The following is a 57139-nucleotide window of genomic DNA, read 5'->3' as shown; positions in this document are numbered from 1 at the left end:
TGCAGCCGGGGCAGCCACCCGATCACCGCCTCGATGTAGGCGTCGGCGCGGCCGGCGAACTCCGGCGGCAGCGCATGGGCGGCGAGGTAGGTGGTGCGCACCGCGATGCCCAGCTCCGCGCCGAGCCGGCGCGCGACCCGCAGCATCCGGCGTTCGCCGTCGAAGTCCAGCCCGTAGCCCGACTTGATCTCCAGCGTGGTGGCGCCATCGGCCAGCAGCGCGCGCGCGCGCGGCAGCGATTGCGCCAGCAGCGTGTCCTCGTCGGCGGCGCGCACCGCCCGCACCGTCGCGGCGATGCCGCCGCCGGCGCGGGCGATCTCCTCGTAGCCGGCACCCTGCAGCCGCTGCTCGAACTCGCCGGCGCGGTCTCCGGCGAACACCAGATGGGTATGGCAGTCGACCAGCCCCGGGGTGATCCAGCCGCCGCCGGCATCGATCACCACCCCGGACAGCGCGTTCGGGTCGGCCGGCAGTGCGGCGCGCGGCCCGGCGTGGACGATGCAGCCGTCGCGCCAGCCCAGCGCCCCGTCCTGGACCTCGCCGTAGCCGCGGTCGCCGTCGAGCGTGGCCAGCGACGCGCCGACGACCAGCCCGTCCCAGGGAGCCTGCTGCGGATCGTTCATGCCGCGATTGTACGGGACCCCGGCTGCCCGGCCCGCCACGGACCGCAGCATGCGCCGCGGTCCGGCGCGAGGGGATCGTTTCCGCCGCGCGCGCGCGGCACAATGGCGCCATGAACGCACCCGTCGCGCGCGAACCGGCCGGGTGGTGCCTGCCCGGCATCGCCAACCTGCATTCCCATGCGTTCCAGCGCGCGATGGCCGGGCTGGCGGAGCGCCGCGGCAGCGCGCCTGGCGGCAGCCACGACAGCTTCTGGACCTGGCGCGAGACGATGTACCGCTTCGCCGCGCGGATGACGCCGGAGATCCTGCGCGCGGTGGCCGCGCAGCTGTACGTGGAGATGCTCGAAGCCGGCTACACCGGCGTGTGCGAGTTCCACTACCTGCACCACCGGCCCGATGGCGCTGCGTACGACGATCCTGCGGCGATGGCGCTGGCGCTGGTCGAGGCGGCGCGCGAGACCGGGATCCGCCTGACCCTGCTGCCGGTGCTGTACATGACCGGCGGCTTCGACGGCCGCGCGCTGGCGCCGCGACAGCGCCGCTTCGGTCATCGCGTCGACGCGTTCCTGCGCCTGGTCGACCGGCTGCGGGCGCTCGACGGCGACGCGCTGCGCACCGGGATCGCCTTCCACAGCCTGCGCGCGGTGCCGGAGACGGCGATGCGCGAGACCCTGGCCGCACTGCCGGCCGCGCTGCCGGTGCACATCCACGTCGCCGAGCAGGTCGGCGAGGTGCAGGACTGCCTGGCGTTGCGCGATGCGCGGCCGGTGGAGTGGCTGCTCGACCGGTTCGAGGTCGACGCGCGCTGGACCCTGGTGCACGCCACCCACCTGGTCGAGGCGGAAATCGCCCGCCTCGCCGCCAGCGGCGCATGCGTGGCGCTGTGCCCGACCACCGAGGCCAACCTCGGCGACGGGCTGTTCCCGCTGCGCGCGTACCTGGACGCCGGCGGCCGCTGGGGCATCGGTTCGGACTCGCACATCTCGGTCTCGCCGGTGGAAGAGCTGCGCTGGCTGGAGTACGGCCAGCGCCTGCAGACCGGTCACCGCAACGTCGCCGCGGGCCACGGCAGCGACAGCGTCGGCGAGACCCTGCTGCGCGGTGCGACCGCCAGCGTGGCGCATGCCACAGGGTTCGCGGCTGGTGGCGACGCGATCGTGCTCGATGCCGACGCGCCGGTGCTGGCCGGTGCGAGCGCCGGGCAGGTGGCCGACCGCTGGATCTTCAGCGGCAACCGTCCGCTGCTGCGCGAAACGCGCGTGGGCGGGCGCACCGTGGTCAGCGAAGGCCGCCACCCCCGGCGCGAGCGTATCGCCGCCGACTATGCCGCGGCGATGCGCGAACTGCTGGCGCAGGACTGACCGGTCGCCCCGTCGCGACGAGGTTCGCGTCCGCCCAGCGCGGTTTCGTCGCCGGCCGCGGGCGCTTCGTCGCAGGACCCTGCGTTGGCGGTGGCCGGCCGGCAGGATGGCGGCGTACCCCAACGAGATGGAGATTCGGCATGAAACTACGCCTTGCAGCCCTTGCCGCAGCGCTGGCCGCCAGCGGTGCGGCGCAGGCCATGACCGACGCCGAACTGGCCGCCACGCTGGATCGGCGCCTGTCCGGCGACCGCACCGGCGCCTGCCTCGCCGCCGCGGTGGTCGAAGCCGGCGGGGTCGCGCGCGCCTGGCGCTGCGCGGACCCGGCCGACCAGGGGCGCATCGGCGCCGAGGTCGCCTTCGAGATCGGCTCGGTCGCCAAGACCATGACCGCCGCCCTGCTCGCCGACCAGATCGCGCGAGGCGGCGGGTCTCTGGACGATCCGCTGGCGGACTGGCTGCCCGCGAGCGCCGCGGTGCCCGCATTCGAAGGCGAGCCGATCCTGTTGCGGCACGTCGTCACCCATACCTCGGGCCTGCCCCGGCTGCCGCCGGGCATCGGGACGGTCGATCCGCGCGATCCGTACGCGGCGCTCGAGGCCGCAGACCTGTTCGCGGCGCTCGGGCGAATCAAGCTGACGCGTCCGCCCGGGGCGGAGTTCGAGTACTCCAACTTCGCATCGATGCTGCTCTCGGTGGCCGTCGCCCACCGCGCCGGCGAGGATTTCGAGACGCTGCTCGATCGACGGCTGTTCGCGCCGCTGGGGATGGAAGACGCCTACGTGGCGCAGCGGCCGGACGGCGTGCGTCTCGCCACCGGCCACGACAGCGGCGGAAAGCCGGTACCGCCGTGGCGGTTCCACGTCGACCTGGCCGGAGCGGGCGGAGTGCGCGCGACCCTCGACGACATGGTGCGCTACGTGCAGGCCCACCTCGGGCGGAACGAGTCGCGGCTGGACGCGGCGCTGGCCAAGACACGCGAGCCATTGCCCGGCACCGCGGCGCAACCAATGGCGATGAACTGGTTGCTGGCGCCGCTGGACGAGCGCACGGTGCACGTCCACGAGGGCGCGACCGGCGGGTTCTCTTCGTTCGTCGCCCTTGATACGGGCCGGGCCCGGGGCGTGGTGGTGCTCTCGGATACCGCGCTGTACGAACTGGGCGGGCTGGGCGACGTCGGCAACCACCTGATGGACGCGCGGCTGCCGCTGGGCAAACCGCGCACCGCTTCCCCGGTGGCGCTGGCCCCCGAGGCGCTTGCCGAGTACGCGGGCGAATACCCGCTGATGCCGGGGTTCTCGCTGGTCGTGCGCGAAAGCGGCGGTACGCTGCACGCGCAGGCCACCGGCCAGGGCGAGTTTCCGCTGGACGCCCGTGGCGACGACGTCTTCGAAGCCCCGGCGTTCGACATCGAGATCCGCTTCCGTCGCGACCGGGGCGGCAGCGTCGACGCGCTCGAGCTGCACCAGGCCGGGCAGGTCCTGAAGGGGGAGCGGCGATGAGACGGGGCAAGGGCTGGGATCCGGGCCGGCCGGGAGCCTAGCGATGGCGGCGACTTCCGCGCCCGGGCCCGGGTATGCGCTGCACCGTCCGCTGCCGGACGACGTGCTGGTCGGCGGCAATACCGTGTGGAGCCGCTATCGCCGCTACCCGGTCTTCAGCGGCCCGTGGCTGCGCGGGCGCACGCTGCTGTTCGCGCTGGCGATCGGCCTGTTCGCGCTGGCGACGGCGCTCGGCGTGGGCGTGTCCAGCGCCGACTACCGGGCAGGGCTGTTCGCCGGCGCCCACCTGTTCGCCGCGTTCCTGCTGATGGCCACCGCCGGGCCGGCGCTGGCCACCTGGGTGCGCTACCGGCACTGGCCGCTGCGGCGCGAGCGGCGGATGGTGGTGGCGGCGGTGCTCGCCGGGGTGGCGCTGAGCGGGCTGGTGGACTGGTGGGCCTCCAGCCAGGTCGAGCAGATCGCGGCCGGCGTCGGCCCGGCGCGCCCATCGCGAGCGCCGCTGGAAGGCGCCGCGCGGCTCCTGGCGCTGGGCGTCAACCTGGTGTTCCTGCTGGTGGTGTACGGGCTGTTCGGCGGCGGCCTGGCGCTGCGCGCCTACTTCAGCGAGCGGCGCCGCTGGGAACGCAGCGAACAGGGTCGCGAGATGGCGGAACTGCGGGCGCAGACCCGCCAGTCGGAACTGCGCCTGGGCGTGCTGCAGGCACAGGTGGAGCCGCACTTCCTGTTCAACACCCTGGCCTCGGTGCGGGCGCTGGTGCGCCAGGACCCGGCCCGCGCCGAGGCCACCCTGGACGCCCTGGTGGAGCATCTGCGCGCGACGATCCCGAAGCTGCGCGACGATGGCGCGCTGCTGCATTCCACGCTGGGACAGCAGCTCGACATCTGCCGGAGCTATCTGGAACTGATGCGCCTGCGCATCGGCGAGCGCCTGCGCTACGCGATCGACGCCGACCCGTCGCTGCGCGCGCGCCCGTTCCCGCCGCTGTTGCTGATCACCCTGGTGGAGAACGCGATCAAGCACGGCGTCGAACCCCGGCCCGGCGAGGTCGCGGTGCGCGTGTCCGCGCGGGTGGACGGGGAGCGGCTGCTGGTCGAGGTGAGCGACGACGGCGCCGGGCTGGTCCACGGCGTGGGCGGCGGGGTCGGGCTGGCCAACGTGCGCGAGCAGCTGGCGGTGCGCTACGGAGACCGGGCCGGGCTTCGTCTGGCGGGGCGTCCCGGGGGCGGAGCGGCAGCGCGCATCCACGTGCCACTGCAGGCGCCGCCGCCGTGAGCACGATCACCGCACTGATCGCCGAGGACGAGGCGCCGCAACGCGCCGCGTTGCTCGACATGCTGGCCCAGGCCTGGCCGGAGCTCGAGGTGGTGGCCGCATGCGGCGACGGCATCGCGGCGCTGGCCGCGGTGGCCGAACACCGGCCACGGGTCGCGTTCCTCGACATCCGCATGCCCGGAGTGGGCGGCCTGGACGTGGCCCGCGCCGCGGTCGCGGCCGGCGCGCTGGTGGTGTTCACCACCGCATACGACGCGCACGCGATCGCCGCTTTCGAGGCCGGTGCGGCGGACTACCTGCTCAAGCCGGTGGAGCCGGTGCGCCTGGGCCGGGCGGTCGAACGGCTGCGCGAGCGGCTTCGGCAGGCCCCTGCCACCGACCTTCAGGCGCTGGTCGAAGACCTCGAGGCGCGGCTGCGGCCGCGGGGCGAGCGCCTGATCCGCTGGATCGGCGCCAGTGCCGGCGACAGCGTGCGCATGATCGGCATCGACGAGGTGCTGTTCTTCCAGGCCCGCGACAAGTGCGTGCGGGTCGTCACCGCCGACGGCGAGGCGGTGATCCGGACGCCGCTGAAGGAATTGCTGGCAGGGCTGGACCCGGATGCGTTCTGGCAGGTGCACCGCGGTGCGGTGGTGCGGGTTTCGGCGATCGACCGGGTGCGCAGGAACGAGCTGGGCAAGTACCGGCTGCGGCTGCGCGACTGCGGGGAGACCCTGCCGGTCAGCCCGGCGTTCCTGCACCGGTTCCGCGGCATGTAGAGGCCCGCGCCGGCGTCAGAACAGCGGCCAGAGCATCCGCAGGATGCCCCACAGCGCCACCGCCCACACCAGCGAGCGCAGGTACGGCACCCCGAACGCGTACAGCGGCACGTAGGCCACCCGGGCCCAGAAATAAGCCTGCGCCGCGAGCGCCGTCGCCCCGTCGTTGCCGCCGGTGGCCACCAGTGCGAGCGCGGCGGCGGCGAAGAACGGGAACGTCTCCAGGAAATTGCGCAACGCGCGGTCCAGCCGCGCCGCGATCCCGGTCAGCGGCGGCGGCTGGCCGTCGCGCGCGCTGGCGTTCCACTTGAGTCCGCGCTGATGGGTCATCGCCGCGGCGGCGAGGAACAGCTGGGCGATACCCAGGGCGATGGCCCAGGCCAGCATCTGGATTTCGGTCGGCATGCGGACGCTCCGGAAGGGTGCGCCACGCAGCCTAGCAGGCGCCGGTGGCGCTGCGGTGTTTGAACGCCGGGTCCGCTGCCGCGACAATGGCCCGCGCCCCCGTTCCGCGCCCGCGGCGCGAGCCGCCCACGACCAACCTGGACCCCCGATGACCATCCCCCGAATGAGCGATCTCGACCTGTCCGGCAAGCGGGTGCTGATCCGCCAGGACCTCAACGTGCCCATCGAGGACGGCAGGATCACCTCGGAACAGCGCATCACAGCCTCGCTGCCGACGTTGAAGCGGGCGCTGGAGCAGGGCGCGGCGGTGATGGTGATGTCCCACCTGGGGCGGCCCAAGGAGGGCGAGTGGAGCGCGGAGAACTCGCTGCAGCCGGTCGCCGAGCGGCTGGCCGCGCTGCTGCGGGCGAAGGTGCCGCTGGTGCGCGACTGGGTCGACGGCGTCGAGGTCGCGCCCGGCAGCATCGTGCTGCTCGAGAACTGCCGCATGAATCCCGGCGAGAAGGCCGACGACGAGGGCCTGGCGAAGAAGTACGCGGCGCTGTGCGACGTGTTCGTGATGGATGCCTTCGGCACCGCGCATCGCGCGCAGGCGTCCACCCACGGCGTGATCCGCCACGCCGCCCAGGCCGCCGGCGGTCCGCTGCTGATGGCCGAGCTCGACGCGCTGGCCAAGGCCCTCGAGGAGCCGGCGCGGCCGCTGCTGGCGATCGTCGCCGGCAGCAAGGTGTCGACCAAGCTGGAACTGCTGGGCAACCTGGTCGGGAAGGTCGACCAGCTGATCGTTGGCGGGGGCATCGCCAACACCTTCCTCGCCGCCGAGGGCAAGCCGGTGGGCAAGTCCCTGCACGAGGCCGACCTGCTCGACACCGCCCGCGAGGTCATCGCCGGCGCCAGGGCGCGCGGCGCGGAGATCCCGCTGCCCGAGGACGTGGTGGTGGCCAAGCAGTTCCTCCCCGACGCCGCGGCGACGGTCAAGGCGGTCGACGAGGTCGAGGACGACGACCTGATCCTCGACATCGGCCCGCGCACCGCCGCGCGCTACGCCGGGCTGATCGCCGGCGCCGGCACCGTGGTCTGGAACGGCCCGGTCGGGGTGTTCGAGTTCGAGGCGTTCTCGCGCGGGACCGAGACGCTGGCGCGGGCGATCGCCGCATCGCGTGCGTTCTCCATCGCCGGCGGCGGCGACACCCTGGCGGCCATCGGCAAGTACGGCATCGAGGGCGAGATCGGCTACATCTCCACCGGCGGCGGCGCCTTCCTGGAGTTCCTCGAGGGCAAGACCCTGCCGGCGGTGGCGGCGCTGGAGGCCCGCGGCTGAGCGCTGCGGGCAGGGCGCCGCCGACGCGAGCGCGGCGGCCGTCGCGCCACGGCCGCGACACGCCGCACACTCCGGTGCATCCGCAGCGCGGCTTCACGATTCCTTGATCCCGGAATCGCCGCACGCGCCTAGCCTTGGCACGCGGCCGCTCCGGCCGCTTGCCAAGGAGATCCACGATGCGCCGTCACCGCTGCCTCTATGCCTCGCTCGCCCTCGCCGCGCTCGCCGCCGCGTCCCTGGTCCATGCCAACGGTTTCCCCGGCGTGGAGGCCTACTACGACGACGACGGCAGGCTCGTCGGCGAAGCCACCTTCGGCTGCGTGCCGAACCAGAGCTGGGGCATCGTCACCGACAACGTGGTGGTCCGCGCCGGCTGCGGCGTGTCGCAGTAACCGGCGCTCCGTGCGGCGGCGGCGGAGGCCTCCGCCGCACGGCGGGCGCTGCCGGCCCTGGAGCGGCGGCAGGCCCAGCCCGATCACCAGCCTGGTGGCCAGGAGCTGGATCGGGCGGAGCCCCCACGATGTGTCCCTGGCCCCGAGCCCGGCCACCTGCACCACCGCGCCGCCGGTGCTGCGCGCCAATCGCGCCGGGCGCTGCGGCAGCGCCTCACCGGCGGCGGGCTGGCCGGCAGGAAGCCGGTGACCAGCACCGGCAGCATCATCTGCACCGGGGCTGGCAGCAGTCCCCGGAAGCGGCCGCCCCAGTGACGAGCAGCGCCAGCGGCGCGTTGCGCTCGGCCGGCATGGCCGCGCCCCGGCGGCAATGGGCAGCAGCACGAAGCCGTAGTAGTCGGCAGGCGGCATTCCACCCGTCGGACCGCGGGTCGCGAAAAAAGGCGGTTGAGCATGGTCGGTCCCTGCAGGCGGCCGGGAACCGGGCCGTCGCCGATTTCGGCGCCCGCGGCGATTGGTTTCAGCTGCAACGCATCCGGTCGCGGCAGGGCTCGAAGCGTCGCGGCTTTGTGCTAGGTTTCCACGCTGCCGAAGGGAGAGACCAGTGAACGAATACCAGCGCCGCACCCGCATCCTCGCCACGCTCGGGCCGGCCACCGACCCCCCGGGGGTGCTCGACGCGCTCCTGCGTGCCGGCGTCGACGCGGTACGGCTGAATTTCTCCCATGGCGATCCGGCCTCGCAGAAGGCCCGGGCGCAGGCGGTGCGCGAGGCTGCGAAACGCGTGGGCGCCGAGGTCGGGATCCTCGCCGACCTGCCCGGGCCCAAGATCCGCATCGAGCGCTTCGCCGAAGGCAAGGTGCAGCTGCGCACAGGCGAACGCTTCGATCTGGTGGCGCGCGAGGATGCGCCGCCGGGCAACGGGCGCGAGGTGGGGGTGAGCTACCTGGGCCTGCCCGGCGATCTGCGCGCCGGCGACGTGCTGCTGCTCGACGACGGCCTGGTACAGCTGCGGGTCGAGTCGATCGAAGGCGAACGCATCGTCACCTCGGTGCTCAACGACGCGGTGCTGTCCGATCGCAAGGGGCTCAACCGCCTCGGTGGCGGGCTCTCGCTCGGTGCGCTCACCGATCACGACCGCGCCCTGATCTCGGTGGCAGCCGAGATCGACGTGGACTTCATCGCGGTCTCGTTCTGCCGCAACGCCGCCGACATGGAGGAGGCGCGGCGCCTGGCGCGGGCCGCCGGCAGCGACGCCGCGCTGGTGTCCAAGATCGAGCGCGCCGAGGCGATCGAGAACCTCACCGAGATCGTCGACGCCAGCGACGTGGTGATGGTGGCGCGCGGCGACCTCGGGGTGGAGATCGGCGACGCCGAGCTGCCGGGCCTGCAGAAGAAGATCATCCGCGAGGCCGTGGCCCAGAACAAGGTGGTGATCACCGCCACCCAGATGCTGCAGTCGATGGTGGACAGCCCGATCCCGACCCGCGCCGAGGTGCTCGACGTGGCCAACGCGGTGATCGACGGCACCGACGCGGTGATGCTCTCGGCCGAGACCGCCGCCGGCAACTTCCCGGTGCGCGCGGTGGAGGCGATGGCCCGGGTGTGCGTCGGTGCCGAGAAGCAGTTCGAGGCCGATACCGATTTCGAGGCCGCGCCCCGCGACCTGGAGCGCGCCGACCAGGCGATCGCGATGGCGGCGATGTTCCTCACCGAGCACATCGGCGTGCGCGCGATCGTGGCGATGACCGAGTCGGGCGGCACCGCGCGCTACCTGTCGAGGTTCCGCGCCGCCGCGCCGATCTACGCGTTCTCGCGCCACGCCGACGCGCGCCGGCGCATGGCGCTGATGCGCGGGGTGTTCCCGATCGACTACGACAGCCGCGGCCAGACCCCGCGCGAGGCCGCCCGCGGCAGCGTCGGCAAGCTGGTCCAAACCGGGTTGCTGTCATCCGGCGAGCGCGTGGTGTTCACCAGCGGCGAACACATGGAGACCCATGGCGCCACCAACACCCTCCGCCTGCTCCAGGTCGGCACCGACGGCCGCGCCGAGGGCCTGGGCGAACTGTGAGCCGGGCCGTCGGGCGCCCTGGCGGCGGCGACGGCGGGCGAACGCCCCACGGGGCTATAATCCGGGACTTTCCCCGCAGCCAGGCAGACCCCACCACATGAGCATCGAACAGCTTGCCGAAACCGCCCAGGCCATGGTCGCCGCGGGCAAGGGCATCATCGCCATCGACGAATCCACGGGCACGATCGCCAAGCGCTTCGACGGCGTGGGCATCCCCAACAACGAGGAGAACCGTCGCGCCTACCGCGAGCTGCTGCTGACCACGCCGAACCTCTCGGAGTACATCAGCGGCGCGATCCTCTACGACGAGACCCTCCGCCAGTCGACCCGCGACGGCGTGCCCTTCACCAAGGTCATGACCGACAACGGCATCATCCCCGGCATCAAGGTCGACAAGAGCACCCACCCGCTGGCGGGCTTCCCCGGCGAGGTGATCACCGAGGGCCTGGACGGGCTGCGCGATCGGCTCAAGGAGTACTACAAGCTCGGTGCGCGCTTCGCCAAGTGGCGCGCGGTGATCACCATCGGCGAGGACACGCCGTCCGGCACCTGCATCGAAGCCAACAGCCATGCGCTGGCGCGCTACGCCGCGCTGTGCCAGGAGAACGGCCTGGTGCCGATGGTCGAGCCGGAAGTGCTGATGGACGGCAGCCACGACATCGAGACCTGCTACGAGGTCACCGAGGTCACCCTGCGCTCGCTGTTCGATGCGCTGTACAACCACAACGTGATGCTCGAGGGGACGATCCTCAAGGCGTCCATGGTGCTGCCCGGCAAGTCCAGCGGCGAGAAGGTGCCGGTGGAGGAGGTCGCCGCGTCGACCCTGATGTGCCTGAAGTCGGCGGTGCCGGCGATCCTGCCGGGCATCGTGTTCCTGTCCGGCGGCCAGTCCGACGAGGACGCCACCGCGCACCTGGACGCGATGAACCGGATGGGCCCGCACCCGTGGCCGCTGTCGTTCTCCTATGGCCGGGCGATGCAGCAGGCGGCGCTGAAGCTTTGGTCCGAGGACCTCGCCAACAACGTGGCCAAGGCCCAGGAGACGGTCTACGCGCGTGCCAAGGACAACGGCCTGGCGGCGCTGGGGCAGTGGCCGCACGCCGCGTAGCGGTTTTCCATGCGCTCGACCCGCACGACGCCGGCCAACGCCGGCGTCGTCGTTTCCGCCCCGGGCAAGCGGGCGGGGTGCTCAGGGCAGTCCCGCCAGCCAGTCGTCGTCCGAGCCCTCGCCGACGTCCTCGAACAGCGGCGTGGAGAAGTAACGCTCGCCGGTGTCGGGCAGCATCGCCAGGATCGCCGCGCCGGGCGCGGCGTCGCGCGCCACCTCCAGGGCCGCCGCCACGGTGGCGCCGGCGGAGATCCCGGCGAAGACGCCTTCCTCCGCCGCCAGCCTGCGCGCGACAGCGATCGCGCTGGCATCGTCCACCGCCAGCACCCGGTCGGCGGCGCCACGATCCAGCACGTCCGGAACGAAGTCGGGGGTCCAGCCCTGGATCTTGTGCGGCGCCCACTCGCCGCCGGACAGCAGCGCCGCCCCCGCCGGCTCGCAGGCGACGATCTCGACTTCGGGTCGGGCCAGCTTCAACACCTGACCGACGCCGGTGAGGGTGCCGCCGGTGCCCCAGCCGGTCACGAAGTGGTCGAGCCGGCGCCCGGCGAAGTCCTGCAGGATCTCCGCCGCCGTGGTGCTGCGGTGCCAGGCCGGGTTGGCCGGGTTCTGGAACTGCCGCGCCAGGAACCAGCCATGCCGCTTCGCCAGCTCCTCGGCCCTGCGTACCATGCCGCTGCCGCGCTCGGCGGCCGGGGTCAGGATGACCCGGGCGCCGTAGGCGCGCATCAGCTTGCGACGCTCGATCGAGAAGGTCTCGACCATCGTCGCGACGAAGCGGTAGCCGCGCGCGGCGCAGACCATCGCCAGCGCCACGCCGGTGTTGCCGGAGGTGGCCTCGACCACGGTGTCGCCGGGCTTGAGCATTCCCTTCGCCTCGGCATCGAGGATGATGGCCAGCGCCAGGCGGTCCTTCACCGATCCGCCGGGGTTGAAGCTCTCGACCTTGGCGTACAGTTCGATGCCTTCCGGCGCCAGCCGCTGCAGCCGCACGACCGGGGTGCGGCCGATGGTGTCGAGGATCGATTCGTGGATCATGATGGTGTCTCCGGCGGGAGGGAGATCGCCCTGCGGCGAGCCCGGCCAGAGTGCCGCGTAACGCTCGAGCGCGCCAGCGGTTGACGCGCGGCGGGTATGGCTGAAGGCACACGGCGGTCACGGGCGCCACGGATAAAATCGGCCGGATTGCCTGAACGCCGGACCCGCATGCCGATCCTTCCAAGTTTCCGTCCCGACCGCCTGGTCGCGCTGGCGTTGTGCAGCGCGCTGCTGGTGGCCTGCGGCGAGGACGCCGCGCAGGGCGGTCCGCCGCAGGAGGCGGTCACGGTGACCACCGGCGAGGTCCTGGAGCAGCCCTGGAGCGACACCATCCAGGCGCTGGGCACGGTAGAGGCGCGCGAGTCGATCATGGTGACCGCGAAGGTCAGCGAAACCGTCGACCGTGTGCACTTCGAAAGCGGCGAGGAAGTGGAGGCCGGCGCGGTGCTGGTCACCCTCAGCGGCAACCAGCAGCGCGCCGCGCTGGCCGCCGCCGAGGCCGCGGCGGTGGAGGCCGACCGGCTGTATCGGCGCCAGGCCGAGCTGGCCAGCCAGCAGCTGATCGCCAGCGCGTCCTTGGACACACAGCGTGCCATCCGCGATTCCGCGCGCGCGGCGGTGCGGGAGATCCGCGCGAATCTGGGCGACCGCTCGATCCGCGCGCCGTTCGCCGGCCGCCTCGGCATCCGCCAGGTCAGTCCCGGCGCGCTGGTGCAGCCGGGCACCGAGATCGCCTCGCTGGACGACATCTCCCGGGTCTACGTGGATTTTCCGGTGCCCGAGGCGCAGCTGTCCCACCTGGCCGAGGGCCAGCGCCTGGTCGGGCGCAGCAGCGCCTGGCCCGGGCGCGAGTTCGAGGGCGTGGTGAGCGTGGTCGATGCGCGCGTCGACCCCGTCTCGCGCGCGGTGATGGTGCGCGGCGATTTCCCGAACCGGGACCGCGCGCTGCGCCCGGGCATGCTGGTGGAGATCCGCCTGGAGCGGCCGGCAAGGCCGGCGCTGGTGGTGCCCGAGATCGCCGTGGTCCAGGTCGGCCGCGAAACCTTCGTCTACCGGGTGCGCGCCGACGACACCGTGGAACAGGCCCCGGTGCAGGTCGGCTCGCGCGTGGCCGGGCGGGTCGAGGTGGTCGAGGGGCTGGAGCCCGGCGACCGGATCGTGGTCGACGGCACCGGCAAGCTGCGGCCGGGGCTGAAGATCGAGGACGTGCCGCGCGCCGATGCCGGTGCCGGACCGCCATCCCGGCCCCCGGGGGACACCGCGGCCGACGCCGACGAGGTGGTACCGCAGCCGCAACCGCCGTCCGGCACATCGGCCGACTGAGCCCAGCCGGACCCGCCCACCGAAGCCGAGCAACCCATGCGCCTCTCCGACATCTCCATCAAGCGTCCGGTCTTCGCGGTGGTCATGAGCCTGATGCTGGTGGTGCTCGGGCTGATGTCCTTCATGCGCCTGACGCTGCGCGAGCTGCCCAACATCGATCCGCCGATCGTGTCGGTGGACGTGCGCTACCCCGGCGCGTCGGCGGCGGTGGTGGAGACCCGGGTCACCCAGATCCTGGAGGACGCGCTGTCCGGGATCGAGGGCATCAACACCATCGAGTCGAGCAGCAGCAACGGCCGCTCCGACGTCACCATCGAGTTCAACCTGACCCGCGACATCGAGGCCGCGGCCAACGACGTTCGCGACGCCGTCAGCCGCGTGGCCGATCGCCTGCCGCAGGAGGCCGATCCGCCGGAGATCGAGAAGGCCGAGTCGGACGGCGACGTCATCGTCTGGCTCAACATGCGTTCCAACACGATGGACACGCTGGAGCTGACCGACTACGCCGAGCGCTACGTGGTCGACCGGTTCTCGTCGATCGACGGCGTGGCGCGGGTGAACCTCGGCGGCGGCCAGCGTTACGCCATGCGCGTCTGGCTCGACCGGGAAGCGATGGCGGCGCGCGGGATCACCGCGGGCGACGTGGAGGCGGCGCTGCGCAGCGAGAATGTCGAACTGCCGGCCGGCAGCATCGAATCGGAGCAGCGCGATTTCATCCTCCGCGTCGAGCGCGGCTACCGGGAGCCGGAGCAGTTCGCGGAGGTGCCGCTGCGCCAGGGTGACGACGGCTACGTGGTGCGCCTGGGCGACGTGGCCGAGGTCGAGCTCGGCGCGCGGGAGCGGCGCGCCTACCTGCGCAGCAATTTCGTCCCGAACGTCGGGCTCGGGATCGTCCGGACCTCGACCGCCAACGCGCTGGACGTGGTACGCGCGGCGCGCGCCGAGGCCGAGCGGGTGCAGCAGACGCTCCCGGAAGGTACCGAGATCTTCGTCGCCTACGACAGCACCGTGTTCATCGACGCCTCCATCAAGCGGGTCTACTGGACCCTGCTCGAGGCGATGGGGCTGGTGGTGCTGGTGATCTGGCTGTTCCTGGGCAGCGCCCGGGCGGCGCTGATCCCCGCGGTGACGGTGCCGGTCTGCCTGATCGCCGCGTTCATCGCCCTGTACGCCTTCGGCTTCACCATCAACCTGCTCACCCTGCTGGCGCTGGTGCTGTGCATCGGGCTGGTGGTCGACGATGCCATCGTGGTGCTCGAGAACGTGCAGCGCCGCGCGGACCTCGGAGAACCACCGCTGGTCGCCGCCCGGCGCGGCACTTCCCAGGTCGCGTTCGCGGTGATCGCCACCACCGCGGTGCTGGTGTCGGTGTTCCTGCCGGTCGGCTTCATGGAGGGCAACAGCGGGCGGCTGTTCCGCGAGCTGTCGGTGGCGCTGGCCGCGGCGGTGGCGATCTCGGCGTTCGTCGCGCTGTCGCTGACGCCGATGATGTGTTCCAAGCTGGTGCGCCCGCACGGCAAGGAGACCGGCTTCAACGCGTGGATGAACCGCCAGCTGGGCCGGATCAGCGCAGGCTATGGACGAGGCATCTCGCGCATGGTGGCCCTGCAGGGGCGGCGCCTGTTGCTGTTGCTGCTGCTGGCCATGGGCGCCTGCGTGGCGCTGATCGCGGTGCTGATCTGGCGGGTGCCGAGCGAGCTGGCCCCGCCCGAGGACCGCGGCATCTTCTTCATCACCGTGGACGGGCCCGAAGGCGCGGGTTTCGACTACACCGTGGCGCAGATGCAGCAGGTCGAGGAGATCCTGGGCGGCCATATCGGCGACGACAGGCCGATCCAGCGCGCCAACTCGCGCGCGCCGCGCGGCTGGGGCGGCAGCGAGGAGATGCATACCGGTCAGGTGATCGTGTTTCTGCAGGAGTGGAACGAACGCGACATCGCCACCGAGGAACTGGTGGCCGGGCTCCGCGGAGAATTCGCCGAGCTTCCCGGGGTGGAGGTGCGGGCGCGGGTCCCGGGCGGGCTGATCCGCGTGCGCGGCCAGCGCTACCAGCTGGTACTCGGCGGTCCGAACTACGAAGAGCTGGCGATCTGGCGCGACCGGATGCTGGCGCGGATGGAGGAGAACCCGGGGCTGACCGACATCGATTCCGACTACAAGGAGACCCGCCCGCAGATGCGGGTCAATATCGATCGCGAGCGCGCCGCCGACCTCGGCGTGGCCGTGACCGAGATCGGCCGAACCCTGGAAACGATGATGGGATCGCGCCAGGTCACCACTTTCGTCGACGACGGCGAAGAGTACGACGTCATGCTGCAGGCCAACCGCGAGAGCCGCGCGTCGCCGGCCGACCTGGAAAACACCTACGTCCGCGGGCGCGGCGACGCGCTGGTGCCGCTGTCGAACCTGGTGACGCTCAGCGAGATCGCCGAGCCCGGCAGCTTCAACCGTTTCAACCGCCTCCGTGCGATCACCATCAGCGGAGGTCTGGCGCCGGGCTATACGATGGGCGAGGCGCTGGACTGGACCTACCAGGCGGTAGCCGAGGAGCTGCCCGACCACGCCCAGATCGACTGGCGCGGGGAGTCGCGCGAATACCAGGAGGCCGGCGGGGCGGTGCTGCTGACCTTCGCCCTGGCGCTGCTGGTGGTCTACCTGGTGCTGGCCGCGCAGTTCGAGAGCTTCATCCACCCGGTGGTGATCATGCTGACGGTGCCGCTGGCGATCCTGGGCGCGCTGATCGGCCTGTGGGCGACCGGCGGCACGCTCAACCTGTTCAGCCAGATCGGCATCATCATGCTGGTCGGCCTGGCGGCGAAGAACGGGATTCTGATCGTGGAGTTCGCCAACCAGCTGCGCGACGACGGGCGCAGCGTGACGGAGGCGATCGCCGAAGCCTCGGCGGTGCGGCTGCGGCCGATCGTCATGACCGCCGCGGCCACCGCGATGGGCGCGGTGCCGCTGGTGGTCGCGGGCGGCCCCGGCTCGGCCAGCCGCGCCACCATCGGCGTGGTGGTGATCTTCGGCGTCACCTTCGCCACGGTGCTGTCGCTGTTCGTGGTGCCGGCGTTCTATGCGTTGCTGGCGCCCTTCACCCGCTCGCCAGAGGCGCTGGCCAAGAAGCTGGAACAGCTGGAGGGCGACACGCCGCCGGTCAGCGGCCATGCCTGAGCCGGAACTGCCGCGCTGGTCGGGCGTCCGGCTCGTCGGCGACGGGTTCGTGCTGCGCCGCTGGCGGGCCGGGGACCTGGACAGCCTGGTCCGGCACGCCGACGACGAACGGGTATCGCGCTCGGTCAGCGACCGCTTCCCGCATCCCTACACGCGCGAGGACGGGCGCCGTTTCCTGGCGGGCGAGGTCGTCGACCTGGCGCATCCGGTGTTCGCGATCGAGATCGGCGGAGAAGCCTGCGGCGGCATCGGCGCCCGGCCCGGCGACGGCGAGCGGGCGCATGCGGCCGAGCTCGGTTACTGGCTCGGGCGGGCGTACTGGGGGCGCGGGGTGATGACACGGGCGGTCGCGACGTTCGCACCCTGGGCGATGGAGGCGCTGGCGCTGCAGCGGCTGTACGCGACGGTGATCGAGGGGAATCCCGCCTCGGCCCGGGTGCTGCAGAACAACGGCTTCCAGGAAGAGGGCCTGCTGCGCTGCGCCGTGCGCAAGCGCGGCCGTCTGCTCGACCTGCGCATGTTCGCCAGACTGCGATAGCGACCGTACCGGTTTCCGGGCCGATCCCCGGTCCGTGCGCGGCGCCCCCTTCGCCCGCCAGCCGCTGCGGGTGCGGCCGGGTCGCGCCGGCCCGAAGCGGCGCGCGGTTTCGCGTTTGCGGCCGGATCGTGGAGAATCGGGCGCTGGTCCGCGCCGCGGGCCCGTTGCCGTCCAACCGGGGAGCGCGCCTAGTGGAACAGATCGTCAACACCCTCAACAGCATCATCTGGAGCCCGGCGCTGATCGCGCTGTGCCTGGGCGCCGGGCTGTACTTCTCGATCCGCACGCGCTTCCTGCAGGTCCGGCGGGTCGGCGAGATGGTGCGGCTGATGCTGAGCGGCAGTTCGTCCGAGGCCGGCGTCTCCTCGTTCCAGGCGCTGGCGATGTCGCTGTCCGGGCGGATCGGCATCGGCAACATCGCCGGTGTCGCCACCGCGATCGCATTCGGCGGCCCCGGCGCGGTGTTCTGGATGTGGGTGGTGGCGTTCTTCGGCGCATCGACCGCCTATGTCGAGTCCACTCTGGCGCAGATCTACAAGGAGAAGGACGACAGCGGCCGCTATCGCGGCGGCCCGGCGTACTTCATCGAAAAGGCGATGGGGCAGAAGTGGTACGCCTGGCTGTTCGCCGTGGTCACGGTGATCGCCACCGGATTCCTGCTGCCCGGCGTGCAGGCCAACGGCATCGCCTCGAGCATGAGCAACGCCTGGGGCATTCCGCCGAGCGCCACCGCGGCCGCGGTGGTGGTGGGGCTGGGGTTCATCGTGCTCGGCGGGGTCAAGCGCATCGCCCGTTTCGCCGAGGTCGTGGTGCCGTTCATGGCGCTGGCCTACATCCTGATCGCGCTGGTGATCATGCTGCTCAACATCACCGCGGTCCCGGAGATGTTCGGGCTGATCTTCCGCAGCGCCTTCGGCATGGAGGCAGGCATGGGCGCGGTGCTGGGCCTGGCGATCGAGTGGGGGGTCAAGCGCGGCATCTACTCCAACGAGGCCGGGCAGGGCACCGGCCCTCACCACGCCGCGGCGGCGGAGGTCTCGCACCCGGCCAAGCAGGGCTTCGTGCAGGCGTTCTCGGTGTACGTCGACACCCTGCTGGTGTGTTCGGCCACCGCGTTCATGATCCTCTCCACCGGGATGTACAACGTGGCCAATCCCGAGGGCGGCATGATCGTGGAAGCGCTGCCCGGGATCGAGGCCGGCCCCGGATTCGCGCAGTACGCGGTCGAGTCGGTGCTGCCGGGCTGGGGTGCCGGGTTCGTCGCGGTGGCGCTGCTGTTCTTCGCCTTCACCACGATCCTCGCCTACTACTACATGGCCGAGACCAACATCACCTTCATCAACCGCAAGATCCACCGGCCGTGGATGGTGTTCGCGCTGCGGCTGGGGCTGCTGGCTGCGGTCACCTTCGGGGCGGTGCGCACCGCGGAGATGGCCTGGACCCTGGGCGACATCGGCGTGGGCCTGATGGCCTGGCTCAACATCATCGCCATCCTGATCCTGCAGAAGCCGGCGCTGCTGGCGCTGCGCGACTACGAGGGCCAGCAGGCGGCCGGGCAGGAACCGGTGTTCGATCCGGAGGCGCTCGGCATTCGCAACGCCGACTTCTGGCGCAGGAAGGACTGATCCGGTGGCGCCGGCGCCGCCGCGGCGACCTTCGAGTTCGCCCTGGGCGGGTCGCGCGGCCGCGGCCGTCCGCCCCGCCGCGCGCCCCGACCGCCGTAACGAGTTGCGCCTGTACGGCATCAACGCGGTGCGGGCGGTGTTCGCGCGGCGTCCGCAGGCGATCCGCAAGCTGTACCTGGCCGAGGCGCGCATTCCGGCGCTGCAGCCGCTGCTGAAGTGGTGCGTGGAGAATCGGATCGGCTATCGCGTCGTGGGCGAGGACGAGCTGGCGCGCCTGGCCGGCAGCGCCCACCACGAAGGCGTGGTCGCCGAAGTGCTGCGCGCGGAACCGCTGGCGCTGGAGCCCTGGCTGCGGGCGCTGCCGGCGGGCGCGGCCTGTGCGCTGTGGCTCGACGGTGTCGGCAACCCGCACAATCTCGGCGCGATCCTGCGCTCGGCGGCGCACTTCGGCGTCGCCGCGGTGCTGCTGCCGCAGCGTTCCGGCCTGGCGCTGTCCGGAGCCGCCGCACGGGTGGCCGAGGGCGCGGCCGAGGCGGTGCCGCTGGTCCGGGCCGGCGACGACGCGGCGGCGCTGGCGGCACTGCGCGGGGCCGGCTTCGGACTGGCGGCCACGGTGGTGCGCGCTGGCGACGACCTGTTCGCCGCGCCCCTGCCGCCGCGGCTGGTCTACGTGCTCGGGGCCGAAGGCGCGGGCATGGACAGCGCGCTGGCCGCCGCCTGCGACCTGAGGCTTTCGATCCCGGGGACCGGTGCGGTGGAGAGCCTCAACGTCGCCGCCGCCGCCGCGGTGCTGCTGGCGGCCTGGCGGATGCGCGTGCCCGCGGGCTGATCCGGTCCCGGCGCAGGCTCTACTCGCCGTTGGCCGCGGCGGCCGCCGGGGTGCTGCCGAAATCGCCCTCGGCCTGCGCCGCGAGCCAGGCGAAAACCGCGTAGGCCGCGACGTTCTGCGCCACCGCTTCGGGGTCGATCTTGTCCAGGGTGTCGTCGGCGTTGTGGTGCAGGTCGAAGTAACCGCTGCCGTCCTGGCCCAGCCACGCCCAGGCGGCGCCGGCCTGGGCCAGCGGGATGATGTCGGGGCCGGGGCTGCCCGCGCCAGGCGCATGCTCGATGCCGAGCGGCGCCAGCGCTTCGGCGATCTGCCGGATCGCGCCCTGGGCGCGCGCCGGCGCGCTGCTGTCGAACGCGTAGATGCGTCCGGCGCCGAAGTCGCTCTCGGCGGCGATCACGTGGTCGGCGATCGCCTCGGCGTGGCGCTCGGCGTACTGGCGCGCGCCGATCAGGCCCTGTTCCTCGTTGGCGAAGGCGATCACCCGGATGCTGCGCTTCGGCGCCTGCGGCAGGCGGCCGAGCAGGTGGCCGACCGCCATGGTGATGCCGATGCCGGAGGCGTCGTCGACGGCGCCGGTGCCGTGGTCCCAGGAATCGAGGTGGCCGCCGATCACCACCAGCTCCTCGGGCGATTCGCTGCCGGTGATCTCGCCGATCACGTTCTGCGAGGTGTATTCGCCGTTCCAGCCGCAGTCCAGCTCCAGCCGGACCCGCACCGGCCCGCGCTGCAGCAGCCGGCCGAGCTGGTCGGCATCGGGCAGCGACAGCGCCGCGGCCGGGATCGGGGTGGTGCCGTCGGGGAAGCGGGTCATGCCGGTATTGGCGACGCGGTGCGGGCTGGTGCCGATCGAGCGCATCAGGTAGCCGATCGCGCCCTTGCCGCTGGCCACCGCCGGGCCGCGGCCGCGGATCGGGCCGGCGTCGCCGTAGCCGCTGCCGTCGCGGGTGCGCTCCATGCGGTAGTCGACGAAGGCGATCCGGCCTTCCAGCGATCCCGCGGGCGCCGCCTCGAGCGCGGCGAAATCGGCGAAGCGGACGATCTCCGCCTCCAGCTCGCCGCCGGGGCTGCCGCCGAGCGCCGTCACCACCAGCGGTTGCGCGTGCGCACCCAGGACCCGCGCGCGCTCGCTGCGGCGTTCCCATTTCGGGAAGGTCACCGGCTCGGTCCAGACCCGGTCGAAACCGAGTTCGGCGAACTTCGCCTCGGCCCAGGCCACCGCGCGCGCGTCGGCCTCGCTGCCGGGCAGGCGCGGACCGATCTGCGTCGTCAGCGATTCGATCACCCGCCAGGCGGTGTCGTCGGCGAGCGCCTGTTCGCGCAGCTGCACGGCCGTGTCCAGGGCAGCCGCGGGGATGCGGGTGGCGTCCTGGGCCGACGCGGCCGCGGACACGGATGCGGACAGCGAAAGGGCGAACAGCAGCGGCGCGAGACGCATCTGGCACTCCGGGGCGCGAAAAGGGAAGGCGCGAGCTTACCAGCCCGGGTCCGCGGCCGGATGCGCCGATCCGATCGGATCAGCGCTTCCTGAGTTCGTCGCGGATCTCGCGCAGCAGTTGCACGTCCTCGGGCGGCGCGGCGGGCGCTTCGGGTGCCGCCTCGCGCTTGCGGTGCAGGCGGTTGATCAGCCGGATCATCAGGAAGATGGCGAACGCGACCAGCGCGAACTGCAGCAGCGCGTTGAGGAACTCGCCGATCGCGAGCACCACGGCGGGGACCTCTTCGCCGGCGGCGTCGACCGTGGCCGCGCGCAGGGTCACCACCCACTCCGACAGGTCGATCCCGCCGATCAGCAGCCCCAGCGGCGGCATGATCAGGCCGTCGACCAGGGCGGTGACGATCCTGCCGAACGCGGCGCCGATGACCACGGCGACCGCGAGGTCGATGACGTTGCCGCGCACCGCGAATTCCCTGAACTCCGACATCATCCCCATCTTCGCCTCTCCAGGTGGCATGCGCGGCACTATGCCCGCGGTGCGGTGATCTCGCATTCGTGGACGATGGCATCGTCGAGGCTGGCGCGGCAGCGGTCCCCGGGTCGCAGTGCGGCCACGCCGGCCGGCGTGCCCATGAACACCAGGTCGCCGGCGCGGAGCGCGTAGAGCTTGGAGAGCTCGTGCAGGATCTCGGGCACGCTCCAGACCATCGCATCCAGACGCGAGCGCTGGCGCATTTCGCCGTTGACCTCCAGCGCCAGGGTCCGTTCGCCCAGCTCGCCGAGTTCCGCTGCCGGCACCAGCCTGCTCAGTGGCGCCGAATGGTCGAACCCCTTGGCGGTGTCCCAGGGCAGGCCCTTGCGCTTGGCTTCGGCCTGAAGGTCGCGGCGGGTCAGGTCCAGGCCCACCGCGTAGCCGAACACCAGCCCCCCGGCGCGCTCCACCGGGAGCACCCCGTCGGGCGCGTCGGCGCCGATCGCCACCACCAGCTCGACCTCGTGGTGCAGCTCGCCGGTGCCGGGCGGATACGGCACGCCGCGCTCGGTGGCCACCGCATCGGCCGGCTTCATGAAGAACACCGGCGTGCCGCGGGCTTCCGTCGAAGCCGGCGCCTCAGCGCCCATCTCGCGGGCGTGGTCGGCGTAGTTGCGGCCGACGCAGTAGATCCGCCGCACCGGGAAACTGCCGCCGCCGCGCACCGCGAGCCGCGGCACGTGCGGCGCCGGAATCAGGTCGCTCATGCGCGGCTCAGCGCAGCAGCGGACGATCGACGACGCGGAACTCGCCGTCGAGCGCGCCGCGGCGGCGCGCGGGAGCGGCGCGCGGACGCCGCGGCAGCAGCCGCATCGCCAGCCCCGCGCCGAGCATGGCCAGGCCGATGACCACGCCAAAGACCAGCAGCACGGCCAGCAGGGCGAGGCCGACCAGACCGACCAGGAGCCGCAGCAGCGGATGCCGCGGCTTGCGCGGCGAGAATACCGCGGAGGCGCCGGAACTGCGGTAGCGCAGGTACAGGGTGTTGAAGAAATTCGAAACCATGGGTTCCCGTGAGAGCCGTGACACAATGCGGCATCGAGCCGATGCAGGAAGTATCGGGCCCGTTGCGCCCGACAATGTAATGACTCCGTTAAATCAGCCGCCCGAAGTTGTGCCGCTCGTGGCACTTGCGCAGATCGACGACGGCGGCCTGGTGGAAGTGGAAGCCCTGGTCGCCGGCGCACCCGAGTCCCTGGTCGTGCACCGCGCCGGCGCTGACGCGCGCGCCTGGCTGAACGTGTGTCCTCATGCCGGGCGGCGGCTGGACTGGGCCCCAGGGCGGTTCCTGCGTTCGAAGGAAGGGGGGCTGGTGTGCGCCGCGCACGGCGCGAGTTTCGAACTGGTGGGCGGGCTGTGCGTGGCCGGGCCGTGCCGCGGCGAGTCGCTGCGCGCGGTCGCGGTGGAAGTGCGCGATGGCCAGGTGCTGCTGGCGGAAGGCCATGCGGGCTGAGGCCGGCGCACCGGCCCGGCCCGCCCGGCGGGTGGTGGGGCTTGACGGCCGCGGTCAGCGGATCGACGGATCCAGGCGGCGCAGCGCGTCGGCGATATCGACCTCGCCGGTGCTCTCCAGTTCCGCGCGGGTGTAGACGCGGCCGCCCGCGGCCACGCACGCGTCGCGCTCCTGCCGGTTGCGCGCGTTGCGGCTGGCGACCACCCGCGAGCCGGTCTCGGTGATGCAGAAGCGTTCGGACGCCTTGGGTGCGGCGTCTTCCGCCTGCTCCTCGGGCTCCGGCTCCTGGGCGGCCACGGCGAAGGCCATTCCAAGCAGCGCGCTGGCGATCAGCAGTCGTTTCATGTCGGCACCTCGTGCGGATCCATGGCGGTGTTGCCACCCGTCGAGGATACGCCTGCGCCGGTCGCGGTCCAGAGGCCCGGGGCACGCGCCGTTCAGAACCGCGTCAGCCTGTCGGGCCTGGTCGGGGGCGCTGCAACACCGGTCATCTTGTGGCCCTATGATCGCGCCCATGCTCCGTATGCTCACGATCCTCGGCGTATTCCTGCTGCTCGCCGGATGCGCCTGGTCACCGCCCGCCGCTACCGGCACTGCTCCCGCCCCGACCCTGCTGCTGGTGTCGCTGGACGGCGTGCATCCGGGCATGCTCGGCCGCGGCGACACCCCGCGCCTGGACCGGCTGGCCCGGGAGGGCGTGCGCGCCGCGTGGATGACGCCGTCGTACCCGACGCTGACCTTCCCCAATCACTACACCATGGTCACCGGGCTTCGTCCCGACCGCCACGGGCTGGTCCACAACACCATGTACGCCGCGGAGCTCGGCTGGTTCCGGCTCAGCGATCGCGGGGCGGTGGGAAGCCGCGAATGGTGGGGCGGCGAGCCGCTGTGGGTGAGTGCCGAGCGGGCCGGCCTGCCCACTGCAACGCTGTTCTGGCCTGGCAGCGAGGCGCCGGTCGGCGGGGTGCGGCCGACGCGCTGGCACGCCTTCGACGACACCATGGGGATGGAGGCGCGCGTGCGCCGCGTGCTCGCCTGGCTGGCCGAGCGTGGCCCCGGTCGGCCGCGCCTGGCGACGCTCTACTTCGAGCATCCCGACGGCGCCGCGCATGCACACGGTCCGCATTCGCGGCAGCTGCGCGAGACCATGCGCCAGGTCGATGCCGCGATCGGGCAGCTGCTCGACGGGATCGCCCGCCAGGGGCTGGCGGAGCGGGTCAACATCGTGGTGGTCTCCGACCACGGCATGGCCGAGGTGCCCGAGGGGCAGGTGGTGGCCGTCGAGGAGATGGTGGATCCTGCGGACGCGGAGCTGGTCAGTTCCGGCCAGGTGGTGGGCTTCCGGCCGCGCGCGGGGCGGATCGCGCAGGCCGAGGCGGCACTGCTCGGCGCGCACCCGCACTACGACTGCTGGCGCAAGGCGGAGTTGCCGGAACGTTGGCACTACGGCAACCACTCCCGGATCCCGCCGATCGTCTGCCAGATGCACGAGGGCTGGGACGCGATCCCGCGCGCGGCCGTCGCCCGCCGGCCTGCCGGTCCCCGCGGCTCGCACGGGTTCGACCCGGCACTGCCATCGATGCGGGCGATCTTCATCGCCCGGGGGCCGGCGTTTCGCGGCGGGACCGAACTTCCGCCGTTCGACAACGTGCACGTGTACCCGCTGCTGGCGCGCCTGCTGGGCATCGATCCGCTTCCGGGCGACGGCGATCCCGGCGTGCTGGCCCCCGCCCTGCGCGAGCCCGGGCCGTAGGCGCGGCCCACGGCCGCGATAGCGACGGAAGTTCCGGCCCGGCTGGCGGTGATTCGGATGTCGGCGGCCGTGCCCGCCTTCGCGTGCACGGCACGCTCCTGCGCGTGGAGTGCATCGCGCCTGCAGGGACGGGTGTTGCCCCCGGCGGTGCGCCATTGACGTCCGAAAACGGCCAGTCGCGGTCCGGGCCCGGTGCTAGTCTCGTCTCATGTCCAGCGCCAACACCATCCCCGATCCCCGCGTCTGCGAACAGGCCCGGCTGAGCCGCGATCCGCGCTTCGACGGGCTGTTCTTCACCGCGGTCACCAGCACCGGGATCTACTGCCGGCCGGTGTGCCCGGCGCCGGCGCCGAAGCCGCAGAACGTGAGCTACTACCGCAGCGCCGCGGCGGCCGAGGCCGCGGGGTTCAGGCCGTGCCTGCGCTGCCGCCCGGAACTGTCGCCGGCCGACGGCGCCTGGCGCCGCGGCGACGAGGTGCTCGCCCGCGCGCTGAAGCTGATCGACCAGGGCTTGCTGGCCGAGCAGCCGCTGGCCGCGCTGGCCGAGCGCGTGCACATCGGCGAGCGGCAGTTGCGCCGGCTGTTCGTCGAACGCCTCGGTGCGCCCCCGATCGGGGTACACGGCACCCGTCGGCTGCTGTTCGCCAAGCAGCTGCTGACCGAGACCTCGCTGCCGATCACCGAGGTGGCGCTCGCCTCCGGTTTCGGCAGCCTGCGCCGCTTCAACACCAGCTTTCGCGACGCCTACGCAATGGCCCCGCGCGACCTGCGCCGGCAGATCGCGCCCGGCGACGGCGACGGCCTGAAGCTGCGGCTGCATTACCGGCCGCCTTACGATTTCGCCGCCACCCTGGATTTCCTGCGCGGGCGGGCGCTGCCCGGGGTCGAGGTGGTGAACGCGGAGGGATACGCGCGCGCGTTCGGCCCGGCCCACGCCCCGGGCTGGCTGCGGGTCACGGCGGTATCCGGTGGCCGGGCGCGCGACCATGCCCTGCAACTGGAACTGCACGGCGGGCCGCCGGCCGCGCTGCTCGACATGGTCAACCGCCTGCGGCGGATGTTCGATCTGGACGCCGACCCCCACGCCATCGCCGGCGCCCTGCGGGGCGATCAGCGGTTGCGTCCGCTGCTGCGGCGGCGGCCGGGGCTGCGCATTCCGAGCGGCTGGGACGGCTTCGAGATCGCGGTGCGCGCGGTGATCGGCCAGCAGGTCAGCGTGGCGGCGGCGCGTACCCTCACCGCACGTCTCGCGCAGCGCTTCGGCACGGCGCTGCCGGAGCCGTTCGCGGTGCGCGGGTTCACCCACCTGTTTCCGGCCCCCGAGGCGCTGGCCGACGCCGACCTGGATGGCATCGGGCTGACCCGGGCCCGCGCCGATACCGTCCGCGGGATCGCCGGGGCGCTGGTGGACGGACGCGTCGATTTCCGCCCGGAAGCCACGCTCGAGGAGTTCGTCGCGCGCTGGACCGCGTTGCCGGGCATCGGGCCCTGGACCGCGCACTACATCGCCCTGCGCGCGCTCGGCCACCCCGATGCGTTTCCGGCCGAGGACCTGGTGCTGCAGAAGGCGGTCCCGGCCGACGGCAGCCGCATGTCGGCGAAGGCGCTGCGCGCGCATGCGGAAGCCTGGCGGCCATGGCGCGGCTACGCGGTGATGCAGCTGTGGCGCGACGCGATGACCGCACCGGCGGCGCGACCGCCCCGCGCGGCATGACTCAACTTCAGAGCAGGAGCATCCGATGACCGTCTTTCACACCCGCATCGACAGCCCGGTCGGCCCGCTGCTGCTGGCCGCCTCCGATGGCGGGCTGCATGCGATCGAGTTCCACGCCGCCAGGCACCCGGTCAGGCGCCGGGTCGACTGGCGCGAAGGGCGGCATCCGCTTCTGGACGAGGCCAGCCGGCAGCTGCGCGAGTACTTCGACGGCAGGCGGCGCGCCTTCGACGTGCCGCTGGCGCCGCAGGGCACCGCGTTCCAGCGCCAGGTCTGGTTCGCGCTCGCCGGGATTCCCTATGGCGCGACGCTGAGCTATGCGCAGCTGGCCGCACGCCTCGGGCGGCCCAGCGCGACCCGTGCGGTCGGTGCCGCCAACGGCCGCAACCCGCTGCCGATCGTGCTGCCGTGCCATCGGGTGATCGGTGCCGACGGTTCCCTCACCGGCTTCGGTGGGGGACTGCCCACCAAGCACTACCTGTTGCGGCTGGAAGGGGCGCTGCCGCAGGAGGCGCTGTTCGCCAGCGCCCCCACCGCGCTCGGTCGGGACCGTGGGCTTGCAGGCCGCGCTTGACGCGGCGGAAACGCCACGGCCGCTAGGGTCGGACCCTCCCGCCCGAGCGCGCCCATGATCGAGATCCTGCCCTCGCCGCCGCACCTGGCGGCCTTTCAGTTCAGCGGTACCCTGGACGGCGACGACTACGACCGCTGCATCGCCGAGATCGAGGCGCGGCTCGCCGCGCACCCCCGGATCGGCCTGTACGCCGACATGAGCGGATTTTCCGGCATGACCGCCGCCGCGGTGGGCAAGGACCTGCGCTACGCCATCGAGAAACTCGGCGACTACGACCGCTTCGCCCGCGGCGCGGTGGTGACCGAGCGCGAATGGCTCGGCAAGGCGTCCGAACTGGTCGGCAAGCTGTTTCCCGGGACCGAGGTGCGGGCGTTCGCTCCCGGCGAGCAGGCGCAGGCGCTGCAATGGGCGGCGGATATCGCGCGGGGTGCCGAATCCTGAGCCACCGCCCGGGCTGCTGGCTGCAGAGCGACGGTCGTCCAGGGGGGGGCAGCGGTGGACGGGTCGCTGGCGCCGCCGGGTTCCCGGCGCGCAGGTTCCGGCGCCCCGGCGCGAAGCCCGCCAGCGGCTGCGGATGGCAATGCCGGCACGGCTCGTGCATGGAAGGCCTGCAGCGCGGCGCGAAATGCCGGCGTGCCGGGCCCGGGGTGGGTCCTGCGGTTCACCGTGCGTTCGTCCGCGCGCCGCGTGCGGACCTAGACTTGGGTAACGCCGCGGATCCAGGGCTTCACCGAATGTCCTTCGTCGAGTGCGACACATGCGCAAGCGCGTCCGGCTGACCGCCACCTGCCTGACCCTGGCGCTGGGACTGGTTCTGGCCGGGTGCCAGCCGCTGCCCGAGGACGAGGCGGTGCTGGTGGAGACCGAGGAGGTCGCCAGCGCCGACGAGGGGGGCGCGGTCAGCGTGGCCCCGGTCGAGCCCGAAGCGGCGCCGCCGGGCCCGGTGCCGCCTGCCGAGCGAGAGATCGACTGGTCGCCGCTGCGCCTGGAGGAGAACACCGCCTCGGTCAGTTGCGAACTCGACTACCTGGAGCAGGGCGACGGGCGGGCCCTGCAGGAGCTCGACCGCGAGGCGGTGACCGCGGCGCTGGCGCCCTGCGAGGAGCGCGGCGTCACCCGCCTGCGCTACCAGGGCAGGATCACCGCCGAGTTCACCGCGCTGATGGAGCGCGTCACCGAGGTCGCCGACGCGCTGGGCATCGACAAGCGCGTGCTCGACATCGACTCGGCCGGCGGCCAGGTCGAGGATGCGATGGCGGTCGGCGACTTCATCGCCGAATCGCGCTGGACCATCTGGGTGCGGGAGGGTTCAGTCTGCCACAGCGCCTGCGTGTTCGTGCTCGGCGCCGGCGACACCCGGCTGATCACCGGCAAGGTCGGCATCCACCGCATCATCCGGATGAGCTCGACCGCGACCACCCGCGCCGAACTCAACGCCGAGCTGCGCGTGGTCTACGACCGGGTGAAAGCCTACCTCGAGCGCAATGGCGTCGCGGTGGCCATCGCCGACCTGATGATGGCGGTGCCCAACCGCAACCTGCGGCTGCTCACCGTCGGCGAACTGCAGCTGTACGGCCTGGATGGGGTCAATCCCGCCCAGGACGATCTGGACCGCCTGCGCCTGATGCGCAAGTGCGGGGAGGATTTCGTGCGCCGCCGCGACGCGTTCGCGCGCGCCTTCGACTCGCGTTGCAAGGCCCCCGACACGGAGCTGGAGGCGCTCAGCAGTTGCGGTCTCAGTCTGCGCCGGAACTACGGCTTTCCGGACGAGACCTGCCCGGCCGAGAGCCCGCTTTCCGAGTTCGATTCGGCCGCCGACCTGGTGTTCTCGCCGTTGGCGCCACCGGTCCGGGAACCCTCCGCTTCCGAGGATGCGTCCGGCTCGGCGGAGACGGAAGCCGGGGACGACGCGGTGGAGGCCGATGCCGGCGGACAGTCGATGAACCCGCCGGACTGACGCCGCCACAGTTGCGCGTAGATGCCGCCGGCCGCGACCAGCGCGGCATGCGGCCCTTCCTCGACGATCCGGCCCTGCTCCATCACGATCAGCCGGTCCATCGCCGCGATGGTCGACAGCCGATGGGCGATGGCGATGACGGTCTTGCCCTGCATCAGCGTGGCCAGGTTCTCCTGGATCGCAGCCTCCACCTCGGAGTCGAGCGCCGAGGTGGCCTCGTCGAGCACCAGGATCGGCGCGTTCTTCAGCAGCACCCGGGCGATGGCGATGCGCTGGCGCTGGCCTCCGGAGAGCTTCACCCCGCGTTCGCCTACATGGGCATCGTAGCCGCGCCGGCCGGCTGCGTCGGACAGCCCGAGGATGAAGTCGTGCGCGCGCGCCTGCCTGGCTGCTTCGATCATCTCCGCCTCGGTGGCGCCGGGACGGCCGTAGAGGATGTTCTCGCGCACCGACCGGTGCAGCAGCGAGGTGTCCTGGGTGACCACGCCGATCTGCGCACGCAGCGAATCCTGCTCCACGCTGGCGACGTCGACCCCGTCGATCGAGATCCGGCCGCGCTCGCGGTCGTGGAACCGCAGCAGCAGGTTGACCAGGGTCGACTTGCCTGCGCCGGAGCGGCCGACCACGCCGAGCTTCTCGCCGGGGCGCACGTGCAGGTCCAGCGCCTCGATCACGCCGCCGCCCTTGCCGTAGTGGAAGCTGACGCCCTCGAAGCGGATGTCGCCGCGTGCGCGCGCCGCGGCGGGCGCGCCGGGCGCATCGTCCACCGTCGGCGGCAGCGAGATCGAGCCGATCCCGTCGCGCACCGTGCCGACGTTCTCGAACAGCGCCGACAACTCCCACATGATCCACTGCGACATCCCCATCATCCGCAGCACCAGCGCCACCGCCACCGCGATGGCGCCGATGCTGACGGCACCGGCGTGCCAAAGCCACAGGCCGAGCGCCGCCACGGCGAACAGCAGCAGCATGTTCAGCGCGTCGTTGGCGACGTTGACCGTGGTCACCAGGCGCATCTGCCGGTGCACGGTGGCGAGGAACCCGTCCATCGCCTCGCGCGCATAGGCCTGCTCGCGCTGCGAATGCGAGAACAGCTTGACGGTGGCGATGTTGGTGTAGCTGTCGACGATGCGGCCGGTCATCATCGAACGTGCGTCGGCCTGGCTGCGCGCGACCAGGCTCATGCGCGGCAGGAAATGGCACATCAGCGCGGCGTAGGCCGCGATCCAGCCGGCGAACGGCAGCATCAGCCGCCAGTCCGACGAGGCCGCCAGCACCAGCGCCCCGCCCAGATAGACCAGCACATAGGTGCCGACGTCCAGCAGCTTGACCACGGTCTCGCGTACCGCCAGCGAGGTCTGCATCAGGCGGGTGGCGATGCGGCCGGCGAACTCGTCCTGGAAATAGCCCATCGACTGGCGCAGCAGATAGCGGTGCACGTTCCAGCGGATCCGCATCGGGTAGTTGCCGAGCAGGGTCTGGTGGATCACCAGCGAGGAGAGCAGATTGAGCGCCGGCAGCACCACCAGCACCAGTACCGCCATCAACCCCAGCCACGCGCCCTCGGCGGCGAGGAAGGTCGCCGGCGTATGCGCGCCCAGGCGGTCGACCAGCGCCCCGCTGAAGGCGTACAGGGAGACCTCGGCGACCGCGATCGCGGTGCTGAGCAGCGCCATCAGCAGCAGCCATTTCTCCGCGCCGCGGGTGTAGTGGCGGCAGAAGGCGACCAGCGACTGCGGCGGCTGGGTCGCGGGAGTCGGCGGGAAGGGGTCGAGGCGGGTTTCGAACCAGCGGAACATGCGTGATCCCGGGATGCGGAGCGCGCGCGCTGCCGAGCCGGAGCGCGCGCGTGGAGGCGTGGAAGTGTCGCGCATGTCGCGCCTCAATGCCCGCCTGCCGGTCGCGGCGGATGCGGGCGTCGGATCGCGGGGTGGGGCGGATGGCATGGCGCTTCTCGTTGCAGAACGGTGACGGGCAGGGTAAAACCTCAACCAACCTTCAGATCAAGGATCGACATGCGCCGGCAGCCGGCCTCCGCGGGAATGCGCCGCGAACTGACCGTGGGCGAGGTGGCCGCCCGCAGCGGCGTGGCGGTTTCCGCGCTGCATTTCTACGAGAAGAAAGGGCTGATCCATGCCCTGCGCACCGCCGGCAACCAGCGCCGTTACACCCGCGACGTGCTCCGGCGGGTGGCGGTGATCAAGGTCGCGCAGCGCGCCGGGGTGCCGCTGGCGGAGGTGCGCGAGGCGCTGGAAACGCTGCCGGAACGGCGCACGCCCACCGCGGCGGACTGGCGCCGGCTGTCCAGGCGCTGGCACGCCGAGCTCGACGATCGCATCGCCAGGCTGATCCGGTTGCGAGACCAGCTGGACGGCTGCATCGGCTGCGGCTGCCTTTCCCTGAAAGCCTGTCCGCTGCGCAATCCCGCCGACGAGCTGGGCTGGGAAGGCCCCGGCCCACGCCTGCTGGAGCCGGGCGGGGCCTAGGTGCTCCCCACGGGGGAGCATCGGCCATAGGGTCCGAGTCGGGCCAAGACTCAGCGAGGGGGAAACACTGCGGCGCCGCCGCCAACGGCCCCGGCGCCGGCACGCCCCCCGGTCCGGGAGGCGGCGATCCGGATGCGGCGGTTCCGGGCCAGGGCGCCCGGCGCCTATACTGCAGCCGAGTCCCGCGGACCTTCGCCGATGCCCCGATTCCTGCGCGTTCCCCACACCCTGGTGCTGCTGTTCGCGATGATGATCCTGGCGCTGGTTTCCACCTGGGTCCTGCCGCAGGGCGAATTCCGCACCGTCGAGGACGCCAAGGGCCACGCCCTGGTCGTGCCGGGCACCTATGCCGAGGTCGAGGAGCGGACGGTACTCTCGCCGCTGGCGCTGTTCACCGTGGTGCCGAGGGCGCTGGCGGCGGCGCAGGACATCATCTTCTTCGTGCTGATCGTCGGTGGCGCGATCGCGGTGCTGCGCGCCAGCGGCCTGATCGACGCGGTGCTGGGCTGGATCCTGAAGCGGGTCGGCCACAGCCCCGGACTGCTGATCGTGATCGGCATGGGCGTGTTCGCGCTCGGATCGGGCACGATCGGCGTCGCCGAGGAGTACATCCCGTTCGCGGCGATGCTGATCGCGCTTTGCCTCGCCATGCGCATGGACGTGATGACCGCGATGGGCATCATGATCTGCGGCTACGGCATCGGCTACGGGGTGGCGGCGCTGAATCCTTTCACCGTGATCATCGCCCAGGGCGTGGCGGGACTGGAGCCGACCTCGGGTTGGGAATACCGGCTGGCGCTGTTCGTGCCGTTCGTCGCCATCGGCGTGCACCACGTCTGGAGTTACGCGCGCCGGGTGAGAAACGACCCGGACGCCAGCCTGATGAAGGGGATCGAGGTCAAGCACGTCCCGCCGACCGAGTATCCGCCGCTCGGCGGCCGCAAGCTGGTGCTGCTGCTGGCCACGCTGGTCACGCTGGGGCTGATGGTCTGGGGCATCACCGCGCGCGGCTGGTACCTGGTCGAACTGGGCGCGCTGTTCCTGGGGCTGGCGATCTTCGTCGGCCTGGCCGGCGGTCTCGGCGCGGACGGCAGCGCGCGGCGCTTCGCCGAGGGCGCGGCAGAGCTGGCCGGAACCGCGCTGCTGATCGGCTTCGCGCGCTCGATCGCGCTGCTGCTCGAGGACGGCCGCGTGCTCCATACCATCGTCGACGCCCTGGCGGCGCCGCTGACGATGGTCGGCGCGGAGATCGCGGTGGTCGGCATGCTGCTGGTGCAGACGGTGCTCAACCTGTTCATTCCATCGGGCAGCGGCCAGGCGTTCGTGACCATGCCGATCATGGCGCCGCTCGGCGACCTGGTCGGAGTCAGCCGCCAGGTCTCGGTGCTCGCCTACCAGTTCGGGGATGGCTTCTCCAACATGATCGTGCCGACCAACGTCGTGCTGATGAGCATTCTGGGCGTCGCCGGGATTCCCTACGACCGCTGGTTCCGCTTCGTCTGGCCGCTGCTGGTGAAACTCACCATCGCCGCGTCGGTCGCGCTGGTGGTGGCGGTAATGATCGGCTACCGATAGATCGCCCCGGGCCGCCGGCGACCGGGGTTTGCGCCGCCGTCGCGATCGGTGATAGTAGGCGCGCCGGCGCCGCGCAGGCTCGGCATGGGGACAATCAGGAAGGGGGATTCCGATGAGGACGTTCCGGGCCACTGCCCTGCTCGGCTTGCTGGCGGTCGGGCTGCTGCCGGCCACTGTTGCCGCTCAGGTCGATGTGGAACCATACGTGGCGCAGGATGGGTTCCGCGACATCAAGCTTTCGCCGACCGGCGAGTACTATGCGGCGTCGGTGCCGATGGGGGATCAGACCGGTCTCGTCGTCATCCGGCGCAGCGATCGACAGATGACCGCGAGTTTCCGCTTCAGCCGCGACACCCATGTCGGGGACTACTGGTGGGTCAATCCGGAACGGGTGCTGATCGCCGTCTCGGAGAGCTTCGGAACCCGGGACGATCCGCTGCCGACCGGAGAGCTGTACGCGATGAACGCCAACGGCGGCCAACGCGAGCTGCTGGTCGGGTGGCGGGTGCAGACGCAGCAGACCGGGACCCGGATCCGCCCGGGGAAGCGCGAGGAGCCCGTGGCCGCGTATCTTATCGATCCCTTGCCTGGAGACGACCGTACGGTCCTGATCTCGGTGCATCCGCTCACGTACCATCCGAGTACCCGAGTGGAGCGGATGGACGTGTATACCGGCCGCCGAAGCACGGTGACCCATGCGCCGGTGAGTTTCGCCGGCTTCGTTACCGATCATCGGGGGCTGGTGCGCTTCGCCGAGGGCACCGGGACCGACAATGTCTCGCGCACCTACTATCGCGAGAACGACGACGCCGAGTGGCAGTTGGTGAACGACGAACGCACCAGCCATCGCGTGGAAACCCCGCTGGGGTTCTCCGACGACGACGCCACCGCCTACCTGCGTGTCCAGCAGCCGGAAGGTCCGGACGCGATCGTCGCCTTCGACGTGGCGACCGGCGAACGCCGCGAGATCCTGCGTGACCCCGTCGTGGACCCCATCCCGATCTACAGGAACGGCTGGCATACGCCGATCGGCGTGCGCTACTCTGGCGCCCGCCCCAGGCTTGCGTTCTTCGACGAGCAATCCGCGGATGCCCGGCTCTACCGCAGCCTGGAAGCGGCATTCCCCGGGAACCGCATCGAGATCGCTTCAGCCACGGACGACGGACGCTATCAGCTGCTGCTGACCCGCAGCGATGTCGATCCCGGCAGCTTCTACGTGTTCGACTCGGTCGACAAGAAGGCCGATTTCGTTCTTGCCCGCCGCGAACGCATCGACCCGCAGCGAATGTCCTCGATGCGCGGCATCGAGCTCGATGCGCGCGACGGCACCAAACTGCACGGCTTCCTGACGTTCCCGGGCGGATCCGAAGGCGCCGGCCTGCCGCTGGTGGTGATGCCGCACGGCGGGCCGTACGGGATCTTCGACGAATGGGGGTTCGACGAGGATACCCAGCTGCTGGCGTCGGCGGGTTATGCGGTGCTGCGCGTCAACTACCGTGGCTCCGGCAACTACGGTCGCCGCTTCGAACTCTCCGGCGCGCGCCAGTGGGGTGGGGCGATGCAGGACGACCTGACCGATGCCACCCGCTGGGCGATCGACGAGGGAATCGCCGATCCGGAGCGCATCTGCATCTACGGCGCCAGCTATGGCGGGTATGCCGCGCTGATGGGCGTGGCCAAGGAGCCGGAACTGTACCGCTGCGCGGTCGGCTACGTCGGCATCTATGACCTGCCCAAGCGGCGCGGCGATCTGGGCCGGAACGGCCGGTGGGCCAGGACCTGGAGCGAAGAATGGATGGGCGACGACCGCGAGCTGCTTGCCGCCGCCTCGCCCAATCGCATCGCCGACCGGATCTCGGTGCCGGTGTTGCTGGCGGCCGGAGGAGAGGATCTGGTCGCGCCCATCGAGCACAGCACCATGATGGAACGCGCGCTGGTCCAGGCCGGCGTGCCGGTGGAAACGCTCTACTTCCCCAATGAGGGGCACGGCTTCTATACCGAGGAACACAGGCATGAGTTCTACTCGCGGCTGCTGGAGTTCCTCGCCCGTCATATCGGCGGGGCGGGACCGGCGCCACGCTGATCCGCGTTGCGGTCCCGATGGACGGCAATCGCGATCGACATGCCCCGGTGGGCCTGGCGGGAGAGGGCGGACGCCGGTGCAGACGCCATGCGTCGGGACCGCGCCGAGGCGGCGGCATCGGCTACCATCGGGCGCTTGCCTGCTCCGGAGACCCTCATGACCCTGCGAACCGCCCTGCTGCCGCTGTGCCTGCTTGCCGCCCTGCCGTCGGTCGCGACGGCGCAGCGGGGTCTGGAGGCCCGCGATCTGGCCACCCTGCCGCGCGTCTCGTCCCCGGTGCTGTCGCCCGACGGCGGCCGCGTGGTGTTCGCCGAGCGCACCGTCGACTACGCCGCGGACAAGGCCAGCAGCGCGCTGTACCTGCGCGACCTGCGCACCCGCGACCTGGCGCCGCCGCGGCGGCTGACCCCGGAAGGCTGGAACGTCAATTCGCCGGCGTTCTCGCCCGACGGCGGCACCGTGTACTTCCTCAGCGGGAAGGGTGGAACCCAGCAGCTCTACGCGATCCCGGCGGCCGGCGGCGAGCCCCGGCAGCTCACCGGCTTCGCGCTCGATATCGGCAGCTACCGGCTCTCGCCGGACGGGACCCGGATCGCCTTCAGCGCCGAGACCTTCGCCGACTGCGCAGACGCCTCCGATGGCGACGTCTTCGCCTGCACCAAGGCCGAACTCGACCGGCGCGAGAACGACAAGACCAGCGGGGTGGTATACGACACCCTGTTCGTGCGCCACTGGGATACCTGGAAGGACGGGCGCCGCAGCCGCCTGTACGCCGCCGAGCTGCCGGCGGCCGGCGCGGCGCCGGCGCAGGGCGCCGGCGCGATCGCGCTGAGCCAGGCGCTGGACGGCGACATCCCCTCCAAGCCGTTCGGCAGTGCCGACGACTATGCCTGGGCGCCGGATGGCGGCTCGGTGGTTGCCAGCGTCAAGGTGGCCGGGCGCGAGGAGCCGTGGTCCACCAACTTCGATCTCTACCGCCTCGACGCCGGCGGCAGCCGGCCACCCGAGAATCTCACCGCCGACAACCCGGCCTGGGATGCCGGCCCGGTGTTCAGCGCCGACGGCGGTACCCTGTTCTACCGTGCGATGGCGCGCCCCGGCTTCGAGGCCGACCGGTTCGCGGTGATGGCCATGGACCTGGCCAGCGGCGAGGTGCGCGAGATCGCTCCGGACTGGGACCGTTCGCCGAGCGGCCTGGCGCCGGGCGCGGACGGCACCCTGTACGCGGCGGCGCAGGACACCGGCCAGTACCCGCTGTTTCGCATCGACGTGGCCAGCGGCGAGGTCGCGCAGCTGGTCGCCGGCGGCACCGTCTCGTCCTACCAGCTGGCCGGCGACACCCTCGCCTTCACCCGCAACTCGCTGCGCAGCGGCGACGTGTTGTACACCGCCGCGCCGGACGGCGCGAACCCGCGCCAGATCACCCCGACCGCGGCCGAGCGCCTGCCCGAGGTGCGCTTCGGCGAATACCAGCAGTTCGACTTCCGCGGCGCCGGCGGGGATACCGTACACGGCTACGTGGTCAAGCCGTGGAACTATCGCGAAGGCGAGCGCTATCCCGTCGCGTTCCTGATCCACGGCGGCCCGCAGGGCAGCTTCGGCGACGGCTGGAGCTACCGCTGGAACCCGCAGACCTATGCCGGGCAGGGCTACGCGGTGGTAATGATCGATTTCCACGGCTCCACCGGCTACGGCCAGGCCTTCACCGACTCGATCAGCGGCGACTGGGGCGGCAAGCCGCTGGAGGATCTGCAGAAGGGCTGGGCCGCCGCGCAGCACGAGTTCGAGTTCCTCGACGGCGACCGGGCCTGCGCGCTCGGGGCCAGCTACGGCGGCTACATGGTCAACTGGATCGCCGGCACCTGGAACGAGCCCTGGAAGTGCCTGGTCAACCACGACGGCGTGTTCGACACCCGCTCGATGGGCTACGTGACCGAGGAACTGTGGTTCACCGAGTGGGAGAACGGCGGCCCGGTGTACGAGCGCATGGAGGCCTACGAGAAGTTCAACCCGGTCCGGCACGTCGACCAGTGGCGGGTGCCGATGCTGGTGGTGCAGGGCGAGAAGGACTACCGGGTACCGGTCGACCAGGGGCTGATGGCGTTCACCGCGCTGCAGCGCCGCGGCATCGAATCGAAGCTGCTGTACTTTCCGGACGAGAACCACTGGGTACTCAAGCCGAACAACAGCGTGCTTTGGCACCGCACCGTCAACGACTGGCTGAAGCGGCACCTCGGCCAGTGACGGCCGCAACGCCCGCCGTGTCCGGCGCCCCGACGGCATTCGGCGGGGCGTGCCGGCCCGGTCCCCGTGCGCCGCGCGCGGCCGCCGCTGGCGAACACCTTCCAAACCGATCCGCCCGGAGCGCCTGATGGACGAGACTTCCACCGCCCTGATCACCAATGACGCGGTCGTCATGGGGCTGCTGGCCGCGACCCTGGGCGCGGTGTTCTGGACCGCCTCGCGCAGCAGCGGGTTCTGGGCGAAGTTCTATACCTACGTGCCGGCGCTGCTGCTGTGCTACCTGCTGCCGGCGGTCTACAACAGCTTCGGCCTCATCGACGGCGAGGCCTCCGCCCTGTACCCGGTGGCGCGCGACTACCTGCTGCCGTCCTCGCTGGTGTTGCTGTGCATCGCGATCGACCTCGGCGCAGTACTGCGACTGGGCCCGAAGGCGGTGATCATGTTCCTCACCGGCACCGCGGGGGTGATGCTGGGCGCGCTGGTCGCGTTCGCGGCGATGGGGGTGATCGCGCCCGGCGTGGTGGCCGGAGAGACCTGGCGCGGGCTGACCACGGTGGCCGGCAGCTGGATCGGCGGCGGCGCCAACCAGGCGGCGATGAAGGAGGTGTTCGAGGTCGACGAAAACCTGTTCGGCCAGTTCGTCGCGGTCGACGTGCTGCTCGCCAACCTGTGGTTGGCGGTGCTGCTGTTCCTGGCGCCGCGCGCGGTGGCGTTCGACCGCTGGACCCGTGCCGATACCTCGGCCATCGACGATCTCAAGCGGCGCATCGAGGCGTTCCAGGCGCAGCATTCGCGCATCCCGGACCTCGGCGACCTGATGGTGATCCTGGCGGTCGGACTGGGCGCTACCGGGCTGGCGCACTTCCTGTCGGAGCCACTGGTGGCATGGATCGCTTCGCTGCCCGCGCAGTGGAACCTCGAGGACTACAGCCTCACCTCCGGTTTCTTCTGGCTGGTGGTCTTCGCCACCACCATCGGGCTGGTCCTGAGCTTCACCCCGGCACGGGGGCTGGAGGGGGCCGGCGCCTCGCGGGTCGGCTCGGCGATGCTGTACGTGCTGATCGCCACCATCGGCATGCAGATGGACCTGGGCGCGCTGCTGGAGCGGCCGGGGCTGTTCCTGCTGGGGCTGATCTGGATCCTGGTGCATGCCGGGCTGCTGTTGCTGGTGGCCAAGCTCATCCGCGCTCCGCTGTTCTTCCTGGCGGTGGGTTCCCAGGCGAATATCGGCGGCGCCGCCTCGGCCCCGGTGGTCGCCGCGGCGTTCCATCCCGCGCTGGCGCCGGTCGGCGTGCTGCTGGCGGTGCTGGGTTATGCGCTGGGCACCTATTGCGCCTATATCACCGGCCTGCTGCTGCGGTTCATGGCCGGCTGAGCCTTGGACCGCTTACGACTTTAGTCGCAATCCGCCGCCCGGCGGCGGGGCCGAACCTTCCATTCCGCGGCTGCAGCTTTCATGCTGCCCCGAGGCCGGCGCCGGGCCGGGACCACGGGAGACGCCAGGGTGAATGCGATCGTACTGCTGCTCGTCGGCCTCGCCGCGATGGCGCTGGGCTACGCGTTCTATTCGAAGTTCATCGCCGAGAAGATCTACCGGCTCGAAGCGGACTTCCGCACCCCCGCGCACACGATGCGCGACGGCGTCGACTACGTGCCGACCAACCGCTTCGTGCTATGGGGCCACCATTTCACCTCGGTGGCGGGCGCCGCGCCGATCGTCGGCCCGGCGATCGCGGTGATCTGGGGCTGGGGGCCCGCGTTCCTGTGGGTGGTGCTGGGCACGGTGTTCTTCGCCGGCGTGCACGACTTCGGCGCGCTGTGGGCCAGCGTGCGCAACAAGGGCCAGTCCATGGGCATGCTCAGCGGCAGCTACATCGGCCGCCGCGGCCGCAACCTGTTCCTGGTGGTGATCTTCCTGCTGCTGCTGATGGTCAACGCGGCGTTCGCGGTGGTGATCGCCAACCTGCTGGTCTCCACGCCGACCTCGGTGATCCCGGTGTGGGGCGCGATCCTGGTGGCGCTGGTGATCGGCCAGCTGATCTACCGCTATCGTGCGGGCCTGCTCTGGCCGTCGATCGGCGGGGTGGCGGTGCTGTACGCGCTGATCTGGGTCGGCAGCGTGTATCCCGTCTCGCTGCCGGAGACGGTGCTGGGCCTGAGCGCGAAATCGTTCTGGATCGTGCTGCTGTTCCTGTACGCGGGCGTGGCCTCGCTGCTGCCGGTCTGGGTGCTGCTGCAGCCGCGCGACTACATCAACGGCCTGCAGCTGTTCCTGGGCCTGGGGATCCTGTACGCGGCGGTGCTGATCGCCTCGCCTACGGTGGTGGCCCCTGCGTTCAACGACGCGGTGCCGGCCGGCACCCCGAGCCTGGTACCGCTGCTGTTCGTCACCATCGCCTGCGGCGCGATCTCTGGCTTCCACGGCATGGTCGCCTCCGGCACCACCTCCAAGCAGCTCGACAAGGAAACCGACGCGCGCTTCGTCGGCTATTTCGGCGCGGTCGGCGAGGGCATGCTCTCGCTGGCGGCGATCATCTGCTGCACCGCCGGCTTCGCCACCCTGGTCGACTGGCAGGAGGTCTACAACAAGTTCGGCGCCGGCAACGTCACCGCGTTCGTCAACGGCGGCGAAGCGCTGATCTCGCGGGGCCTGGGGCTGCCGCAGAACCTCGGCTCGACCATGCTGGCGACGATGGCGATCCTGTTCGCGGCCACCACCATGGACACCGGACTGCGCCTGCAGCGTTTCGTGGTGCAGGAGGCTGGCGAACTGGCCGGGTTCAAGATCAACACCCTGGTCGGCACGGTGCTGGCGCTGGTGGTGTGCATGGCGCTGGCGTTCGGTGCCGGCGCCGACGGCGCCGGCGGCATGGTGATCTGGCCGCTGTTCGGCACCACCAACCAGCTGCTGGCGGCGCTGACCCTGGCGATCGTCTCGGTGATCCTGATCAAGAAGGGCCGCAATCCGGTCTTCACCATGGTGCCGCTGGTGTTCCTGCTGGTGATGTCGCTGTACGCCCTGGTGGTGCAGCTGCGCACCTTCCATGCCGACGGCAACTGGCTGCTGCTGGGCATGGATGTCGTGATCCTGGTGGCCGCCCTGTGGGTCACGCTGGAGGCGGGGATCGCCATGGCCAAGGGACGCGATGCCGCGGGTGAGACCGACCCGGCCGGCGCCTGAGGCGTCGGCCGTGGCGGACGACGACCGCAGCGACGGCGGCAAGGACGGCGATTCCGTCCTGGCCCGGTTCGGTGCGGGGCTGCGCGAGTTCTACATGGCCCCGTACCGGCGCGCCTTCGCGCGCGCCCGGCGCGACCAGGACGACCTGTTCATGATGATCGTGTTCGCCGAATCGCTCGGCGTGCCCAACCCGGCCACCTACTACACGCTGGAACTGATGCCGGCGATGTACGAGCGTTTCCACGACTGGCACCGGCGCATGGGCATGGAGCGCTCGCCGCTGGACCATGTCTCGTGCTGCTGACGCTGGCGGCGTCGCGCCGGGTGCTGTTCCTCGGCGGCAAGGGCGGGGTGGGCAAGACCACCGTGGCCTCGGCGCTGGCGCTGGCCCAGGCGCGCGCCGGCCGCCGGGTGCTGCTGGTCTCGACGGATCCCGCGCACAACCTGGGGCACCTCTGGCAGCGGGAGATCGGTCCCGCCCGGGTGCGCGTGGCGGCCAATCTGGACGCCCTGGAGATCGATCCGGACGCGACGGTGCGTGCGCATCTGGAGGAGGTCGGCGCGGCGCTGCGCCAGCTGATGCCGCCGCACCTCGCCGGTGAGGTCGACCGGCACCTGGCGCTGTCGCGGGATGCGCCCGGCATGCATGAAGCGGCGCTGCTGGAGCGGATCGCCGAATTGGTGGACGAGGGGCTATGCGGGGACGACCTGCTGGTCTTCGATACCGCGCCCTCCGGGCACACCGCGCGGCTGATGGCGCTGCCGGAGATGATGTCGGCCTGGACCGAAGGCCTGCTGCGTCGCCAGGAGCGCAGCGAGCGCTTCGGCGCCGCGATGCGCAACCTCGGTGCCGACGACGGCGTCGCCGAGCGCGCGCTGGGCGGCACGCGCGGCGACACCGGTCGCGATCGCGACCAGCGCATCCGCCAGGTGCTGCACCGTCGGCGGCACCGCTTCGAGCGCCTGCGCGCGGCACTGGCCGACCCCGCGCTCACCGCGTTCGTGATCGTGCTCGCCGCCGAGCGCCTGCCGGTGCTCGAAACCATCGAACTGCACGCGCAGTTGCGGCGCGCCGGCGTGCAGGTGGGCGGGCTGGTGGTGAACAAGCGCTCGCCCGCCGATGCCGGCGAGTTCCTCGCCGGGCGCCATGGACAGGAAGCAGTGCACCTCGCGCACCTGCGGCGGGCGCTGCCCGAGCTGCCGCTGCAGGAACTGCCGCTGCTTGCGGGCGACGTGGTCGGGCTGGAGGCGCTGGAGGCGTTCGCGCGGCGGCTGTAGTCGCCTGGGGGTCGCCCGGCGACGTTGGCGCCCCCGCTGGTGAAAGCCCCGGGGGAGGGGCCGGTCCGGTTGGCGGTGATTCCGGTTGTGGCTGGCCGCGCGGGCTTTCGCGTGCATGGCACGCTCCTACGGAGGGCCGGCATGCCCGGTAGGAGCGTCCGATGGCCGCGAACGCCGCAGGGAACTCCGGTCCGGTTGGCGATGATTGCGGGCGTGGCCTACCACGCCGGCGTTCGCGTGCATGGCACGCTCCTACGGATCGCCTGCACTGCCCGTAGGAGCGGCCCATGGCCGCGAAGGCCGCGGGCGGCGCGGCTGGAGCTGGCGATGGTTTCCGGGTGCGGCGAGCCGGCCAGCTTCGGTCGGCCGGGCGGGGATCGGCTTGCGGTCACAGCCAGCGGGCGCGCTTGAACAGCCGGTACAGCAGGCCGCAGACGACCGCGACCACGCCGACCAGCAGCGGATAGGCGTAGCGCGCGTCGAGCTCTGGCATGCCCCGGAAGTTCATCCCGTACCAGCTCGCGATCAGGGTCGGCGCCGCCAGCAGCGCCGCCCAGGCACCCAGCTTCTTCACCGTCTCGCCCTGTTGCAGGGTGACCAGCGAAAGGTTGACGCTCAGCGCGGTGCCGAGCATGTCACGCAGGGCGTCGATCGAATCGTTGACCCGGACCGCGTGGTCGAGCACGTCGCGCAGGTACAGCCGCACCTCCTGGTCGTGGATCAACGGGCTGCTGGTGCGCACCAGCTGCGACAGCACGTCCTGCAGCGGCGCCACCGACATCCGCATGTAGGTGAGTTCGCGCTTGAGGTCGTAGAGGCGCACGATGGTCTCGCGGCGGTAGGTGTCGGAGAAGACGTCCTTCTCCAGCAGCAGCAGGGTGTCCTTGAACTGCTGCGCGATCGGCAGGTAGTTGTCGACGATCTGGTCGAGCACCGCGTAGAGCCCGTAGGAGGCGCCCAGGGCCAGCAGTTCGGGTTCGCGCTCCACCCGGGCACGGACCGGCGCGTAGGAAAGCGAGGCGCCGTGGCGCACGGTGATCAGGAAGCGCGGCCCGAGGAAGGCGTGGGTCTCGCCGTAGACGATGCGCTCGCCGACCATCTGCGCGGTGTTGACCGCGATGAACAGCGAATTGCCGTAGGCCTCGATCTTCGGCCGCTGGTGCGCCTTGTGCGCGTCCTCGATGGCCAGGTCGTGCAGGCCGAACTCCTCCTGCAGCTTGTCGAGCACGGTGTCTTCCGGCTCGAACAGACCGAGCCAGACGAAGCCGCCGTCGTCCGCCGCGAGCACGTCGCTGATGGCCTCCAGCGCGAGCGGATGGCGTTCGCCGCTGCCATCGTAGTGGAAGCAGTTGACAACGCAGGCGGGCAGCGCGGGCGAGCGTTCGTGTCCGGTCATCGCGGCATCCTGCGCCAGCGGGCGGGGCGCGGCAAGACCGCGCCGCGCCGGCCGCGCCGTCACTCGGCGACGAACTGGATCGCCTGCCCGCCGCCGGGCGCCAGCCGCAGGGTCAGCGTGTCGCCCGCGGCGACGGTGCGTTCCTCGATCTCCAGGTCGGTCTGATCGCCCTGCCAGCCGGCGTCCGGGCCGTCGCGGTAGATCCTGGCGGTGTAGCTGCGGCCTTCCTCGAGAAACGACAGCGCCACCCGCAGCTCGCGCGCCTCGCCATCGGTCACGGCACCCAGGTACCAGTCGTCGCCGCCGCGCTCGCGGCGGGCGATCACGGCGAACTCGCCGATCTCGCCCGCGACCACGCGGCTGTCCTCCCAGTCGACCGGCACGTCCTCGATGAATCGGAACGCGGGCAGGTTGGCCTGGTAGTTTTCGGGCAGGTCGACCGCCATCTGCAGGGGACTGTAGATCACCACGTACAGCGCCAGCTGCTTGGCCAAGGTGGTGGCGATGCGGCCGCCCGACCGGGTCCGCATCGAGAACACTCCCGGGGTGAAGTCGAACGGTCCGTCCAGCATCCGGGTGAACACCAGGGTGGCCTCGTGGCCCGGCGGATTGCCGGGCTCGCCCCAGGCGTTGTATTCCATGCCGCGCGCGCCCTCCCGGGTCATCCAGTTGGGATAGGTGCGGCGCAGGCCGCTGTCCTTGATCGGCTCGTGGGGGTTGACGCCGATGCGACGCTTCGCGGCCTCGGCGATCACCTTCAGGTGATGCCGCGACATCGCCTGGCCCTCGTGCCAGGCCTGGCGCAGGGTGCCGTCGGCGGCGCGCACCTTGGCCTGGCCGCCGTCGGCGACGTAGCCGGTCTTGACCGCGTCGATACCGAGCCGCCGGTACAGGTCGAACGCGTCTTCCAGCTGCGATTCGTAGTGCGCGACGTGCCCGGAGGTCTCGTGGTGGCCGATCAGGCGGACGCCCTTTTGCTGCGCATGCGCGGCCACCCGCTCGATGTCGAAGTCGGGATAGGCCTCGGTGAAGCTGAACTCCTCGCCGTTGGCGAACCAGTCGCCGTCCCAGCCGAGGTTCCAGCCCTCGATCAGCAGGCCGCCGATGCCGTGGTCGGCGGCGAAGTCGATGTAGCGGATCGCCTCCTCGGTGGTGGCGCCATGCTTGGGGCCCGAGCTCCAGGACTTGGTGTCCAGGTGCATTTCCCACCAGATGCCGAGGTACTTCATCGGCTTCACCCAGGAGACGTCGCCGAGCGCATTGGGCGCATTGAGGTTCAGCACCAGGTCCGATTCGGCGAGCCCGGCGGCGTCCTCGCTGACCAGCAGGACCCGCCAGGGCGTGGCGAAGGGTGCCGCGCGCTCGACCTTGGCGGCGCCCGTGCCGGGAAACAGCATCGCGCGCAGCCGCCGACCCTCGACCCGCATCAGGTTCATCGCGGAATAGTCGGCCAGCGCCGCCTCGTGCAGCGCCAGGTGCAGGCCGTCGTCGGTGCGCAGGGTGAAGGGGGTCTGGGCGAAGCCGACCTCGGCCAGCGGGGTGCGCTGGTAGACGTATTCCTTGCGGTTCCATTCCTGGGCCGGGATCCACCAGGCCGTGGCCGGCTCGGCGACGACGAACTCGGTCAGTTCGTCGGCGATGTTGAGCTGCCGCAGGCCCGGCTGCTCCGGGAAGTCGTAGCGGAACCCGATGCCGTCGTCGAAGACCCGGAACACCACGTCGAAACGACGCCTGGCGCCGACGCGTTCGGCAAACGTGACGCGCAGCTCGTTGTGATGGTCGCGCACGAAACGCCGCTCGCCCCAGGGCTGCTCCCAGGTCTGGTCGTGGCCGCCGGTGCGCGGCTCGAGCAGGTCCAGGTTGCGTTCGAGCTTGGGTGCGTCTGTCAGCATGATGCCCAGGCGCGAGGGTGCGAGCACCGGACGGCCGTGGCGCGAGACGCTGTAGCTGGCGCGGCCCTCGGGGTCGGTGGTCACCGCGACTTCGAGGGCGCCATCCGGGGAGGAGACGCGCGCGACCGGCCGCTCGTCGGTCGCGGGCTGGGCGATCGCGGACAGCGGCAACAGCACCGCGAGACAGAGCAGAAGTCGGTGGGGCATCGATGCGGTCCTCCAGGTTGCGTTGCGGCGCGCCGGCCGGCGCATCGCAGCTGCGCCCGATTCTTGCACGGTCGCCACCGGCGGGTCGTCGCATACGTATGCGGGTGATTCCGTCGCGCGCCGGGTCGGAACGTCGGCGCTTGCTCGAACGTGAGCGGTGGATGCGCGGGCTTCGGGTCAGCCTGCGCCGAGACCGGCGGAGGCTCTCCGGCGGAGCCGGGCCATCCATGGCCCGATCCGCCGCCGCAGGCCGTCCCTGGCCTGCTGTCCGCCTCCCCCGGCCCGGCTCACGCCCCGCGCGGTGGACCGAAGGCGTTCTCGCGGCCGGACGGCGCGGGCCTGGTTCGGTTGCGGCGACGAGGGGAGAGCATGGCGAAGAGGGCGAGGTGGATCGGGAGCAGCAGCGCGATCCAGTGCGCGTTGCGCTGCGGCAACAGCGGCAGCCATTGCAGGAACAGCGCCAGCACCGCGCCCAGGGTCACCGTGGCGAGGATCCAGTCGAACAGCCGGCCCGGAGCGCGCCCGCGCACCAGCCGCCACCCGCCCGGGAGCAGCAGCAACGCCAGCGGATCGAGCAGCAGCAGGTTGTGGTTGCTCCAGCCGAAACGATGCGCGGTGCAGCACCAGATGAACAGCATCGTCAGCCCGGCGAGGCCGGCCAGGCTCCAGAACGGCAGCGCCGCCAGCGCCAGCCATCGCGGCGCCCGCCCGCCCAGCCATGCCAATGCGGCGGCCGCCAGCAGACCCGCCAGCAGCCACGGCCACCACGGCCGCGGCGCCTCCGCCGGCTCCGGCGCCAGGCGGTGCGGCAACAGCTCGGACTCTGCCGCTACCAGCGGGTCGCCGTCGGCATTGCGCACCGTCCGCAGCGCGTCGGCCAACCGCATCGGCACGAACGCGTCCTCCCACAGCGAATGCGGGCGATCGGCGGCCGGGCCCAGGCCAAGATCGAAGCCCAGCCACATCCACGGCGCCGGCGAGGCCAGGCGCACCGCGTCGCTGCGATAGGTATTGCCGCGCGAGCGCCCCTGCAGCTGCCGGCGCAGCGCGCCGTCGAGCGCCGCGTCGAGCGCGTCGCGCACCCGCGTCGAGCAGTTGTCGGTGAAGTAGTCGTAGCGGTAGCGGGCGTTCTCCGGCAGCGCGTTGATCGCGAGCGCCTCGGCGAGGGCGCTGGCGCGGGCATCGTCCAGGTCGAGCCACTGGATCGACACCCCGCGCCCGACCTCGCGGTAGTAGGCCAGGTCCTCGGCGAGCGGCAGTACCGCCAGGCGGTAGCGCATCTGACCGCGCACGAAGTTGCCGAAGAAGTCGGGCTCCTCCATGTCGAAGAAGCCGAAGTTGTAGGACAGCGGCTCGCCCTGCGCCGGATCGTCGATCACGATCGCGTTGTGGCCGAAGCGCTCGAAGAACACCTCGCCGGGCAGCATCGTGATCACCCCCACGCGCGGCGCCGCCGCGGCCGCCGCCGGCAGGCAGCACAGCAGCGCGAACAGCACGAGCACCAGGTGCCGGATCATGGCGCGCGCGCGGGCGCCCTGCGCCGGCGGGAATGCGCGCACCGGCTCAGGCGTCCTGCAGGTCGGTGTGCACGCTCACGTGCAGCGCGTGCAGGCGGCGCGAGTCCGCGCGCGCGACCCGGAAACCGAAGCGGCCGAGCGTGAGTTCCTCGCCGGCCTCGGGCAGGTGCCCGATCGCCGCGGTGACCAGCCCGCCGATGGTGTCGTACTCGTCGTCGTCGAAGTCGGCGCCGAAACGCGCGTTGAAGTCCTCGATCGGGGTCAGCGCATTCACCAGGTACTGGCCGTCGGCCTGGGCCGCGATCAGCGCGCTGTTGTCCTCGGCCTCGTCGTATTCGTCGTCGATCTCGCCGACGATTTCCTCCAGCACGTCCTCGATGGTGATCAGCCCGGCGACCCCGCCGTACTCGTCGATCACGATCGCCATGTGGTTGCGCGACTGCCGGAACTCGCGCAGCAGCACGTCCAGGCGCTTGGACTCGGGAATCAGCACCGCCGGCCGGAGCAGCTCGCGCAGGCGCACCTGGCCGCTGCGCGGCACCACCCCGCGCAGCAGGTCCTTGGCCAGCAGGATGCCGAGGATCTCGTCCTTGTCCTCGCCGTGGACCGGGAAGCGCGAGTGGCCGGACTCGACCACCTGCTGCATCACCTCGCCGAACGGCGCGTCGATCGACAGCGCCACCATCTGCGAGCGCGGGATCATCGCGTCGCCCACGGTCATGCCGGACACCGCCAGGGCGCCCTCCATCGTGCGCAGGGTGTCGGCCTCGATCAGGCCGCCGGCCTGGGCGTCGCGGAGGATCTCGACCAGGTCGTCGCGGGTGGTCGGTTCGCCGGAGATCGCCGAACTGATGCGGTCCAGCCAGCTGCGGCGTTTTTCGGGAGGTTCCTGGGTGGGGGGACGACTGTCGTCTTCGGGCATTGCGGTTGCGGGGGCGCCCTCGGGGGGCGACGGGCGAAGTCTAGCGCGGAACCTGTCCCCGCTGTCCAGCGACGGCGCTGGCGTCCCGGCCGGTGCGGGCCGCCCCGGGCCGCGGGCTCGCGGGGGAGCGGGCATCGGACCTGGCGGCGGGGCCGGGGCGGCCCGGCCCACCGCGTCGCTCCCGCGCCGTCGGATAAATCCGACTTGCGAAGCCCGGCCGCCCCGATGGCGCCCGCGGAGTTTTCCGATGGAGGCGGCGAGCCGCCCCGGGCATGCTGGACTCGCGGCAACCGCCGCATCACCGCTCACGGAGGAGCAACATGGCAGCACCAAGACCATTCCGCTTTCCCCGCCTGCTGGCGAGCGCCGCCTGCGGCGCGATCCTGTTCGCGACCACCCTGCAGGTCCACGCCGGCGGCGCCCACGACGCGCGCCAGGACGGCCCCTACGTCGATGCCTCGGCCTACATCCAGGGCGACGACCAGATCAACGCCTGGTACGGCATGACCTGGCAGCTGAAGCGGGACTTCGACGACATCTGCGGCGACACCTTCTGCGAGGGCGAGTACACCAACATCGAGCCGTTGCGCTTCAGCTGTTCGGTGCACCGGGTGAGCGGCCGGATCGGCATGTGCCTGTGGTCGTTCGCGGCCAGCGACGAGCACCTCGACCCCACCACGGGCAAGATCGCCGTCCGGGTTCCGGCGTGGCGCTGCCGCACGTCGCTCGGCCCGCTCGCCACCCTGGAGGACCTGCTGGCCGCGGTGGAAGGGCAGCCGCCGCTGTATGCGCCGCTGCCCGGCGGCCAGGGTTCGATCTTCGACGGCCTGATCGACTGCCTCTGAGATTCCGTGGGAAGGGGCCGGCCGTCGCGGGCTGCGCGGCGGCCGGACCCGCTCAGGCGTCCAGGTAGGGATCGGCGATGCCGAGCCCGGCGAGGATCTCGCGTTCCAGCTGTTCCATGCATTCGGCCTCGCGCGGGTCCTCGTGGTTCCAGCCGAGCAGGTGCAGGGTGCCGTGCACGGTCAGGTGCGCATAGTGCGCGGCAGGCGCCTTGCCCTGTTGCCGCGCCTCGCGCGCGACCACCGGCGCGCAGATCACCAGGTCGCCCAGCAACGGCAGGCGCACGCCTTCGGGCAGACCCTCCGGAAGCTCCGCGGGAAAGCTCAGCACGTTGGTGGCGTAGTCCCGGCCGCGGTAGTGGCGGTTGAGCGCCCGGCCTTCGGCGGCGCCGACCACGCGCACCGCCAGGTCGGCCTCGCGGATGCGCCCGGCGAGCGCCGCGGACACCCATTTGCGGAAGCTCTGCGCCGCCGGAACCCCCTTGCGCGGGACCGCGTAGCCGACGGCCACATCGAGGCGGGAGGGGCCCTTGGTCATGGCGCGATTGTAGAGCGGGACGCGGCGGCGCGTGCGTTCAGGCGGAGCCGGTGTCCGCGTCCTTGGCATCGCGCGCCTCGTACGCGCTGACGATCCGCGCGACCAGCGCGTGCCGCACCACGTCGCGCGGCTCGAAGAAAGTGAAGCTCACGCCCTCGACGTCGCGCAGCACCTCGATCGCGTCGCGCAGCCCCGACTTGACGTTGCGCGGCAGGTCGATCTGGGTCATGTCGCCGGTGACCACCGCGGTGCTGCCGAAGCCGAGCCGGGTCAGGAACATCTTCATCTGCTCGATGGTCGTGTTCTGGGCCTCGTCGAGGATCACGAAGGCATCGTTGAGGGTGCGGCCACGCATGTAGGCCAGCGGCGCGATCTCGATCACGCTTTTCTCCAGCAGCTTGATCACCTTCTCGACGCCGAGCATCTCGTACAGCGCGTCGTACAGCGGACGCAGGTACGGGTCCACCTTCTGACTGAGGTCGCCGGGCAGGAAGCCGAGCTTCTCGCCGGCCTCCACCGCCGGCCGCACCAGCACCAGGCGCTGCACCTTGGACTCGTTCAGCGCCTCCACCGCCATCGCCACCGCCAGGAAGGTCTTGCCGGTCCCGGCCGGGCCGACCCCGAAGTTGATGTCGTGGGTGGCGATGGCGTGCAGGTACTTCGCCTGGTTGGCGCCGCGCCCGCGCACGGTGCCGCGTTTCACCTTCACCGCCACTTCCTGGGGCTCGAACTCCTCCGCCACCCGCTCGATGCTGGCGCGGCTCAGCCGCACGTTGATCGCGTGGGTGTCGAGGGTCTCGGTGCCGGCCTCCTCGTACAGCGCGCGCAGCAGTTTCTCGGTCTGTTCCACGGCGTCGTCGCTGCGGCCGCTGACGCGGAACACGTTGCCGCGGTTGGCGATCTCCACGCCGAGGCGCAGCTCGATCTGGCGCAGGTGGCTGTCGAACGGGCCCGACAGGTTGGCCAGGCGCTCGCTGTCGGCGGGTTCCAGGGCGAATTCGGAAACGGCGGCTGCGGACATGGCGGGAGCGCGGGCGAGGGCGCAAGAGGTTAGCACCACGCCCATGTCGTCATCGCGAAGCGCCGGCGGGCCGGGAAGCGCCGGATCCAGGATCGCGCCGGTGTCGCACCGATCCGGCCCAGCTTGAACACGCCCCTTTGGGCGCGGACCCGCCATGCCATTGCCGCCACACCAGCCAGGGACGGGCCGCGGCCCCGGCTTCGGACTCCCGGGCGTTCCTAGCGGGGCTTGCAAAGTAATTAATCAATGAATTAAATTTAGCCGATGGATTCGGGCCCCAAGCAACCCCCTGCGAAACCCCGGGCGGCGCCCCGGCTGCCGCGGCGTGCGCCCGGCCGGCCGGCCGGCGAAACGCCCGACCTGCGCGAACGCCTGCTCGATGCCGCGCTGGCCTGCTACGTCCGGCGCGGGATCGCCGCCACTTCGGTGCGCGACATCGCGGCCGAGGCGGGGGTCACTTCCGCGCTGGTGCACTATTACTTCGGCGATGCCGCGCGCCTGCGCGAAGCGGTGATCGACCAGCGCCTGCTGCCCGTGTTCGCGGAGGTGCGCGCTCGCGTCACCCGCGCGGCGGACTCCGACCTCGCCGCCCTGATCGCGGGCTTCGTCGACGGGGTCTGCCGCGCGGTGGAAGCGCACCCATGGTTTCCGGCGCTGTGGGTGCGCGAGGTGGTCAGCGAGGGCGGCGCCCTGCGCGACCTGCTGGTGACCCGGGTGGCGCCCGAGATGGCCCACCTGCTGGCCGACCGTTTCGCCAAGGCGCAGGCGCGTGGGCAGCTGAACGTCGATCTGGATCCTCGATTGCTGATGGTGTCCCTGGTCGGATTGACCCTGTTCCCGGCCGCTGGCGCCCCGATCTGGCGGCAGTTGTTCGACGCCGGCGACCTGGGCATGGAAGACGTGCGCCGCCACGCGCTGGCGCTGCTGGATCGCGGACTGGAGCTCGCCGATGGCGAATGAACGAATGCGCCGGATCGCGGCGCTGGTGGCCTGCACGCTGACGCTGGCCGGCTGCCGCGACCCGAGCCCGCGTGCGCTGGGGACGCTCGAGTACGACCGCATCACCCTGCCGGCGCCGGCGGCCGAGCGCATCGTCGCGATCGAGGTGCGCGAAGGCGAGCGGGTGGAAGCGGGGCAGGCCCTGGTGACCCTGGAACGCAGCCGCGGCGCTGCCCGCCTGCAGGCCAGCCTCGCCGAGGCGGAACGCCAGCGCGACGCGCTGGCGGAGCTGCGCGCCGGCGCGCGCAGCGAGGACATCGACCAGGCGCGCGCCGAACTCGACGCGGCCCGGGCGCAGGCGCGCGACGCACGCGCCTATCACGCCCGCCTGCGCCCGCTGGCCGGCCGCCAGCTGGTCGCCGCCGCCGACCTCGACCGGGCCCGCGCTGCCGCCGGCCTGGCCGACGCGCGGGTCGAAGCCGCCGCCGCAGCGCTCGCGGAACTGCGCAACGGCACCCGCCCCGAGCGGATCGCGCAGGCGGAGGCGGCCGTGCGTGCAGCGGAGGCGCAGGCCCGGGTGGAGCGGGCGACCGCGGAACGCCTGGCGATCGTGGCGCCGCGCGCCGGCCGCGTCGACAGCCTGCCGTACCGGCTCGGCGACGAGGCGCCGGCCGGCGCGCCGCTGGCGGTGCTGCTGGTCGGCGACGCGCCCTACGCGCGGATCCACGTGCCGGAGCCGATCCGCGCCGGCGTCGCGGTCGGCGATGCGGCGAGGGTCTTCGTCGGCGACGACCAGCGCGCCTACCTGGGCCGGGTCCGGATGATCCGCAGCGAACCGGCGTTCACCCCGTACTACGCGCTCACCGGCGAGGACGCGGCCCGGCTGAGCTATCTCGCCGAGGTGCAGCTGGACGCGGCGGCGGCCGAGCTGCCGGCGGGGCTGCCGGTACGGGTGGAGTTCGATGTCCACGACTGAAGCACCGGGCACGGTGGCAGGCGCGCCGCCCGGCGACGCGCTCGCCGCGAGCGAAGTCGCGATCCGCGCCCGCGGCCTCACCCGGCGTTTCGGCGCCCTGGTCGCGGTCGACGGCGTCGACCTCACCGTGCCCACCGCGCACGTGTACGGGTTCCTGGGGCCGAACGGCTCGGGCAAGTCCACCACCATCCGCATGCTCTGCGGGCTGCTCACCCCGAGCGCCGGCGAGATCGAGGTGCTCGGCCTGCGGGTGCCGGAGCAGGCGGAGGAGCTGCGCCGCCGGATCGGCTACATGACCCAGCGGTTCTCGCTGTTCGAAGACCTGGCGGTGCGCGAGAACCTCGAGTTCCTGGCGGCGGTCCAGGACATGCCGCGGGCGGCGGCGCGCCGGCGCATCGACGCGCTGATCGAGCAGTACCGCTTCGGCGACCGCCAGCGCCAGCTCGCCGGAACCCTGAGCGGCGGCCAGAAGCAGCGGCTGGCGCTGGCCGGCGCGGTGATCCACGAACCGGAACTGCTGTTCCTGGACGAGCCCACCAGCGCGGTCGACCCGGAGTCGCGGCGGGATTTCTGGGAGACCCTGTTCGACCTGGCCGATGCCGGCACCACCATCCTGGTGTCGACCCACTACATGGACGAGGCCGAGCGTTGCCACCGCATCGCGATCCTCGACCGCGGCGTGCTGGTCGCCGACGGTACCCCGGCGGAACTGACCGCCAGACTGGAGGGGCGCAGCGTGGCGGTGACGGCGGAGCTGCCGCGCCGCGCGCAACAGGCGCTGGTCGCGGTGCCGGGGGTGCTCAGCGTCGCCCAGATCGGCAACGACCTGCGGGTGCTCGCCGATGCCGATGGCGAGGTCGCGGGACGGATCCGGGCGGCCCTGTCGGAGGCTGGTCTGAGTGCCGAGGTCGCGGCCTCCCGGCCCAATCTGGAGGACGTGTTCGTCGCCGCCACCCGCGGCCGCGCACGGCATCAGGGCGAACGCGGCGCGGCGGGGGAGGCCTCGTGAACTTCCGCCGCATGTCCGCGATCGTGCTCAAGGAACTGCGGCAGATGCGCCGCGACCGGATCACCCTGGCGATGATCGTCGGCATCCCGGTGATGCAGCTGGTGCTGTTCGGCTACGCGATCAACCTGAACCTGCGCGGGCTCGACGCCGGCATCGCCGACCAGGCCGGCACCTCGGCGTCGCGCGCAATGGTGCTCGACATGGCCGCCACCGGGGTGATCGCGCCGTCGCTGGTGGCGCAGACGCCGCAGCAGCTGATGGACGCGCTGCGCCGCGGCGAGATCAGCGTCGGCGTGGTGATCCCGCCGGACTTCGAGCGGCGCCTCGACGAGGGCCGCGAGGCGGTGCAGGTGCTGGTGGACGGGACCGACACGGTGGTGCAGAGCGCGGCGATCCAGCTGGCGCAGCTACCGCTGGATGGTCCGGGGACGCGGCCGCCACCGGCCGCCGGCAGCGGCCGGATCAGCGTGATCGCCTTCTACAACCCGGAGCGCCGCTCGGCGGTGAACATCGTGCCGGGCCTGATCGGCGTGATCCTCACCATGACGATGGTGCTGTTCACCGCGGTGGCGATCGTGCGCGAGCGCGAGCGCGGCAACATGGAGCTGCTGATCGCCACCCCGCTGAGCCGCTCGGAACTGATGGCGGGCAAGGTATTGCCCTACGCGGCGATCGGCCTGGTGCAGACCAGCGTGATCCTGCTGCTGGGCATGTGGCTGTTCCAGGTCCCGGTGCGCGGCAGCGCGCTGGACGTGTACCTGGCGGCGGTGCTGCTGATCCTGGCCAACCTGACCCTCGGCCTGCTGATCAGCACCCGCGCGCAGTCCCAGTTCCAGGCGATGCAGATGACCTTCTTCATCTTCCTGCCCTCGATCCTGCTGTCCGGCTTCATGTTCCCGTTCGCGGGGATGCCGCGCGTGGTGCAGTGGATCGCCGAGCTGTTGCCGCTCACCCACTTCCTGCGCCTGATCCGCGGCATCATGCTGCGCGGCGCAGGCCTGTGGGAGCTGTGGCCGGAGGTGTTGGCCCTGGCGGGGTTCACCGCGGCGATGATGACCGCGGCGATCCTGCGGTTTCGGAAGCGGCTGGACTGAGCGAGGGCGGAGGGGCCTCCGCCAGGCGGCCGCGCAGCGAATTGCTCATCGCGGCGGTGATCGTCACCTCGACGAACCGGCCGACCAGCCGCGGGTCGCCGGGGAAATTCACCGAACGCATGTTCTCGGTCTTGCCGGTGAGCTCGTTCGGGTCCTTGCGCGACGGCCCTTCCACCAGCACCGACTGCACGCTGCCGACCATCGCATCGCTGATGCGCCGCGCGTTGGCGTTGATCGCAGCCTGCAGACGCTCCAGGCGCGCGTGCTTCTCCGCGGCCGGGGTCGCATCCTCCAGGTCGGCGGCCGGCGTGCCGGGGCGGCGCGAATAGATGAAGGAGAAACTCTGGTCGAAGCCGACCTCCTCGATCAGCTTCATGGTCTTTTCGAAGTCCGCGGCGGTCTCGCCCGGGAAACCGACGATGAAATCCGAGGAGATGGAAATGTCCGGGCGGACCGCGCGCAGCCTGCGGATCTTCTGCTTGAACTCGAGCGCGGTGTAGCCGCGCTTCATCGCCGCCAGGATCCGGTCGCTGCCGGACTGCACCGGAAGGTGCAGGTAGTTCGCCAGCTGCGGCACGTCGCGGTAGGCGTCGACCAGCGAGTCGGAGAACTCGAGCGGATGCGAGGTGGTGAAGCGGATCCGGTCGATGCCGTCGATCTCGGCGATGGTGCGGATCAGCAGCCCCAGGTCGGCATGCTGCGGATGGTCCGGGCCGGGGGCCGGGCCCTCGCCCGCCGCCTCGCCCATCGGTCCGCGGTAGGCGTTGACGTTCTGCCCCAGCAGGTTGATCTCGCGCACGCCCTGTGCCGCCAGCCGCACCACCTCGACCAGGACGTCCTCGAACGGCCGGCTGACCTCCTCGCCGCGGGTGTAGGGCACCACGCAGAAGCTGCAGTACTTGCTGCAGCCCTCCATGATCGAGACGAACGCGCTGGGGCCCTCGGCGCGCGGCTGCGGCAGGCGATCGAACTTCTCGATCTCCGGAAAGCTGATGTCGACCTGGGGCAGGCCGCTGCCGCGCCGGGCGCGGATCAGCTCGGGAAGGCGGTGCAGGGTCTGCGGGCCGAACACCAGGTCCACGTACGGCGCCCGCTTCACGATCGCCTCGCCCTCCTGCGACGCCACGCAGCCGCCCACCCCGATCAGCACCGGCCTGCCGCCCTGCTTGAGCGCCTTCCAGCGTCCCAGCTGGCTGAACACCTTTTCCTGGGCCTTCTCGCGGATCGAACAGGTGTTGACCAGCACCACGTCGGCCTGCTCGACGTCGTCGGTCAACTCCAGGCCGTCGCTGGCGGCGAGCACGTCGGCCATCTTGGCCGAGTCGTATTCGTTCATCTGGCAGCCGTGGGTCTGGATGTACAGCTTGCCGCGGGCCGGCAGGCCCTGGGCGGGCTCGGAACGCGGGTCGGCGGCTGGCGCCGGCGGGGCGGTGGTGGTGGCGGTCATGGCGGGTCCGGGGCGCGGCGCTGATTCCGGGCCGGAAGGCGGTGGATGACGGAACAGTGTAATCGGTCACGGAGCCTTGGCGATCAAGGACTTGGCAAAGCCGTGGAATCGGAGGACACTGCGCCGGATGAAGGGGGCCTGGGGATCGATCGTCGTCCTGACGTGTGCGCTCGCGTCCGTTCCGGCCGCGGCGGGCACCCTGTATCGCTGCGACAGCGGCGATGGCGTGCCGCAGTACGTCAGCAGGCGCGTCGCCGGTGCCAGCTGCACGGTGATCAGCAGCTATCGTCCCGAACCGGCCAGGCCGCGCCGCGCCGCCGCGCCGGCCGCCGCCGGCAAGGTGACCGCCAGCAGCCGCGTCGAGGGGTCGCCGGCGACGCTCGACGCCAACGCGCCGGCCACCTTCATGGGGCAGGGCGCCGCCGCGACCACGCCAACGCGGGCGCCGGCGACGCCCGCAGCGCGCCCTCGGACCCGCCACGTCCAGGGCCAGGTGTACTCCTACATCAAGGACGGGGTGCGCCACTACACCAGCCGCGCGCCGCGCGGAGTGGCGGGCGCCAGCGCCGTGCGCACCATCCGCTACAGCTTCATGGAGACCTGCTACGCCTGCGGTGCCAGCCCCGGCGTCAGCTTCGGCACGGTGCGCCTGAACACGGATGCCTACCGCGACGAGATCCGCGCCGCCGCGCAGCGGTTCGGCGTGGAGGAGGCGGTGGTGCGGGCGATCATCCACGCCGAGTCCGCCTTCAATCCCAACGCGCTGTCGCGGGTCGGCGCGCAGGGTCTGATGCAGCTGATGCCCGCCACCGCGCAGCGTTTCGGGGTCGGCAATCCGTTCGATCCGGGACAGAACATCCTCGGCGGGGTCGAGTACCTCGCCTGGCTGCTCAAGCGCTTCAACGGCGACCTGACCCTGGCCGCCGCCGGTTACAACGCCGGCGAGGGCGCCGTCGACCGCCACGGCGGGGTCCCCCCCTACAGCGAGACCCGGCGCTACGTCGAGCGGGTCGGGGTGCTGGCCGAGCGCTACCGCGGATATCTGGCCAGCAATACCGCGCCCTGAAGCCGCGCGCGGCTGTCAAGACATTGTCGGCCGATTCAGCGTTCCGTTACACTTTGCCGTCTTTGCGGGCCGCCTCCGGCGACGGGGGCCGGCACGCGGCAGCCAGAATTCAGTAGCTACCGAACAGGTTTGCGGAGTGCAGGATGGTCAATGAAGCGGTGATCGATCCCGCCGGCGGTGAGGATTCAGTCAACACGGGGCGGCGCCGGTTCCTGACCGCGACCACGGCGGTGGTCGGGGCGGTGGGCGCCGGCGTGGCGGCCATCCCGTTCATCAAGTCGTGGAACCCCAGCGCGCGGGCGCTGCTCGCCGGCGCGCCGGTGACCGTGGACATCAGCGCGCTGCAGGAAGGCCAGCGCCTGGTGGTGGAGTGGCGCGGCCAGCCGATCTGGATCGTCAGGCGCTCGGAGGCGATCCTCGAGGCGCTGCCGACCCTGGACGAGCAGCTGCGCGACCCGGAGTCGGAGAACCCCGACCAGCAGCCGGCATACGTGCGCGAGGCCCACCCGGAGCTGCGTTCGATCCGTCCGGAGATCTCGGTGCTGGTCGGGCTGTGCACCCATCTGGGCTGCTCGCCGGAGATGGTCGCGGAGATCCGCCCGCAGCCGTTCGACGCCAACTGGAAGGGCGGGTACTTCTGTCCCTGCCACAAGTCCAAGTTCGACATGGC

49 protein-coding genes and 1 pseudogene (2 of these 50 running past the window's edge) are annotated in these 57139 nt (G+C 71.6%); 34 read left to right on the top strand and 16 right to left on the bottom strand.

Annotated features, from left to right (window positions below; all coding sequences use genetic code 11):
• On the bottom strand, positions 1–623 hold the 5' portion of the coding sequence (gene hutI, locus QFW77_RS12990; protein ID WP_280575181.1) for an imidazolonepropionase. The gene continues 610 nt to the left of window position 1, outside the view; only the first 623 of its 1233 coding nucleotides appear in the window; its start codon is at positions 621–623; its stop codon lies off the left edge, out of view.
• 74 nt (positions 624–697) lie between these two features.
• On the opposite strand from hutI, the gene QFW77_RS12985 reads away from it, so the two are divergent.
• The 4 genes from QFW77_RS12985 (at position 698) to QFW77_RS12970 (ending at position 5517) form a co-directional block, all read left to right on the top strand.
• The gene (locus QFW77_RS12985) at positions 698–1984 is read left to right on the top strand and encodes a formimidoylglutamate deiminase (protein WP_280575197.1); all 1287 of its coding nucleotides are present in this window, start codon (positions 698–700) and stop codon (positions 1982–1984) included.
• A 140-nt stretch (positions 1985–2124) separates the two neighbouring features.
• Positions 2125–3486, top strand: a complete 1362-nt coding sequence (locus tag QFW77_RS12980) for a serine hydrolase (RefSeq protein ID WP_280575180.1) — start codon at positions 2125–2127, stop codon at positions 3484–3486.
• Between the two features lie 43 nt (positions 3487–3529).
• Positions 3530–4759, top strand: coding sequence for a sensor histidine kinase (locus QFW77_RS12975; RefSeq protein WP_280575178.1), 1230 nt, complete (start codon positions 3530–3532; stop codon positions 4757–4759).
• On the top strand, positions 4756–5517 hold the full coding sequence (locus QFW77_RS12970; protein ID WP_280575177.1) for a LytR/AlgR family response regulator transcription factor: 762 nt from the start codon (positions 4756–4758) through the stop codon (positions 5515–5517). Before QFW77_RS12975 ends, QFW77_RS12970 begins: the two co-directional genes overlap by 4 nt.
• A gap of 15 nt (positions 5518–5532) precedes the next feature.
• On the opposite strand, the gene QFW77_RS12965 is transcribed toward QFW77_RS12970, so the two are convergent.
• Positions 5533–5922, bottom strand: a complete 390-nt coding sequence (locus tag QFW77_RS12965; protein WP_280575176.1) for an MAPEG family protein — start codon at positions 5920–5922, stop codon at positions 5533–5535.
• A 148-nt stretch (positions 5923–6070) separates the two neighbouring features.
• Here QFW77_RS12965 and QFW77_RS12960 point away from each other — a divergent pair, with 148 nt between their 5' ends.
• The 4 genes from QFW77_RS12960 (at position 6071) to QFW77_RS12945 (ending at position 10814) form a co-directional block, all read left to right on the top strand.
• Positions 6071–7243 (top strand): phosphoglycerate kinase, encoded by a 1173-nt coding sequence (locus QFW77_RS12960; RefSeq protein ID WP_280575175.1) that lies wholly within the window; start codon positions 6071–6073, stop codon positions 7241–7243.
• Between the two features lie 176 nt (positions 7244–7419).
• Positions 7420–7635 (top strand): DUF6289 family protein, encoded by a 216-nt coding sequence (locus tag QFW77_RS12955; protein WP_280575174.1) that lies wholly within the window; start codon positions 7420–7422, stop codon positions 7633–7635.
• A gap of 604 nt (positions 7636–8239) precedes the next feature.
• The gene (gene pyk, locus QFW77_RS12950) at positions 8240–9706 is read left to right on the top strand and encodes a pyruvate kinase (RefSeq protein ID WP_280575173.1); all 1467 of its coding nucleotides are present in this window, start codon (positions 8240–8242) and stop codon (positions 9704–9706) included.
• Between the two features lie 97 nt (positions 9707–9803).
• A complete protein-coding gene (locus QFW77_RS12945) occupies positions 9804–10814 on the top strand; it encodes a class I fructose-bisphosphate aldolase (RefSeq protein WP_280575172.1) in 1011 nt (336 codons plus the stop codon).
• Between the two features lie 81 nt (positions 10815–10895).
• On the opposite strand, the gene cysK is transcribed toward QFW77_RS12945, so the two are convergent.
• The gene (gene cysK, locus QFW77_RS12940; protein WP_280575196.1) at positions 10896–11855 is read right to left on the bottom strand and encodes a cysteine synthase A; all 960 of its coding nucleotides are present in this window, start codon (positions 11853–11855) and stop codon (positions 10896–10898) included.
• A 165-nt stretch (positions 11856–12020) separates the two neighbouring features.
• Between cysK and QFW77_RS12935 the strand changes: the two genes are divergently transcribed.
• From QFW77_RS12935 to QFW77_RS12915, 5 genes are all read left to right on the top strand, one after another.
• Complete coding sequence (locus QFW77_RS12935; protein ID WP_280575171.1) at positions 12021–13175, top strand: efflux RND transporter periplasmic adaptor subunit; 1155 nt, start codon at positions 12021–12023, stop codon at positions 13173–13175.
• A 36-nt stretch (positions 13176–13211) separates the two neighbouring features.
• Complete coding sequence (locus QFW77_RS12930; protein ID WP_280575170.1) at positions 13212–16346, top strand: efflux RND transporter permease subunit; 3135 nt, start codon at positions 13212–13214, stop codon at positions 16344–16346.
• Positions 16339–16884 (top strand): GNAT family N-acetyltransferase, encoded by a 546-nt coding sequence (locus QFW77_RS12925; protein WP_280575169.1) that lies wholly within the window; start codon positions 16339–16341, stop codon positions 16882–16884. The genes QFW77_RS12930 and QFW77_RS12925 overlap by 8 nt, the downstream gene beginning before the upstream one ends.
• Before the next feature lie 191 nt (positions 16885–17075).
• Positions 17076–18509: an alanine/glycine:cation symporter family protein gene (locus QFW77_RS12920; protein WP_280575168.1), complete on the top strand. Its 1434-nt coding sequence runs from the start codon at positions 17076–17078 to the stop codon at positions 18507–18509.
• Positions 18510–18513: 4 nt separating this feature from the next.
• Complete coding sequence (locus QFW77_RS12915) at positions 18514–19338, top strand: TrmH family RNA methyltransferase (RefSeq protein ID WP_280575167.1); 825 nt, start codon at positions 18514–18516, stop codon at positions 19336–19338.
• Between the two features lie 19 nt (positions 19339–19357).
• On the opposite strand, the gene QFW77_RS12910 is transcribed toward QFW77_RS12915, so the two are convergent.
• From QFW77_RS12910 to QFW77_RS12895, 4 genes are all read right to left on the bottom strand, one after another.
• Positions 19358–20773 (bottom strand): M20/M25/M40 family metallo-hydrolase, encoded by a 1416-nt coding sequence (locus QFW77_RS12910; protein ID WP_280575166.1) that lies wholly within the window; start codon positions 20771–20773, stop codon positions 19358–19360.
• Positions 20774–20852: 79 nt separating this feature from the next.
• A complete protein-coding gene (gene mscL / locus QFW77_RS12905) occupies positions 20853–21269 on the bottom strand; it encodes a large-conductance mechanosensitive channel protein MscL (protein ID WP_280575165.1) in 417 nt (138 codons plus the stop codon).
• A gap of 29 nt (positions 21270–21298) precedes the next feature.
• Complete coding sequence (locus tag QFW77_RS12900; protein ID WP_280575164.1) at positions 21299–22012, bottom strand: fumarylacetoacetate hydrolase family protein; 714 nt, start codon at positions 22010–22012, stop codon at positions 21299–21301.
• A gap of 7 nt (positions 22013–22019) precedes the next feature.
• Positions 22020–22310: a hypothetical protein gene (locus QFW77_RS12895; protein WP_280575163.1), complete on the bottom strand. Its 291-nt coding sequence runs from the start codon at positions 22308–22310 to the stop codon at positions 22020–22022.
• 79 nt (positions 22311–22389) lie between these two features.
• On the opposite strand from QFW77_RS12895, the gene QFW77_RS12890 reads away from it, so the two are divergent.
• The gene (locus QFW77_RS12890) at positions 22390–22758 is read left to right on the top strand and encodes a Rieske (2Fe-2S) protein (protein WP_280575162.1); all 369 of its coding nucleotides are present in this window, start codon (positions 22390–22392) and stop codon (positions 22756–22758) included.
• A 54-nt stretch (positions 22759–22812) separates the two neighbouring features.
• On the opposite strand, the gene QFW77_RS12885 is transcribed toward QFW77_RS12890, so the two are convergent.
• Complete coding sequence (locus QFW77_RS12885; RefSeq protein ID WP_280575161.1) at positions 22813–23103, bottom strand: hypothetical protein; 291 nt, start codon at positions 23101–23103, stop codon at positions 22813–22815.
• A gap of 169 nt (positions 23104–23272) precedes the next feature.
• On the opposite strand from QFW77_RS12885, the gene QFW77_RS12880 reads away from it, so the two are divergent.
• From QFW77_RS12880 to QFW77_RS19035, 5 genes are all read left to right on the top strand, one after another.
• Entirely contained in the window at positions 23273–24511 is a 1239-nt protein-coding gene (locus QFW77_RS12880; protein ID WP_280575160.1) for an alkaline phosphatase family protein, read from the top strand.
• A gap of 208 nt (positions 24512–24719) precedes the next feature.
• A complete protein-coding gene (locus QFW77_RS12875; protein ID WP_280575158.1) occupies positions 24720–26225 on the top strand; it encodes a DNA-3-methyladenine glycosylase 2 in 1506 nt (501 codons plus the stop codon).
• A 25-nt stretch (positions 26226–26250) separates the two neighbouring features.
• Positions 26251–26799: a methylated-DNA--[protein]-cysteine S-methyltransferase gene (locus QFW77_RS12870; protein WP_280575157.1), complete on the top strand. Its 549-nt coding sequence runs from the start codon at positions 26251–26253 to the stop codon at positions 26797–26799.
• Positions 26800–26853: 54 nt separating this feature from the next.
• Positions 26854–27240 (top strand): SpoIIAA family protein, encoded by a 387-nt coding sequence (locus QFW77_RS12865; protein WP_280575156.1) that lies wholly within the window; start codon positions 26854–26856, stop codon positions 27238–27240.
• Positions 27241–27556: 316 nt separating this feature from the next.
• Positions 27557–28756: a COG3904 family protein gene (locus QFW77_RS19035; protein WP_331487958.1), complete on the top strand. Its 1200-nt coding sequence runs from the start codon at positions 27557–27559 to the stop codon at positions 28754–28756.
• On the opposite strand, the pseudogene QFW77_RS12860 reads toward QFW77_RS19035, so the two are convergent.
• Positions 28738–30555, bottom strand: a pseudogene (locus QFW77_RS12860) (ABC transporter ATP-binding protein); the annotation flags it as partial. The gene QFW77_RS19035 and the pseudogene QFW77_RS12860 overlap by 19 nt on opposite strands.
• 243 nt (positions 30556–30798) lie before the next feature.
• On the opposite strand from QFW77_RS12860, the gene soxR reads away from it, so the two are divergent.
• From soxR to QFW77_RS12820, 8 genes are all read left to right on the top strand, one after another.
• Positions 30799–31242: a redox-sensitive transcriptional activator SoxR gene (soxR, locus tag QFW77_RS12855; protein WP_280575195.1), complete on the top strand. Its 444-nt coding sequence runs from the start codon at positions 30799–30801 to the stop codon at positions 31240–31242.
• A gap of 198 nt (positions 31243–31440) precedes the next feature.
• On the top strand, positions 31441–32817 hold the full coding sequence (locus QFW77_RS12850) for a YfcC family protein (protein ID WP_280575153.1): 1377 nt from the start codon (positions 31441–31443) through the stop codon (positions 32815–32817).
• A gap of 112 nt (positions 32818–32929) precedes the next feature.
• Positions 32930–34900, top strand: a complete 1971-nt coding sequence (locus tag QFW77_RS12845; RefSeq protein ID WP_280575152.1) for an alpha/beta hydrolase family protein — start codon at positions 32930–32932, stop codon at positions 34898–34900.
• A 156-nt stretch (positions 34901–35056) separates the two neighbouring features.
• Entirely contained in the window at positions 35057–37144 is a 2088-nt protein-coding gene (locus tag QFW77_RS12840; protein ID WP_280575151.1) for a S9 family peptidase, read from the top strand.
• Positions 37145–37271: 127 nt separating this feature from the next.
• A complete protein-coding gene (locus tag QFW77_RS12835) occupies positions 37272–38519 on the top strand; it encodes a DUF819 family protein (protein ID WP_280575150.1) in 1248 nt (415 codons plus the stop codon).
• Positions 38520–38648: 129 nt separating this feature from the next.
• Positions 38649–40325: a carbon starvation CstA family protein gene (locus QFW77_RS12830; RefSeq protein WP_280575148.1), complete on the top strand. Its 1677-nt coding sequence runs from the start codon at positions 38649–38651 to the stop codon at positions 40323–40325.
• Positions 40326–40335: 10 nt separating this feature from the next.
• Positions 40336–40629: a cory-CC-star protein gene (locus tag QFW77_RS12825; RefSeq protein ID WP_280575147.1), complete on the top strand. Its 294-nt coding sequence runs from the start codon at positions 40336–40338 to the stop codon at positions 40627–40629.
• Positions 40620–41603, top strand: coding sequence for an ArsA family ATPase (locus tag QFW77_RS12820; RefSeq protein WP_280575145.1), 984 nt, complete (start codon positions 40620–40622; stop codon positions 41601–41603). Before QFW77_RS12825 ends, QFW77_RS12820 begins: the two co-directional genes overlap by 10 nt.
• Positions 41604–41991: 388 nt before the next feature.
• Here the strand turns inward: QFW77_RS12820 and QFW77_RS12815 are convergent, their stop codons facing one another.
• The 4 genes from QFW77_RS12815 to QFW77_RS12800 all read right to left on the bottom strand — a co-directional run bounded on the left by QFW77_RS12815 (position 41992) and on the right by QFW77_RS12800 (position 47537).
• The gene (locus tag QFW77_RS12815) at positions 41992–42999 is read right to left on the bottom strand and encodes a magnesium and cobalt transport protein CorA (protein ID WP_280575144.1); all 1008 of its coding nucleotides are present in this window, start codon (positions 42997–42999) and stop codon (positions 41992–41994) included.
• 59 nt (positions 43000–43058) lie between these two features.
• Positions 43059–45098, bottom strand: coding sequence for a glycoside hydrolase family 97 protein (locus tag QFW77_RS12810; protein ID WP_280575142.1), 2040 nt, complete (start codon positions 45096–45098; stop codon positions 43059–43061).
• 287 nt (positions 45099–45385) lie between these two features.
• Positions 45386–46615 (bottom strand): lipoprotein N-acyltransferase Lnb domain-containing protein, encoded by a 1230-nt coding sequence (locus QFW77_RS12805; RefSeq protein WP_280575194.1) that lies wholly within the window; start codon positions 46613–46615, stop codon positions 45386–45388.
• Positions 46616–46661: 46 nt separating this feature from the next.
• Entirely contained in the window at positions 46662–47537 is an 876-nt protein-coding gene (locus tag QFW77_RS12800; RefSeq protein ID WP_280575141.1) for a CorC family transporter, read from the bottom strand.
• 320 nt (positions 47538–47857) lie between these two features.
• Here QFW77_RS12800 and QFW77_RS12795 point away from each other — a divergent pair, with 320 nt between their 5' ends.
• Positions 47858–48382, top strand: a complete 525-nt coding sequence (locus tag QFW77_RS12795) for a hypothetical protein (RefSeq protein ID WP_280575140.1) — start codon at positions 47858–47860, stop codon at positions 48380–48382.
• 52 nt (positions 48383–48434) lie between these two features.
• Here the strand turns inward: QFW77_RS12795 and ybeY are convergent, their stop codons facing one another.
• Both ybeY and QFW77_RS12785 read right to left on the bottom strand, forming a co-directional pair.
• Complete coding sequence (gene ybeY, locus QFW77_RS12790; protein ID WP_280575138.1) at positions 48435–48917, bottom strand: rRNA maturation RNase YbeY; 483 nt, start codon at positions 48915–48917, stop codon at positions 48435–48437.
• Between the two features lie 37 nt (positions 48918–48954).
• Positions 48955–49938: a PhoH family protein gene (locus tag QFW77_RS12785; protein ID WP_280575135.1), complete on the bottom strand. Its 984-nt coding sequence runs from the start codon at positions 49936–49938 to the stop codon at positions 48955–48957.
• A 264-nt stretch (positions 49939–50202) separates the two neighbouring features.
• Here QFW77_RS12785 and QFW77_RS12780 point away from each other — a divergent pair, with 264 nt between their 5' ends.
• From QFW77_RS12780 to QFW77_RS12765, 4 genes are all read left to right on the top strand, one after another.
• The gene (locus QFW77_RS12780; RefSeq protein ID WP_280575133.1) at positions 50203–50898 is read left to right on the top strand and encodes a TetR/AcrR family transcriptional regulator; all 696 of its coding nucleotides are present in this window, start codon (positions 50203–50205) and stop codon (positions 50896–50898) included.
• A complete protein-coding gene (locus QFW77_RS12775) occupies positions 50888–51853 on the top strand; it encodes an HlyD family secretion protein (RefSeq protein WP_280575131.1) in 966 nt (321 codons plus the stop codon). The genes QFW77_RS12780 and QFW77_RS12775 overlap by 11 nt, the downstream gene beginning before the upstream one ends.
• 61 nt (positions 51854–51914) lie before the next feature.
• Positions 51915–52862 (top strand): ABC transporter ATP-binding protein, encoded by a 948-nt coding sequence (locus QFW77_RS12770; RefSeq protein ID WP_280575193.1) that lies wholly within the window; start codon positions 51915–51917, stop codon positions 52860–52862.
• Complete coding sequence (locus QFW77_RS12765) at positions 52859–53956, top strand: ABC transporter permease (RefSeq protein ID WP_280575129.1); 1098 nt, start codon at positions 52859–52861, stop codon at positions 53954–53956. Before QFW77_RS12770 ends, QFW77_RS12765 begins: the two co-directional genes overlap by 4 nt.
• On the opposite strand, the gene miaB is transcribed toward QFW77_RS12765, so the two are convergent.
• Positions 53901–55403 carry a tRNA (N6-isopentenyl adenosine(37)-C2)-methylthiotransferase MiaB gene (gene miaB / locus QFW77_RS12760; protein WP_280575127.1) on the bottom strand — a complete coding sequence of 501 codons (1503 nt, stop codon included), beginning with the start codon at positions 55401–55403 and terminating at the stop codon, positions 53901–53903. The two genes, QFW77_RS12765 and miaB, sit on opposite strands and share 56 nt — an antisense overlap.
• A 127-nt stretch (positions 55404–55530) precedes the next feature.
• Between miaB and QFW77_RS12755 the strand changes: the two genes are divergently transcribed.
• Complete coding sequence (locus QFW77_RS12755) at positions 55531–56469, top strand: lytic transglycosylase domain-containing protein (protein WP_280575125.1); 939 nt, start codon at positions 55531–55533, stop codon at positions 56467–56469.
• A gap of 143 nt (positions 56470–56612) precedes the next feature.
• Positions 56613–57139, top strand: the 5' portion of a protein-coding gene (gene petA, locus QFW77_RS12750) for a ubiquinol-cytochrome c reductase iron-sulfur subunit (protein WP_280575124.1). 112 nt of this gene lie beyond the right edge of the window; 527 of the gene's 639 nt are visible here — the first part of the coding sequence; it begins with the start codon at positions 56613–56615; its stop codon lies beyond the right edge, outside the window.

The organism is Luteimonas endophytica, assembly GCF_029887875.1.
In the GTDB taxonomy this organism is placed as follows: domain Bacteria; phylum Pseudomonadota; class Gammaproteobacteria; order Xanthomonadales; family Xanthomonadaceae; genus Luteimonas; species Luteimonas endophytica.
Note: the sequence above shows the minus strand (reverse complement) of the source record. Positions and strands in the feature narration are given on the sequence as shown.

What these genes read in the sequence shown, in the direction of transcription:
- QFW77_RS12980 (WP_280575180.1), top strand. Translation starts at nt 2,125, where the DNA reads ATGAAACTACGCCTTGCAGCCCTTGCCGCAGCGCTGGCCGCCAGCGGT.
- QFW77_RS12975 (WP_280575178.1), top strand. Translation starts at nt 3,530, where the DNA reads ATGGCGGCGACTTCCGCGCCCGGGCCCGGGTATGCGCTGCACCGTCCG.
- QFW77_RS12965 (WP_280575176.1), bottom strand. Translation starts at nt 5,922, where the DNA reads ATGCCGACCGAAATCCAGATGCTGGCCTGGGCCATCGCCCTGGGTATC.
- QFW77_RS12960 (WP_280575175.1), top strand. Translation starts at nt 6,071, where the DNA reads ATGACCATCCCCCGAATGAGCGATCTCGACCTGTCCGGCAAGCGGGTG.
- QFW77_RS12955 (WP_280575174.1), top strand. Translation starts at nt 7,420, where the DNA reads ATGCGCCGTCACCGCTGCCTCTATGCCTCGCTCGCCCTCGCCGCGCTC.
- QFW77_RS12945 (WP_280575172.1), top strand. Translation starts at nt 9,804, where the DNA reads ATGAGCATCGAACAGCTTGCCGAAACCGCCCAGGCCATGGTCGCCGCG.
- QFW77_RS12935 (WP_280575171.1), top strand. Translation starts at nt 12,021, where the DNA reads ATGCCGATCCTTCCAAGTTTCCGTCCCGACCGCCTGGTCGCGCTGGCG.
- QFW77_RS12930 (WP_280575170.1), top strand. Translation starts at nt 13,212, where the DNA reads ATGCGCCTCTCCGACATCTCCATCAAGCGTCCGGTCTTCGCGGTGGTC.
- QFW77_RS12925 (WP_280575169.1), top strand. Translation starts at nt 16,339, where the DNA reads ATGCCTGAGCCGGAACTGCCGCGCTGGTCGGGCGTCCGGCTCGTCGGC.
- QFW77_RS12910 (WP_280575166.1), bottom strand. Translation starts at nt 20,773, where the DNA reads ATGCGTCTCGCGCCGCTGCTGTTCGCCCTTTCGCTGTCCGCATCCGTG.
- mscL (WP_280575165.1), bottom strand. Translation starts at nt 21,269, where the DNA reads ATGGGGATGATGTCGGAGTTCAGGGAATTCGCGGTGCGCGGCAACGTC.
- QFW77_RS12900 (WP_280575164.1), bottom strand. Translation starts at nt 22,012, where the DNA reads ATGAGCGACCTGATTCCGGCGCCGCACGTGCCGCGGCTCGCGGTGCGC.
- QFW77_RS12895 (WP_280575163.1), bottom strand. Translation starts at nt 22,310, where the DNA reads ATGGTTTCGAATTTCTTCAACACCCTGTACCTGCGCTACCGCAGTTCC.
- QFW77_RS12890 (WP_280575162.1), top strand. Translation starts at nt 22,390, where the DNA reads ATGACTCCGTTAAATCAGCCGCCCGAAGTTGTGCCGCTCGTGGCACTT.
- QFW77_RS12885 (WP_280575161.1), bottom strand. Translation starts at nt 23,103, where the DNA reads ATGAAACGACTGCTGATCGCCAGCGCGCTGCTTGGAATGGCCTTCGCC.
- QFW77_RS12880 (WP_280575160.1), top strand. Translation starts at nt 23,273, where the DNA reads ATGCTCCGTATGCTCACGATCCTCGGCGTATTCCTGCTGCTCGCCGGA.
- QFW77_RS12875 (WP_280575158.1), top strand. Translation starts at nt 24,720, where the DNA reads ATGTCCAGCGCCAACACCATCCCCGATCCCCGCGTCTGCGAACAGGCC.
- QFW77_RS12870 (WP_280575157.1), top strand. Translation starts at nt 26,251, where the DNA reads ATGACCGTCTTTCACACCCGCATCGACAGCCCGGTCGGCCCGCTGCTG.
- QFW77_RS12865 (WP_280575156.1), top strand. Translation starts at nt 26,854, where the DNA reads ATGATCGAGATCCTGCCCTCGCCGCCGCACCTGGCGGCCTTTCAGTTC.
- QFW77_RS19035 (WP_331487958.1), top strand. Translation starts at nt 27,557, where the DNA reads ATGCGCAAGCGCGTCCGGCTGACCGCCACCTGCCTGACCCTGGCGCTG.
- soxR (WP_280575195.1), top strand. Translation starts at nt 30,799, where the DNA reads ATGCGCCGCGAACTGACCGTGGGCGAGGTGGCCGCCCGCAGCGGCGTG.
- QFW77_RS12850 (WP_280575153.1), top strand. Translation starts at nt 31,441, where the DNA reads ATGCCCCGATTCCTGCGCGTTCCCCACACCCTGGTGCTGCTGTTCGCG.
- QFW77_RS12845 (WP_280575152.1), top strand. Translation starts at nt 32,930, where the DNA reads ATGAGGACGTTCCGGGCCACTGCCCTGCTCGGCTTGCTGGCGGTCGGG.
- QFW77_RS12840 (WP_280575151.1), top strand. Translation starts at nt 35,057, where the DNA reads ATGACCCTGCGAACCGCCCTGCTGCCGCTGTGCCTGCTTGCCGCCCTG.
- QFW77_RS12835 (WP_280575150.1), top strand. Translation starts at nt 37,272, where the DNA reads ATGGACGAGACTTCCACCGCCCTGATCACCAATGACGCGGTCGTCATG.
- QFW77_RS12815 (WP_280575144.1), bottom strand. Translation starts at nt 42,999, where the DNA reads ATGACCGGACACGAACGCTCGCCCGCGCTGCCCGCCTGCGTTGTCAAC.
- QFW77_RS12810 (WP_280575142.1), bottom strand. Translation starts at nt 45,098, where the DNA reads ATGCCCCACCGACTTCTGCTCTGTCTCGCGGTGCTGTTGCCGCTGTCC.
- QFW77_RS12805 (WP_280575194.1), bottom strand. Translation starts at nt 46,615, where the DNA reads ATGATCCGGCACCTGGTGCTCGTGCTGTTCGCGCTGCTGTGCTGCCTG.
- QFW77_RS12800 (WP_280575141.1), bottom strand. Translation starts at nt 47,537, where the DNA reads ATGCCCGAAGACGACAGTCGTCCCCCCACCCAGGAACCTCCCGAAAAA.
- QFW77_RS12795 (WP_280575140.1), top strand. Translation starts at nt 47,858, where the DNA reads ATGGCAGCACCAAGACCATTCCGCTTTCCCCGCCTGCTGGCGAGCGCC.
- ybeY (WP_280575138.1), bottom strand. Translation starts at nt 48,917, where the DNA reads ATGACCAAGGGCCCCTCCCGCCTCGATGTGGCCGTCGGCTACGCGGTC.
- QFW77_RS12785 (WP_280575135.1), bottom strand. Translation starts at nt 49,938, where the DNA reads ATGTCCGCAGCCGCCGTTTCCGAATTCGCCCTGGAACCCGCCGACAGC.
- QFW77_RS12780 (WP_280575133.1), top strand. Translation starts at nt 50,203, where the DNA reads ATGGATTCGGGCCCCAAGCAACCCCCTGCGAAACCCCGGGCGGCGCCC.
- QFW77_RS12775 (WP_280575131.1), top strand. Translation starts at nt 50,888, where the DNA reads ATGGCGAATGAACGAATGCGCCGGATCGCGGCGCTGGTGGCCTGCACG.
- miaB (WP_280575127.1), bottom strand. Translation starts at nt 55,403, where the DNA reads ATGACCGCCACCACCACCGCCCCGCCGGCGCCAGCCGCCGACCCGCGT.
- QFW77_RS12755 (WP_280575125.1), top strand. Translation starts at nt 55,531, where the DNA reads ATGAAGGGGGCCTGGGGATCGATCGTCGTCCTGACGTGTGCGCTCGCG.